Raw genomic sequence first — 44,022 nt, forward strand, 5'->3', positions numbered from 1 at the left:
AGATGTGTATAAGCGCCAGCACGAATTTTGGTGCCGTCTCCGTCGTGCGCCCTGATGCCGCCGCCGACACGCGTCCTGATGTGGCCCCGACAGGACAACTAACGCGGCGCGTGACACTGCGCCTGACACGGCCATTGACGCGGGCGCTCAGCGCGGAGCAGCGGTGCCGCCTTCCGGCGTCTCAGATCCGGCCCGAGCCGCCAGCAGCGCCGCCAGCAGGATCACCAGGGCGGCCAGCAGGAAGATCCATGCCCCGGCGCTTACATAGGCCACACCGCCGCCCACAAGCCCCAGGATGCTGCCTGCAGCGCCGATACTGCCGGAATAGCCCTGCACCGCCCCCTGCATGCGCTTGCCTGCGGCTCTGGACAGCACCGCCATAAACGTGGGCCACATCAGACCGTTGCCCAGCGCGATCAGCACGGCACCGCCGTAGATCACCCCGGCACTGTCCCAGAGCAGCGTGCCAAAGCCCAGGCTCAGCACGACACCACCAAGGGACATCAGCACCCGGTCGCTGAAATGCTGCCCCGCCCAGCTCAGCAGCGGCCCCTGAACCATCACCATCACAAGGCTCAGCGCGGCGAAATAGAGGCCGATGTCGGTGACGCTCCAGCCCAGCCACTGCACTGCATGCACCGGAAAGGCGGCATAGAAAAAACTGAACCCCAGCATCACCAGAAAATTGATGCTCAGCAGCCCCCGAATGCCTGGTAAGGCCAGCACCGGGACGTCGTGTGCGCACTCAAGCCGGTAGCTTCGTTTCTGATCCTGACCATAGACAGCACAGGCGCTTGGCGGTTTCAGGTGGGCCGCAATGGGGGCGGGCTTTACGTCCGCAAGGCCAAAGCGGATCAGCAGCAGCGCCAGCGCGGAAATGAGAAAGGCGGCCAGCACCGGCAACATCTCCCCTAGCAGTGTCGCGCCCAGCAGCCCGGCCAGCGCCGGACCGAGAATAAAACCAAGATTGCTGGACATCGCCATGCGGCCGAAATTCTTGCTGCGGTCTTTGTCCCGGGTGATATCGGCCAGGTATGCGCTGGAGACCGAGACATTGCCGCCAGTCAGCCCGTCCGCCGCCCTGGCCAGAAACAGCAGCACCAGCGGCAGGGTGAGCGCAAATTCTCCCAGATAAGCGCTGCTGACCGTCGCCAGTTCACGGGCGGGCAGGGCAAAGGCCAGCAGGAAGATCGCCCAGGACAACAGTGTGCCGGCCTGGCTGAGCAGCAACACTTTGCGCCGCCCGATGCGGTCCGACATCTGTCCCAGCACCGGGGCACCAAACAGCTGGAAGAACGAATAGGTTGCCGCCATCACCCCGTAGACAACAGCGTTGCCGCCCCAGCGCGTCACCAGCACCACCAGAAATGGCGTGACGATGGAAAACCCCAGGGTGCCGACAAAATTCACCGCCAGCAGCGGCGCCAGAGATGGTTGACGTGTAATGGCCGTGACTCAGCCCTCCTTTGTCGCTCCCAATCCGGCCGCAGTCTAGCACGCGCCGGGAAAAATCCGAACGCGCCGGGGCCGGTCCTGTGGTTTTGACGCCGGGACCGCCGGCGCCCGGGCTGGCCAGCGGCGGCCCGGTTGTTTTGACGCCGCCCCATCCGGCGTTAGTCTTGCGCCACCTGTAAACCAACCCCGGGGGAGAACACGTCATGGACATGGTTGAAGCGCTCGGGGTGGTGGCCGTCACCATCATGGTCAGCAGCTACGCGCTGGAACACCGCGCCCCGGGCTGGATCGCGGTGTTTGCCTTTGGCTGCGCGCTAGCTGCGCTTTACGCGCTGCTGATCGGTTCGCTGCCGTTTCTGATCGCCGAAGGGCTCTGGTCTCTCATCGCAGTGCGGCGCTGGTCTGTGGCGCGACACAGGCCGGGAGGCTGACACCCAGTCAGACGCGGACACCGGCGCAGAGGCGGCACAGAAGCAGGCACGGAAGCAGGCACAGGCACGGACACTGAGACCGGGCGCAGGAAATGGCCAGGACGCAGCCCGGGGCAGATACAAAAAGGCCCCGCAGCGCTGCTGCAGGGCCTTTTGAATATTATGCCTCAGTAGCGGGCTTTATTTGTTGCCCGAATACATGCCCTCATAGATCGGCACCAGAGTGTCGGTGTCAAACAGCGAGGAGACCGAAGTGCCGCTCCAGGTGTTCAGCACCGCCTGGCCAAACATCGGCGCAATGGGAACAATGCGGATGTTTTCGGCGTTTTTCACCGGTTCGGTGGCCTCAATAGAATCAGTGATCACCAGCGATTTCATCACTGAGTTGGTGATCCGCTCCACCGCCGGGCCCGACAGTACGCCGTGGGTGATATAGGCATGCACTTCTGAAGCGCCGTCCTCAATCAGCGTTTCCGCCGCTTTGCACAGGGTGCCGGCGGTGTCACAGATGTCGTCCACGATGATACATTTTTTGCCGGAGACGTTGCCGATCACGGTCATGTCGGCAATCTCGCCGGCTTTTTCGCGGCGCTTGTCGACGATGGCCAGCGGGCAGCCGATCCGTTTGGCCAGTTCGCGCGCCCGGGCCACACCGCCCACATCGGGTGAAATCACCATCACATCATCCAGCTGACCTTTGAAATGGTGCTGAATGTCCAGCGCGAAAACCGGCGCCGCATAGAGATTGTCGACCGGGATATCAAAGAAGCCCTGGATCTGTGTCGCATGCAGATCGAGTGTCAGGATGCGCTCAATCCCGGCTTCCACCATCATATTGGCGACCAGCTTGGCCGAGATCGGCGTGCGTGCCTTGGCGCGGCGGTCCTGGCGGGCATAGCCGAAATAAGGGATCACCGCGGTAATACGGGCAGCGGACGAGCGGCGCAGCGCATCGGCCATGATCAGCAGTTCCATCAGATTGTCATTCGCCGGGTTTGACGTCGACTGAATGATATACATGTCCTCGCCGCGCACATTGTCGTACACTTCAACAAAGATTTCCTGGTCATTGAACCGTTCGATACGGGCTTTTACCAGGTCGACTTGCATGCCGCGGTGCATCGACATGCGGCGGGCAATGGAAGCCGCCAGCGGCTTGTTCGAATTGCCGGCAATTAATTTAGGTTCGTTGGTGATGGCCATGGCGCGTGGTCCCCAGGTGGTGTCATATGACGGAATCGTATGCTGCCCCGATTAGCATCCCTCTAACCTCATGCAAACACTGCGCAGCCGGAGAATTCAAAAATGGCCCATATCGACTACTTTTTTTCCCCAATGTCGCCCTATACCTACCTGCTCGGCGGCGATCTGGAGACGGTCGCAGACAAGCATAACGCGACCGTGACATATAAGCCGCTGGACATCATGGGACTGTTTGCGCGAACAGGCGGCACCGCACCCAAAGACCGCCACGCCTCGCGGATGGAATACCGCGCCCAGGACCTGGTGCGCTCCGCCAAAAAACGCGCCATGGCGTTCAATCTGAAACCAGCGTTCTCGCCGACAAACCCGGCGCCGTCCTCCTATGCAATCATTGCCGCGCAATCTGCAGGCGGCGGTGACATTGGCGCGCTGGTTCACAGTTTCACCCGCGCCTGCTGGGCCGAAGACAAAGACATCGCTGATGATGCCGTGGTGCGCGCCTGCCTGAAAGCCGCCGGTTTTGACCCGGCACTGGCCGACTCCGGCCTGCTCAGCGGTGCCGATACCTATGCGTCAAATCTGGAAGAAGCGGTGCGGCGCGGCGCTTTTGGCGCGCCGTTCTTTATTACCGGTGACGATGCGCGGTTCTGGGGCCGCGACCGGATTACAGATCTGGACCTGTATCTGGCCGGCGATCTTTAAGCAGTCCACAGCCTCTGGCGCAAACCCGCCCGCCTCCGCTTTGGCGGGGGCGGGCAAGACAGTCACCCCGGTTTCTTTTTGGCTTAAATATCCTCGCCGAAGGCCAGAATCCTTGCCCGCCGTCAGCGCTCACTCCGGCACTCAGTCTGCCACGCACTCCGCCACTCACACCAGCCCGCGCACCGCCAAAGCGCCGCCGCGCTGCTCCTGCTACAGCAGTGTCGCAATACCGGCAGCGCGTCTGCGACGGCTCAAAACGCTTTAATGCGCCGCCAGTTCCAGAAAAGCGTCAAGATCGGCCATTGTGGTGGACCAGCTGGTCACCAGCCGGGCGCAGACCGGGGTGTCGGGCGCTTTGCCTTCGGGGCTTTCCGTATGGGGCCAGGGATAGAACTGGGCGCCCGCAGCTCTTGCGGCCAGGTGGCCCGAGGCCGGCCAGTTGGCAAACACCATATTCGCTTGCACCGGATGGGCCAGGCTGCCACCGGGCAGGGCGCTGATGGCCTCGGCCAGCACCGCAGCCATGCCATTGGAGTGGCGCGCCAGCTCAAGCCAGAGACCGTCGCTCAGATAGGCCTCCATCTGTGCTGACAGATAGCGGTGTTTGGAGAACAGATGCGCCCCACGTTTGCGCCGCAGCTCAAATTCCCAGGCCAGCTTGGGGTCAAAGATCACCACCGCTTCGACCCCCATCAATCCATTTTTGGTGCCGCCGAACGACACCACATCCACACCGGCTTTCCAGGTCATCTCCGCCGCGCTGCAACCGAGTGCCACCAGCGCATTGGCAAAACGTGCGCCGTCCAGATGCACGCCCATGCCGGCCTCTTTGGCAATTGCCGCCAGCGCGGTGATCTCCGCCACCGAATAAACCGTGCCCAGCTCGGTGACATTGGTGATCGAAAGCGCGCCATTCTGGATCGAATGCACCGTGCCGTGATCGGTGGTGCCGAGCGCAGCGCGCAGGGTCGCAGGGGTCATTTTGGCATCGGCACCGGCGACCAGTTTTAACTTGGCGCCATGGGTGTAAAACTCCGGCGCCCCGGCCTCGTCCATTTCGATATGGGCGATCTGATGGCTGTAAATGGCGCTCCAGGGCTGTGCCAGACAGGCCAGCGACAGCACATTGGCGGCGGTGCCGGTGGCGACCAGATAGACCGCGGCCTCCGGCGCTTCAAAAATGTCGCGGATCTGCGCCCGTACGCGGTCCATAATCTCGTCATTGCCGTAAGAGGGCGCATAACCGCTGTTGGCGGCGTTCAGCGCCTGCATCACCTTTGGGTGCACCGGGCAGGCATTGTCAGAAGCAAAAAACATTAAATCGGTTCCTCAATTATATGATCTTCCCAGTCGTCTTCGTCGATCTCAAATTCCGGCACAGTGCAGCCGCGCATGGACACGCCCGCCTGATGCACCGATTCCGGATCCCCGGTCAGCAGCGGGTGCCACTCCGGCAGCTTGTCGCCCTGGTAGAGCAAGCGGTAGGCGCAGGTCTGCGGCATCCAGGACATGTGCTTTTCCAGGGTGGACGGTGTCAGGGTGATGCATTCCGGCACGATCTGTTTGCGGATGTCATACTGGCCGCAATGGCAGCTGACATCATCCAGCAGCCGGCAGGCCACCCGGGTCAGGAACACTTCGCCGGTATCGCCGTCTTCCAGCTTGTTGAGACAGCATTTGCCACAGCCGTCACACAGCGCTTCCCACTCGGGCGCACTCAGATTGGTGAGCGCGAAACGCTCCCAGTAGCGGGGCCGCAGCCCTTTGCGCCGTATCGGATCATCTTTCATCTTTTCTTCCTGGCTGTCCTGACTGTCCTGCTGCCGGCTACGCGCGGGCGCACCGGCACTCACGTCGGTGCCCCAATCCGCTTTGCACTGTCGCTCACAGCGCGGCCAAAATATCGCGGGCGCGGGCGCAATCTGCATCCATCTGTGTGATCAGCGCCTCCAACCCGTCAAACTTAGCTTCCGGGCGCAGATAGTCCACCAGCGCCACCGAGAGATGCTGACCATAAAGGTCGCCCTCAAAGTCAAACAGGAAGCTTTCCAGATTGGGGGTGTTGATGCCAAACATCGGCCGCACCCCCATTGAGGCGGCACCACTATAGCTGCCGGCGCGGGGCCCGGTGAGCACATCGACCTTCACCGCATAGACCCCGAACTTCGGCGGGTGCAGACCTTTGATCGACATATTGGCGGTGGGAAAACCCAGCTCACGCCCACGCTGATCGCCTTTGATCACTTCGCCCTCGATGCGGTGCCAGTGGCCCAGCATGGCGGCGGCGTCGCGCGGCCGGCCTTCAGCCAGCGCGTTGCGGATGTTGGTGGAAGATACTTCTACCCCGTTGCCACGCACCAACTCGGCAATGGTGACGTCAAAACCCAGCTCCGTACCGAAGCGTTTCAGATCCTGGGCATTGCCAGCGCGCCCCTTGCCAAAACAGAAATCAGCCCCGACCACCACATGAGACAGGCCGAGCCCGTCACGGATCACGATGCGGGCAAATTCTTCCGGTGAAAAGGCGACCATACGCGCGTCAAACGGCAGCTCAAACAGGCAATCAACGCCGATTTTCTCCAGCCGGTGGGCGCGGGCTTCGCGGTTCATCAGCCGGAACGCCGGCGCGTCAGGTGCGAAATAGGCGCGTGGATGCGGGTGAAAGCTGAGCACGCCCAGCGGCACGTCAGCCTTTGAGCGGGCGCGCGCCAGTTCAATCACAGCCTGATGCCCCAGGTGCACGCCGTCAAAGTTGCCGATTGCGGCGCTGGCGCCGCGGGCGCCTGTCTCAATGCTGGTCCAGTCGGTAAATGTCTGCATTGCCCCTCTGCGGGACAGGCCCACAACCGTCAGTCAAATTTGCGGCTTGGCGCCAGAACCCGGGCCTCGCCTTTCAGTACGACGGTATCACCCACCAGACAGCGACAATCAAGGGTCACCCGGCGTTTGGCGTAATCTATTGCCGTGACCGAGACCTCGGCCAGCACGGTGTCGCCGGGGCGCACCGGGGCGAGGAACTTTAGCGACTGGCCCATATAGATGGTGCCATGGCCGGGAAGCTGTTCGCCAATCACCGCCGAGATCAGGCCGGCGGTCAGCATGCCATGGGCGATGCGGCCGGCAAAAATTGTGTCGCGGGCATAGGCCTCATCCAGATGCACCGGATTGTGGTCAGTGGAGACCTCCGCAAACAGCGCGATATCGCGGTCGGTGATTTCCTTGCGCAGATGGCGGGTCATGCCAATCTCAAGCTCTTCGATGCAAATCGTCCCGCGGGGCAAATTGTCCAGCATATCTGATGATTCCCTTGTCATGTTGCATTGCAGCATAACAGTCTTGCCGATCTGGATCAATCGGCAAGGTAATAAGGTTTCAAAAGTATAGGTTGATTTGAAACCTTGTTGCGGGCTGAAGCGATCAGCGCAGCAGTGAGATCGCCGCCACCGGGCTGAGCTTTTCCAGCGCCAGCCAGGTGTCCAGCAGGGCGGGTTCCGGCTTCAGCACGTCAGTACCAAACTGATCCGCCGCCAGACCGCCGGTGATGAACAGCGTGTCAAAGCCTTCGCCGATACCACCGGCAACGTCAGTGTGAATGCCGTCGCCGATGCACAGGATCTTGTCGTCCTCAATCTGTGCGATCTGTGCCAGACGCAGCCGGGCCAGATCATAAATCGGGGCATGGGGTTTGCCGAAATAAAGGCTTTCGCCGCCCATTTCGGTGTAAAGGCGCGCCAGCGCACCGGCACACCATTCGCGCCGCGCGCCGCGGTCCACCACAATGTCTGGGTTGGCGCAGAGCAGTTTCAGTCCCTTGGCGATGGCATAGAGAAAATCGGCCCGGTTCACTTCCGGGTCGGCCAGCGAATCTACCGGGCCGGTGCAGACAATGCCGTCGGCCTCGCGCAGGGACACCATTTCGATGTCCTGGGCGTCGTCGAGCACATTCAGCGGCGCGAAAAAACTGGTCTCATCCGGGATGCCGATATGATGCACTTTCTGGCCGACCACACCGTGGAACATGGCGGCGCGGGCGGAATCGCCCGAAGTGGCAATGTCGTCCCAGGCGTCCTGGGGCACACCCATGCCAGTAATCTGTTCTTGCACCGAGGCGCGCGGCCGCGGCGAATTGGTCACCAGCACCACGATACCGCCGGATTTGCGATAGGCCTGCAACGCTGCCACCGCTCCGGGAAAAGCAGTCACCCCGTTGTGCACACAGCCCCAGAGGTCAACAAACAAAGCGTCATAGTTGGTGGAGATGTCGGCAAGCTGTTGGATGATCCGGGTCATGATGCTGGGTCTCTGGGGCTGAATTAAAATGAAAAGGGGCGCTGAACGCGCCCCTTTGCTTTATACATTGGCGCTTGTGGCGACCACTGGTTTATACCGCCAGAAAGGGGATGATCTGCTTTTTGCGGCTCATCACCCCGGGCAGCACCACCTTGTCGCCCTCAACGGTGACACCGAAAGATTTCTCGGCCACTGATTTGGTGAGTGCGTTGGGGATGAACATGGTGGCTTCTTCGTTGAGAATATCCACCACAAACAGCAGCACCTGATCGACACCGTCTTCCGTGGCGACAGCCGTCATGCTTGCCATGATCGAGGCCTGACGGTCGAGCACGATTTTGGGCGCGGTGGTTTCCAGCACGGAAACGCGGAACTTTGTCTCACCGACGGTGTATTCTTTGGAATCCATCCGCAGCAGTTCGGCGTCGCTGAAGGCCGAAACATCGGATTTGGCTTCAAACATCTCAGACGCATAGGCCGCAAGGTCGATGTTCAGTTCAGCGGCCAGCTTTTCCGCCAGTGCCCGGTCCACATCGGTGGTGGTAGGCGAGCGGAATTCCAGCGTATCGCTGAGGATACAGGACAGCATCGCGCCTTTGATATTGTCCGGCATTTTTGCCGCTGCTTCGCCCATCAGGTCAAACATGATGGTTGCGGTACAGGCCAGCGGCCGGATGGTGATGTCGATCGGGCCGCGTGTTTCCAGACCGCCAACCAGCTTGTGGTGGTCGATGATGGCAGTGACGTTGGCTGCATTGATTGAGGCCGGCAGTTCCGCCGGGTTGTTGGTATCGACGATGACAACTTCGTCCTCAGCGGAAACATCCCCGATGATTTCCGGCTGCTCAAAACCCCATTTCTTCAGCATGAAGGCGGCTTCGGTATTGGGGGTGCCCAACACAACCGGCGTGGCGGCACGACCCTTGACTTCATTCAGATACCAGGCCCAGATCAGGGGCGAGCCGGTGGAATCAGTGTCGGGGGCTTTGTGGCCGAGAATTTTGATGGTCATGTCATCATCCGTCTTTGAACTGGAAATTTGCCGCCCTTATAGGCCTGCCTGTGGGCGCTGTCACGGGGCAGGGCGCTGCAATTGCCCAATATTTGCGGGCGCATCGCGGCTATGCGCCTGCATCAGAGCACGCAGCCGCCCGCGCCAACCCGGGCAAGCGCGATATTTTCACCGGGCGCATGGTTGACTTGTCAATTTTGCATGCCTAGGTTCCTGTCGTTATCACTCGCACCCGGTGAGTGCTAACCCAGTTTAAACCTCGAACCAAGGAGCGTTCAGAGATGGCATTTACCCCTCTTCACGACCGTGTAGTTGTACGCCGCGTTGAAGGCGACGAAAAAACCGCCGGCGGCCTCATCATTCCGGATTCCGCGAAAGAAAAGCCCGCTGAAGGCGAAATCATCGCAGTTGGTGCCGGCGCGCGCAAAGACAGCGGCGAGCTGATCGATATGGCTGTAAAAGCCGGCGACAAAGTTCTGTTTGGCAAATGGTCCGGCACTGAAATCACCCTCGACGGTGAAGAGCTGCTGATCATGAAAGAAAGCGACATTCTCGGCATCATCGCCTGAGCCTGTTCTTTTTAACCAACTTTTTTAATTTCAGACGGTAAGGAGCAAGCATCATGGCTGCTAAAGACGTCAAATTCGGTACCGACGCCCGCAATAAAATGCTGGCCGGTGTCAACATTCTCGCTGACGCGGTAAAAGTAACGCTCGGCCCTAAAGGCCGTAACGTTGTCATCGACAAATCTTTCGGCGCACCGCGCATCACCAAAGACGGTGTGACTGTTGCCAAAGAAATCGAACTCGAAGACAAGTTCGAAAACATGGGCGCACAGATGGTCAAGGAAGTTGCTTCCCGGACCAATGATGAAGCTGGTGACGGTACAACAACCGCAACAGTCCTGGCCCAGGCCATCGTGCGTGAAGGTCTCAAGCAGGTTGCTGCTGGCCTGAACCCAATGGATCTGAAACGCGGCATCGACCTGGCAACTGCCAATGTTGTCACTGCGATCAAAGCCTCTTCCCGTCCGGTTGCTGATTCCGACGAAGTTGCTCAGGTTGGCACCATCTCCGCCAACGGCGAATCTGCTATTGGCCAGCAGATTGCTGACGCGATGCAGAAAGTCGGCAACGAAGGTGTGATCACCGTCGAAGAAAACAAAGGTCTGGAAACAGAAACCACCGTTGTTGAAGGCATGCAGTTCGACCGCGGTTACCTGTCCCCTTACTTCGTCACCAACCCTGACAAAATGATCGCAGAGCTCGAAGACTGCATGATCCTGCTGCACGAGAAGAAACTCTCTTCCCTGCAGGCAATGGTTCCACTGCTCGAGCAGGTGATCCAGTCGCAGAAACCTCTGCTGATCATTGCTGAAGATGTTGAAGGCGAAGCGCTGGCAACTCTGGTTGTGAACAAACTGCGCGGCGGCCTGAAAATCGCAGCTGTTAAAGCTCCTGGTTTTGGCGATCGTCGCAAAGCCATGCTGCAGGATCTGGCAATTCTGACCGGTGGTCAGGTGATTTCCGAAGATCTGGGCATGAAGCTTGAGTCCGTCACCATGGACATGCTCGGCACCGCGAAGAAAATCGAGATCACCAAAGACGAAACCACTGTTGTGGACGGCGCTGGTAACAAAGCTGAGATCGAAGCACGCGTGGCTCAGATCCGCACTCAGATCGAAGAGACTTCTTCCGATTACGATCGTGAAAAACTGCAGGAACGTGTGGCCAAACTGGCTGGCGGTGTTGCTGTTATCCGCGTTGGCGGCATGACCGAAGTTGAAGTTAAAGAGCGCAAAGACCGTGTTGACGATGCGCTGAACGCGACTCGCGCTGCGGTTCAGGAAGGCGTCATCGTTGGTGGTGGTGTTGCTCTGGTTCAGGCTGCTAAAGGTCTCGTCGATCTGGAAGGCGCCAACCCTGATCAGAACGCTGGTATCGCCATCGTACGCCGTGCGCTCGAAGCGCCTCTGCGTCAGATCGCTGAAAACGCTGGTGTTGACGGTGCGGTTGTTGCCGGCAAGATCCGCGAAAGCGACGATCTGACTTTCGGCTTTAACGCACAGACTGAAGAATATGGCGACATGTTCGGCTTCGGCGTTATCGACCCTGCGAAAGTGACCCGGACTGCTCTGGAAGACGCTGCTTCCATCGCAGGTCTGCTGATCACCACAGAAGCCATGGTTGCAGACAAACCTGCACCTGCCGGCGCTGCTGGTGGCGGCATGCCCGATATGGGTGGCATGGGCGGTATGGGCGGCATGATGTAAATCACGCCGGTTCTTACCGACAAAGAGGGGTCCGCCATTGGCGGGCCCTTTTTCTTTTGGGCAAAGCCATCCTGATCCGCGGCGCGGCTGAGACCGCACCCCACCTGGCCGCGGAGTTTACGCTCGCACCTGGCCACGGAGAAAATGCACGCCGCCTTGTCGCGGAGAAAATGCACGCCGCCTTGTCGCGGAGATAACGCGCGCCGCCTTGCCGCAGGGTTATTGCACCGTGTGCTGTGCCTTAAGAACCTGCAGCGACTGTATTCTCAGGTGATATTTGTTATCCGGAAATTGTCGTACGGTGGGAGCGGGCACAAGGCCTGCCGGGCCTGGTTTCTGGTGTTCCGCAAGTGACACAAGCGCGTCGCGCCCCGGCGATACTTCGGATATGATGCCCGCGATACGCGGTGCCGTGTCCGGTACGCGGAAATTAAGGGGCCGACATGAACGACAGCGACAACATTATCATCCGGCAGGCCGTGGCCACGGACGTCGCAGCCCTGACCACCTGTTTTGAACGCGCCTGGGCGCCAGTGCTGGCGCGCGGGATTGCTTTGCCACTGGTCAGCGAAGGGCTCGCCGGTGATATCGACAGCCATCTTGTCTGGGTGGCGCAGCGCGCCGGGCAGCAGGGCGGGCGGCTGCTCGGCGGACTGGTGGCGGTTGCCGACACATCGCACCTGCACATTGCCAACCTGGCGGTCGACCCCGGGGCCCAGGGGCTCGGTATTTCCCGGGCCTTGCTTGAACAGGCTGAACAGTATTGCCTGATGCAAGGTTTGAACGAGCTGCGGCTGAGCACCCATATTGAGATGCCGGAGAACGTCGCGCTTTACAGCCACATGGGCTGGCGTATAACCGCTCATGATGGTGTCAAAGTCCTGATGTCCAAAGCTGTGAAAGCCCTCTGATGCGCCTCTTCGTTCTGACTGCACTCGTTCTGGTGGCTTTTGCTTCCAATTCCGTTCTCAACCGTATTGCTGTCGCCGACGGCGCCATGGGCTCGACCAGCTTTGTCGGCATCCGCATCCTGTCGGGCGCAGTCATGTTGTCCATTCTGATGCTGGCGCGCCGCCGCGCTGTTGCGCCGCTGTTGACCCGGTCGCGGCTCTGGGGCGCCGGCTGGCTGGCGCTCTATGCGCTGGGCAATTCTTTCGCATTTGAGCGGCTCGAAGCCGGCGCCGGCTCGCTGATCCTGTTTGGCGGCGTGCAACTGACCATGTTTGGCGGCGCGCTGTATCTGGGCGAGCGCATCCCGCGTCAGCGCTGGTTTGGCGCCGCGATCGCTTTTGCAGGTCTCGCCTGGTTGATGTGGCCGTCGGGCGCCAGTGCTCCCAACCTTACCGGCGCGCTGATCATGGTGGTGGCGGCCTTTGCCTGGGGTATTTATTCGCTGCTTGGCCGTGGCGCGCGTGACCCGATGGGGGAAACCGCGATCAACTTTATCCTCGCCGCTGCCATCACCGGTGTGGTGATGGTACTGCGCCCGGACGGGATCAGCACGCTCGGCATTATCTGCGCCGTGCTGTCAGGTGCCATTGCCTCCGGGCTGGGCTATTCGCTGTGGTATGCGGTGCTGCCCAAAATTCCCGCAGCGCTGGCGGCGGTGGCCCAGCTGACCGTGCCGGTGCTTGCCGCTCTTGGCGGAGTGCTGACGCTCGGGGAACCCATCACCTGGCGTTTTGTCATCGCGACGGCCGTGGTGCTGGGCGGGCTGGCGCTGTCCTCGCTCAGGGCACGATCACCTCGAGCGGATCGTAACGCACCGGCCCGCCAGGACTAAACGCCACCTCCGCCAGCAGATCGGGCTTGAAGCGCAGATCTGCCAGTTCAGCGGCGCTGAAAAAGCGCCGCGCGCTCACCACCGCATCCGGATCGCGCCAGTCGTCCCGCAGGCTGCCGCCGGTGATTTCGCAGTGGTAAAACATCTCGACCTGGTGAAAATCATGCGCCGGGTCGTGAAACTCGCTGATCAGCGCGAGCGCGCCGACGCTTACGGTCAGTCCGGTCTCCTCAAACACTTCGCGTGTCAGATTTTCGGCCAGCGACTGATGCCGCTCAACCCCGCCGCCCGGTGCGCACCACAGATCCGAGACGCCACCGGCATACGCATTGACCAGCAACAGGCGCGCATCGTGCAGGATCAGCGCACGCACGGCAAGACGGGGAGAGGGGATTTCTTTCATGCCGCCATTCTGGGGCGGCAGGCGGCGCGGCGCAAGCGCCACACCGGTGGGGCCCGGACTGCGCCGGTCCGCCGCTGGACCGCATTGGCGCGCGCGCCGGGGGAGGGCGTAAAGATTGAGCGAGGGCTGCACTGAGGCATGCGCCGGGGAAGGCGCAGAGGCCGCCCCTTGGTCGCACTGGCGCGTGCGCTGGCAGTGGGTGCAGGGGCCAAGCTGGAGCCGCATTGGGGCTGGGGCGCTGGCGGTGCAACAGGTGCAACGGGCGGGCAGCCATTTCCAGGGACTGGAAACGGCTGCCCGCCCCCCCAATATGATAGCGTATGAAACGGGTCCTGATCTTGCTGGCTGTCTTGCCAGTGTTGGCGCTGCTGCTGGCGCCCTTGCCGGCCGCGGCGGGCGTCGGCTGCACCGTGCTGCTGCATGGTCTCGCCCGCAGTGACCGTTCCATGGCGCCGATTGAAGCGGCGCTGCGCTTTCGCGGCCATCTGGTGGTCAACGCCGGCTATGCCTCGACCTCTGCCACGGTCGGAGCCCTGGCTGAAACGACGCTCACCCCGGCGATCGCCCGCTGTGGCGGCCAAAACGTCAATGTTATCACCCATTCCATGGGCGGCATCCTGGTGCGCCAGTGGGTGAAGGTGCACGGGGCCGGGGCCCTTGGTCGGGTGGTGATGCTGGGACCACCTAACCAGGGCTCCGAAATCGTGGACCGTTTTTCCGGCCTCGCGTTGTTTCAGGCGATCAACGGCCCGGCGGGCGGCGAGCTTGGCACCAATGGCCTGCCCACGACGCTCGGCCCGGTCACATTTGAGCTGGGGGTGATTGCCGGCAACCGCTCTCTGAACCCGGCGTTTTCCCGGCTGATCCCGGGGGCAGACGACGGCAAGGTCTCAGTCGCCTCCACCCGGGTTGCGGGCATGGCGGCGCATCTCACCCTGCCGGTGACCCATACGCTGATGATGTTTGATGCGCGGGTGATCGCCCAGGCGTTGCGTTTTCTCGACACTGGTGCTTTTGAGCCTGCGCTCAGCAGCCGTGATGCGTTACGTGCGTTGCTGAAAAAACCCGGCACATAAAGTCCGGCTCATCGGGTCTGGCCCCGAAATCCGGCCACCGAAATCCAGCCCATAAATCTGGCCTCCGGGGGCAGGTCTCTGAGGCTTGTCGCCGGTGCCTGTGATGGCCTGGGTCTGACCGAAAGAGCCCGGTTGCCGCCGTCTGGCCGCCGTCTGGCCACAGCGCGCGCCACAGGCGGGCTCTTTCACACCGGTCCCTGATTCAGGTTCCCGCTGCCGGCCTCAGAGGCCTGTTGCCGGGGCCTTGTGGCCTGGCTGTGAGCGAAGGAGCCCGTGGCTGTCGTCTGGCGTCTGGCCGTTACACAGCCCGGGCTCTTTCACCCGGGCCTGAGGCGCGAGCCGGAGATTTCAGTCCCTGCGGCCATCCTCTGGCGCATACCGCCACAGGCCGCCACCGGCTGACACCGCCAGACACGGGGCAAGGTCGTCAAAAAGGATGCGCCCGGCCGGCCGCGCGCATCAGGTATCTGTTCAGCCCGCCGGGCCGAGAATGCGGTTGAGATGGCCCATCTTGCGGCCGGGTTTGACCTCGGACTTGCCATAAAGATGCAGCGCCACCGACCCCTCTCGAGCCAGTTCGGGAACTTGATCCATGTCGTCGCCGATCAGGTTCACCATCTCCACATTGGAATGGCGTTTGCCATCGCCCAGCGGCCAACCCGCCACCGCACGGATGTGCTGTTCAAACTGATCCACCGCGCAGCCATCCTGGGTCCAATGGCCCGAATTATGCACCCTCGGGGCAAATTCATTCACCACCAGCCCCTGTTTGGTGACAAACAGCTCCACCCCCATCACACCAACATAATGCAGCGCGTTCAGGATCTTCGCGGTCAACAACACCGCGTCCATGCGTTGGCTGGCCGTCAGTTTTGCCGGCAGGGTGGTGCTGTGCAGAATGCCGTCGGTATGCACGTTTTCGCCAGGATCGTAACAGGAGACCTCGCCGTTCACACCGCGTGCGCCGATCACCGACACTTCATGGCTGAACTCGATGAAGCCTTCCAGCACCGCCGGCGCACCGGCCATATCGCTCAGCGCCCGAGCAGCGTCTTCCGGCGAACGCAGCCGCGACTGGCCTTTGCCGTCATAGCCAAAGCGCCGCGTCTTCAGGATCGCCGGCGTGCCGATCTCGTCGATCGCCTCGGCCATGTCGACCTCGTCATCCACCGCCGCATAGGGCGCGGTTGTCAGGCCCAGATCCGACAGAAACGCCTTTTCCACCAACCGGTCCTGGCTCACCGCCAGCGCGCGGCGGTTGGGCCGGATCGGCCGCAGCGTCTCCAGCAGATCCAGCGCCGAGGTCGGGATGTTCTCGAACTCATAGGTGATCACATCAACTGTATCGGCAAAGGCGCGCAGCGCGGCCTCGTCCTCATAGGCGGCGCAGGTCACCTGATGCGCCACATCGGCAGCGGGCGGGTTGGCGCCCGGCTCAAATATGTGGGTTTTAAAGCCCAGCCGAGCAGCAGCCACCGACAACATACGGCCCAGTTGCCCGCCACCCAGAATGCCGATGGTTGCGCCCTGTTGCAGCATTTCACTCATCTTTCGGCTCCTCGGGAATAGAGGCCGCCAGCGCGTCGCGCCAGGCGTCCAGGCGGGCGGCCAGATCCGCGTCGCCATTGGCCAGAATGCCCGCCGCCATCAAGCCGCCATTGGCAGCCCCGGCAGCGCCGATCGCCATAGTGGCAACGGGAAACCCTTTGGGCATCTGCACAATGGAATAGAGACTGTCGACCCCCGACAAGGCACGGGTCTGGATCGGCACGCCGACCACTGGCACCCGGGTTTTGGAGGCCATCATGCCCGGCAGATGCGCCGCGCCTCCGGCCCCGGCAATGATGACCTGCAATCCGCGCTCCACGGCGCTTTTGCCATAGGCCCACAACCGGTCGGGCGTGCGATGGGCGGATACGATCCGCGTCTCATATTCCACGCCCAGCTCATCAAGGATGTTTGCTGCTTCTTTCATCGTGGGCCAGTCCGACTGGCTGCCCATGATAATCCCAACTTTGACTGTCAAATTCCGCACTCCTGAAGCTGAGCGCGCACTATAGTCAATTCTGCGCTTCAGGCAATGATATCAGGGGTCAGCCGGTCTTCGATATTTCGGATCCGGTCCTTGAGTGCCAGTTTCTGCTTTTTCAGCCGCCGCAGACGCAACGCATCGCTGCGCCCCATCTCTTCCAGCGCGTGAATTGCCGCATCCAGATCGCGGTGCTCGCGTTTAAAGGTTTCCAGCTCCACGCGCAGCACTTCGGGCGTGTCCATTTCTGACGACATCTTCATGTGGGGCGAACTTTCCTGAGTCGTTTCTTCTCTTTGGGGCAAATTAGCCGATTTATCCTCTTTTGGCTAAGCAATTACCACTTATGCGGGCTTGTGATCCGCGGCCGCGGGCCCCATATTTGAGGGGCAGGTTGCCGCATCCGGGGCCTGTGAACACAGTCGCTTTCACCTCAAAGGACGTGTCGATGAGCAAAATGACTCTGGGTTCCCACCCTTTTTTACTGGGATTTGATCAGTTGGAACGACTGGTTGAGCGCACGGCAAAAGCCGACGCCGGTGGTTACCCGCCTTACAATATTGAACACACTGACGAAAATTCCTACCGGATCACCCTGGCTGTGGCTGGTTTTGCCGATGAAGAACTGTCGATCACGCTGGAGAATACCCAGCTGGTGATCCGCGGCCGTCAAAGCGACGATGACCAGGGAAGGGTCTTTCTGCACCGGGGCATTGCCGCGCGTCAGTTCCAGCGCTCCTTTGTGCTGGCCGACGGGGTCGAGGTCTCCGGCGCCAAAGTAGAAAACGGTTTGCTGCATGTGGATCTGGAACGCTCTGTTCCCGAGACGGTGGTGCAGGAAATCAAGATCAGAAAGGGCTGAGACCATGGATACGAGCTTTGATGAACTGCCCGAAACCGGCGACCGCATCGTCTATGTGCGCGAAATTGCGGTGACTGATTTGCCCGATGATGTGCAGCAGGAAATCAACGGCATGAAGACGCTGTTTTCCGTGCATGATTCCAGCGGTGAACGGCTTGCGCTGGTGGCTGATAAAGAAATGGCCTTTGACCTGGCACGCGAACATAATTACGCGCCGGTCTCTGTGCACTGACTAACCAGCCTGGCGTGCGGCGCCGTGTGAAGCGCTGTGTGCCGGCTCCCGGTCCTGCCAGATCCCGTATGTTTCGCGGAAATATTCGATCACGGCTGTGTCTGCTTTCAGGCGGCCGTGGTCTTTATAGACAAAAGCGCCCAGACGATCGCTGAAATGCGCCCTATAGGGTTTTGACGCCGCCGGTGTGTCGGAAAACAGCCAGATCGGGATCTGGTTGCGCGTCAGGTGACCCGACAGCCAGGGGTCGTCAACTGTCCATAAAATATCTGGAATATCAAAAGCTTCTGGCGGTATGAATTCCGGGCGGATCATGACGCCGCCAAAACCTTCGAGAATATCGACGTATCCATCCCTGATGTAGGGACGGGGTTTTACCTGCAACAAAGTGGCCAGCCGCAACAGGCGGTAGCCAATGCCTTTGTGCCGTCTTTCTGCCCGGGGCCAATGGTCGCGTTCGATATAATATTGCGCGCCGCTGGGGCGGAACTCGAGGTCATAGCCCTTTCCCGCAATGCAACAACCGGGCTGCAGTTTGCGAGCGTCCAGAAACCGCTGTGCCCAGCCGCGGTCATAAGGCTGGTCGTCGTCGCAGAACAGAATTTCTACATCCTGGCCCTGGAAGTCCCTGACTGCAGGCAGGATTTTTGTCGCCGGGCCCAGATCCTCATCCACCAGACAAAGGGTGATGCCCTCCGGCAGAGCAGGGATGTCGTCGGGTGTAAAATCAAACCGTTTATAACTGCGGGGAATATAAAGCCGGATTTCCTTCACATCGGCGCTCTGATTTAACAGGTCGCGCAATGTCGGGGCGATTTTATCCATTCTCGGGGGGATGGTGGTCAGCGAAATAATCAAATCGGACACGTACCAATACTCACTCATAAAAAATCAAATAACTGGCCTGAAGGTATTTCAGCCACAACTACGCTGCTAGTTATCTAAAAGTATCGGTATCCGAAAGAAAAAACCCGGCACAATGGCCGGGTTCTTTGTTCTCGCAATGTGGATCTTGCCTTAGTTGGCGCCGATCAGCCCCAGGCTTTCCAGTTTCAGCAGCACCTGATGAGCGCAGTTGTCCACTTCGACATTTTGGGTCTCAAGCCGGATTTCCGGTGCTGTGGGCTCTTCATACGGATCCGAAATACCGGTGAATTCTTTGATCTTGCCTTCGCGCGCCAGTTTATAAAGCCCCTTGCGGTCCCGACGTTCACATTCTTCCAGCGACGTGGCGACGTGGACTTCCAGGAAAGCGCCGACCTGCTCGATTTCTTCGCGCACGGCCCGGCGTGTGGCGGTATAAGGCGCAATCGGTGCACAGATGGCGATGCCGCCGTTCTTGGTGATCTCAGAGGCGACATAGCCGATACGGCGGATGTTCAGATCGCGGTGCTCTTTCGAGAAACCCAGCCCAGACGACAGGGTTTTTCGCACGATATCGCCGTCCAGCAGCGTCACCGGACGGCCGCCCATTTCCATCAGCTTGACCATTAACGCGTTGGCCACGGTGGATTTTCCCGAGCCGGAGAGACCGGTGAAAAACACGGTGAACCCCTGTTTGGAGCGCGGCGGTTTGGTGCGGCGCAGCTCTTTCACCACTTCCGGGAAGGAGAACCACTCCGGAATTTCCAGCCCTTCGGCCAGACGGCGGCGCAGCTCGGTGCCGGAGATGTTCAGCACCGTCAGACCTTCTTCGATCTCGTCCGCCGGCTCATACTGGGCCCGGTCCTGGACATAGACCATATGTTTGAAATCGACCATTTCGATGCCCATTTCTTCCTGATGCTCGCGGAACAGGTCCTGAGCGTCATAGGCACCATAGAAATCTTCACCGGCGGAGTTTTTGCCAGGTCCGGCGTGATCGCGGCCAACGATGAAATGGGTGCAGCCGTGGTTCTTGCGGATCAACCCGTGCCAGACCGCTTCGCGGGGGCCGCCCATGCGCATGGCCAGGTTCAGCAGTGACAGCGAAGTGGTGGCCGACGGGTATTTGTCCAGCACCGCCTCATAACAGCGCACCCGGGTGAAGTGATCCACATCGCCGGGTTTGGTCAGGCCGACCACCGGATGGATCAGCAGGTTGGCCTGGGCTTCTTTAGCGGCGCGGAAGGTCAGTTCCTGGTGCGCCCGGTGCAGCGGGTTGCGGGTCTGGAACGCCACGATGCGGCGCCAGCCCAGTTTGCGGAAATAGGCGCGCAGCTCATTTGGCGTGTCGCGACGACCGCGGAAGTCATAATGCACCGGCTGCTGGATACCGATCACCGGCCCGCCCAGATAGACTTTGCCGGCCTGGTTGTGCAGATAGTTGACCGCCGGATGGGCGCTGTCATCGGCGCCAAATACTTTTTCGGCTTCCAGCGCTTTGTTGGGCACCCAGCTGTCGGTGATGGTCATGGTCGCCAGAATGACGCCTTCCTGGTCGCGCAAAGCGATGTCCTGGCCCTCTTCCAGCTCGGCCGCGAAATCCTCGGATACATCCAGGTTGACCGGCATCGGCCACAGCGAGCCGTCTTCCAGCCGCATGTTCTGTACCACACCCTCGTAATCGGCCTGGCTCAAAAAGCCCTTCAGCGGGTTGAAACCGCCGTTCATCAGCAGTTCCAGGTCACAAATCTGACGCGGTGTCAGATCCCAGCTGACCAGATCAGCGGCTTCGGATTTCAGTTTCTGAGCGGAGTCATAGGACACATAAAGCTCAGAGATTGGCGCGAGATTAGGGGCGATCATGACACTGTCTGCCTTTTCGGTTCGGCGGTCGGTTGGGCGCGAAATGCGCAGGTTTTGCCGGGCAATAGCCCGTGTTTCTGATGGTAATCAAGGCAACCTGTGGCTGAATTAAGGAAATGAGGCGGAAAGGCTGCGTTTCGGCGTCAGTTTGGACGATTTTTCTGCGCTTGTATAGAAAAGGCGGTCAGCGTCCGTGGCTTGATCCGGCGCTGTCGCCGCTCAGAACGCTGCTGGCGGTGTCCAGCGGCGGGTGGTGCCCTGAGTCGCAATTCTGGCTGCTCCGGCGGTGTTCCAGCGAAACAGCACCAGATGCCAGCGGGCGGGCTCCGTGCGGGAAGAATAGACCATGCCGTCGGCGCCACTGGCACGCACAGCATCGCTGGCGCGCCAGCTGGTGGCCGGCAGTCCGCGCGACCGCTCCCGGGACCAGGGCACTGAGGGGGTTGCGGGATCGATGCCCAATGTGGCGCAGGTGGCCGGGTCGCGCAGATCCTGGATCCGTGCTCCGCTCAGACGCAGCGGCACAAGGGCGCGCTCCGGGTCGCCGGGGCGCAGATAGCGCGCGATGGCGACCGCCGCGGTTTCCGGGCTGGGGGAGGCATAAAGCGCCGGTTGGCCGTCATAGTGAAAGCGGCCTTCAGGGTGGATCGCACCCTGCAAAACCTGCGCGGCCAGGTGTTCAAAGACGATGCGGTAGAACGACCCGGCCAACGCAATCATTGTGTTACTTTTCCTGTTCAGACAGGAAGCGTTCCGCGTCCAGCGCCGCCATACAGCCCATGCCCGCCGAGGTCACCGCCTGGCGGTAAATATGGTCGGTCAGATCGCCGGCGGCAAACACACCCGGGATCGAGGTGGCAGTGGAGCCGTTCATCACTTTGACATAACCGCCGTCCTGCATCTCCAGCTGATCTTTGACCAGCATATTGGCCGGGGAATGGCCGATGGCGATAAAGACACCCTTGGCGGCCACCTCAGTAATCTCGCCGGTTTTAACGTTTCTGGCGCGCAAGCCTTCCACGCCCAGCGGCGCGGTGGTGCCGGTGATTTCCTCAATAGTGTGATCCCAGAGGATCTCGACCTTGGGGTTCTTGAACAGCCGGTCCTGAAGGATCTTTTCCGAGCGCAGCGTGTCGCGGCGGTGGATCAGCGTCACTTTGGAGGCGAATTTGGTCAGGAACAGCGCCTCTTCTACGGCGGTATTGCCGCCGCCGACCACAACCACATCCATGCCGCGGTAAAAGAACCCGTCACAGGTGGCACAGGCCGAGACACCAAAGCCTTTGAATTTTTCTTCCGATTCCATGCCGAGCCAATTGGCCTGGGCGCCGGTGGCCAGGATCACCGCGTCCGCGGTGTAGGTGGTGCCGCTGTCCCCCGTCGCGGTGAACGGGCGTTTTGAGAGGTCGAGATCAGAAATGTAATCGCCGATCACCTCGGTGCCCACAGCGGTGGCATGGGCTTCCATTTTCACCATCAGATCGGGGCCCTGAATTTCGCTTTCGCCGGGCCAGTTTTCGACCTCAGTGGTGATGGTCAGCTGGCCGCCGGGCTGAATGCCCTGTACCAGAACCGGCTCCAGCATGGCGCGGCTGGCATAAACGCCGGCGGTATATCCGGCAGGGCCCGAGCCAATGATCAGCACGCGGGTGTGTTTCGTGTCGCCCATGGGACGGCTCCTTTGAAATCAGACGTTGTTGGCAAGCCATATAAGCCCTGGGCGGCGGTGGGAAAACCCCCCGTGTGGCACCCGGAGGCGCGTCGGGAGACTTTGTCACAGCCCGGCCAGGGTTGCCGGCGGTATGTTCGGGCGCAGAATTGAAATATTATTGCGCAGAGACGGGATGCCCGGTAAGGTTACGCAAAATTTCGACCTCAGGATTAAACATGCCCGGAACCAAACTCGACCCGATTGATCGGAAAATACTGGCGGAATTGCAGGCCGACGGCCGCATGACCAATGTCGAACTGGCCAGAAGGGTCGGTATTTCGGCACCACCCTGCCTGCGCCGGGTGCGCACGCTGGAAGAGGCCGGGCTGATCAAAGGCTATCACGCCGAGGTCAATGCCCGGGCGCTGAATTTCGAAGTGCAGGTCTTTGCCATGGTGGGGTTGGTCAGTCAGGCCGAGGTTGACCTGTCTGCCTTTGAAGCCCTGTGCCAGCGATGGCCTCTGGTGCGCGAGTGTCACATGCTCAATGGCGAAGTGGATTTCATCCTCAAATGCGTCGCGCCGGACCTGTCGACCTTCCAGCGTTTTCTGACCGAGGAACTGACTTCAGCGGACAATGTGGCCAGTGTGAAAACCTCGCTGGTGATCCGCGGCGCCAAGGACGAGCCCGGTGTGCCGTTTGATGTGCTGGAAGCGCGGCTCAGCCAACAGCCCTGAAACCTGTCCTGAAATCTGCCTTGAAATCCGTGAAGGGCGCTGCCCCCGCAGGCTGAGACCTTGCTCGGAAGCTGTGCTGTAAACGGCTGCGGCACCCAGCGTGGATTCTGGTGGTGAACCCGCCGGTGACCCCCGTGTCCTCTCTCCAGTGAAGGCTGGCCGGGGCTGCGGGAGTCTGGCAGCGCAGGCCTCAGCCTGGCCTCACCCCCGCAGGGGGCTGGCGCGCCGCTCACCACCCCCTGCGGTGCAGCGGGCAGTCGCGGCGCGCCCCGTCTGCCGACGGGGCGGACGGCTGGCTCCGCCCGGGCGGTCTTTGCGGACGTGTGCGCCTATGCGGCCAGCAGCGCTGCCATATCTGTCAGGCTGAGGCGCGGGCAGATCAGCGCCCCAAATTGTCCCGGGGCGCGCAGATGCGGGAACAGAGCCAGAAATTCCGCGTGCAGTTCCCAGCCGGTGCGTTCCGGGCTGGCGCTGCCAGGGTGATAGGTTTCGACCTCGACCCCGTTGGCACGGATCACCCGGTGTGCCGGCAGCATCAGGTGCCAGGTGCGCTGGACGGTCAGCGGCTGCAGGGCGATCACACTGTGGCCGTCCGCGCGCGCCTGCACCGGGACCAGCGCCTCGCGCAGCCCCAGCTTTTGCCGCAACCGGTCCGAGCGGTGCAACAGCCGCGCCGCCGGGCCCAGCATCAGATCGCCGGCCGGGCGGCCAGGGCCAAAGGCCTCCGCCATCAGGCGGAACATATCTGGCCCCTGCGGGCGGTCCGCGGCCAGCGCGGCGCCAGGCCCCGGTGGCAGGGCGCCCGTCAGCATGGAGCCGAGCCAGAGCACTGGTTGGAAATCGCCCTCAAATGTCTCAATCATATCGCCGGGCAGCAGGTCCTCAACCGCCCGCAGCCCCTGACTGGTCTGAAACATTGTGCCGCGCGCAAAGGCGCTGAACGCTTCTTCAAACCGGGGCAGGGCGGGGGCGGAGCGGCTGACATCAAAGATGTCGCCGTTTCTGGCGAGCCACGAAAATTCGTACCGCCGGTTCACCTGCCTGCTCTTATGTCTGTTGGTGGTGCCGGACGCGGAGTCAGCTGCAGAACCGGGCACAGAAACGGGTGCAATGCCGGGCGCAACGTGGGGCACAGATACGGGTGCGGCGCCGGGCGCAGTGCCGGACGCTGTGCCGGCACCGGGCTCATTAACGGAACTCCGGCGGCGCACCGTCCAGGTCGTGGGCGGGTGCGGCGTCGGGCGTGCTGCCGTGTCGGCGGCAGCCGGTTGAGGCGTGCTCATGCAACTGGTCCTTGTCCCTGTCACAACTGCGTCGGCCCCCACCGGATTGCAGAAGGAATGAAAAATACCAGCATATACTGGGTTGAGTGTCAAAATTCTGCGGCGCTTTGTTATGGCAGCGCGGGCAATCCGCCGCGCGCCCTCTGACTGTTTCCCCGCGCCCGGTTAATCCGCCACAGCAGCGACACAATGGCTCCGGCGCAGAAAAACCGCCCCCGAATCACTGCGGAAGGCGGTTTTCAGGCCTGCGGGAGGGGTCAGGCCGTCTGAGTGTCAGGCCGACAAGCGGCGCGGCGCTGCTTTGAGTTTTGCGGCGCGGGCCTTGCGTGAACCGGGCAGCACGTGGTCACATTTTTTGGCTTCTGCCAGTATTGATTTCATCCAGCGTTTGGTCTGCATCTCTGTCCCTTTCCCATTGCGGGGCCGTATCATTGTTCTGTCTCTAATATTAACGATCATTGGGGCGGGGTTTTGGCAAACGCACGGATTTCTGCAAAAAGTTAACACCGCCGCGAAAGCCTTTGTTTTGTGGCGCTTGGCGACAATCTGACTAAAATTTGCGGGATTGTTGCGGCAAATCTGACCCGGGCCGACACAGCGGCGCCACATTCTACCGGCGCCAAAAATGGCGAGGACCGGCAGGGGCGGGCGCCGGAAGCGGGCGGAGGCCACAGGGGCAGGTCGCGGGGACAGTACCTGAGATGGTGTGCAGAGGTGCAGGGCGTCCGATCAGCGCCTGCCCCGCATTTCAGGGTCAAAGACAAGGCCCCATTCAGCTCTCAGCCGGTTGTGGGCAAAGAGCGGCCGGATCCCCAGCACGCCACAAGCGGATCACAGGCAGATTGCTGAGATCAGCCGGCCGTAATCGGCTTCTTTGTGATGGGTGGCGCGGCGGTAGGAATAGAAACGCTCTGCATCGGCATAGGTGCAATGGCCGGTCCATCCGACTTGTTCCAGCCCGGCCTCGCGCAGTTTCAGCAGGCCAAGGCCTGGCAGGTCAAACAGCATCCGGTCGCCGAGACCGGTGGCAAAGAACCGGCTGTAATCCGTGTCCAGCACCATGAAATCCTCAAAGAATTCAGGCCCGACCTCATAATGGCGCTGGCTGATGCAGGGGCCGATGACGGCGGTGATATTGCCCCGTTCCGCGCCCAGCTCAACCATTGTTGAGACGGTGTTTTCCAGCACCCCCGCCAGCAGGCCCTTCCAGCCGGCATGGGCGGCGCCAATAACGCCGGCCTGCGCATCTGCAAACAGCACCGGCTGGCAATCGGCGGTCAGAATACTCAGCGCCAGACCCGGCGTGGTGGTCACCAGAGCATCGGCGCGTGGCGCCGCGCCACTCTGCGGCACCTCAATCACCGCCACATCGGCAGAATGAACCTGATGTACCCGGCCAAGCGCGTCCGGTGCCACCGCCATGGCCTCGGCCACACGGGCGCGGTTGATCTGTACAATCTCAGCCTGATCGCTGGAGCCCAACCCGCAGTTCAGCCCGGCAAATATACCCGAAGACGCACCGCCCCTGCGGGTGAAAAACCCGTGGCGCACCGGTGTCAGTGCTTCAGCAGTGAGAATTTCCAAAGTCATATCCGTCTTGTCCGTTTGCAAATGCATGCGTCACTCAAAGCCGGGAGGCGGCGGGCCTGCGTCCGGATAGAGCGCCAGCGTTTTAAACAGGCTCCCCATTTCATCGGGGTGCGTCAAGCGGCGATGTGCAGCAATGTGACTTTCCAGCGCCGCACCAGACAGTTTTGTGGCCAGGCATTGCGCCCGGGCGGTGATGCCGAGGCGTTCCAGAAACACCCCCTGGCCGGTCAGGACACTATGGGCGCAGGGCGCCGCCAGAGCCAGGGTTTCAAAATCCACGTGCGCGGTCAGGTCCGCTTCGCCAGGGCTGGCCAGGATGTCTTCCATCTTGTGGGCGCGCAAGGCCTGCACCGTGTCACCAACCGAATGCCAGCCGCCATAATCGATAAACAGCGCCGCGCCGCCATGGTCGCGGATCACCGCGCCCACCTGTTCCGCCACGGGGGCGGCGGCGGGGCAGACCTCAACAATGTCGCCGGGGCGGGTGTCCGCCAGGCGGTGCTGCAGCAGCGCAATCGGCGCGGCAGCAGACAGGCCCAGCGACAGCTCGCCACCCTTTAGTGCGACCTGCACTTCGCGCCAGCCGTGCGCGTCGCGCTGGAACTGGCGCACCGGCAGCGCGTCGATAAATTCATTGGCCACCAGCCACAGCGGCTGGTCGGGCAGGGCGCTGAGCTCATCCGCCCACTGCACCTCATAGGCGGCAAGTGTCTTGCGTTGTACATCGCGCAGCACCGGCGAGGCCTCAACCAGCAGCAGCGAGGCCGCCGCATGAAACCCTGGCACCGCTTTGGTGGCGCGCAGGATATCTGCCATCAAGGTGCCACGTCCGGGGCCGATTTCCGCAAGGGTAAAAGCGGCAGGCGCGCCCTGATCCAGCCAACTCTGTGCCAGACACAAGCCGATCATTTCACCAAACATCTGGCTGATTTCCGGCGCGGTGGTGAAGTCACCTGCCACACCAAACGGATCACGGGTGCTGTAATAGCCATGCTCGGGGTGCAGCAGACACTCCGCCATATATTGCGCCATGGTGATGGGACCGGTGGCGGCAATGCGTGCCTGCAATATGCCCGCAAGCGCTGTCATAGCGTCAGGCCTCTGCTTTGGCGGCCTGTTTCCAGGCCATGACGACGATAAACAGCCCGACAATCAGCATCGGCAGCGACAACAGCTGGCCCATGGTCATGCCGGCAAACACCTGGCCCCACGGGTTGCCGGCGGTGACAAACTGCGCATCGGCCTGGCGGAAAAATTCGACAATAAACCGCGCCAGCCCATAACCGGCGAGGAACAGCCCGGTAATCGCGCCCGGGCGTTTCAGCCAGCCGCGGCCAAAGGCCAGCAGGAACAGCACCGCGCCCAGGATCAGCCCTTCCATGCCAGCCTCGTAAAGCTGTGACGGATGGCGGGCGCAGGCGCCTTCAACCCCGGGGCAATATTGCGCCATGTCGCCGGGGAAGATCACCGCCCAGGGCAGATCCGAGGGCCGGCCCCAAAGCTCGGCATTGATGAAGTTGGCGATGCGGCCCAGCATCAGCCCGATGGGCGTACCCAGCGCCAGCAGATCGGCCACCGGCGCGATCGCCAGCTTGTGACGGCGGCAATAGATCAGCCCGGCGGTGGCGACCCCAAGGAAACCGCCGTGGAAGGACATGCCGCCCTCCCAGACTTTCAGGATTTCAGCCGGATTGGCCAGGTAATAGCCCGGCTGGTAAAACAGCACAAAACCAAGCCTGCCGCCCAAAATCACCCCAAGGATCAGCCAGGTCAGCAGGTCTTCCAGCTGCACTTCGCTCATGGGCGGCTTGTCGCGCCACAGCGTTGGGCGGCGTAGGGCGCTGACCGCGACTTTCCAGCCGATCAGAATGCCGGCGATATAGGCCAGCGCGTACCAGCGCAGCGCAAAGGCAAATCCGCCCAGCTCGATGGTGAACAGTTCGGGGGAGACATCGGGGAAATTCAATACAGCTATCATGATGCAGGATTGACCCTGGCGCCGCTCAGAAGTCAACTGCACCCCCGGATCGGTTCGGCAAAAAGACGCCGGTTTTCCGGGGTTTGCCACGATATGTTCTTCATTTGTTCACATTGGGCTACGCTGTGCCAGCACTGGAATAAGTAAAGATGTTGTGATGACCCGTTTACCCGATATGCAACTGCGTGAGGCGATCGCCCATCAGATTGACCTGCTGGCACAGGGACGGCCGCTGGTGGCGTTCGATGCCTGGTTTTCGCCCGCGGGCAAAATGTATGCCAATGACAGGCTCTTTGCCGCTGACGGCGCGGAGGCCCGGCGCAAACAAGAACCGTTCATTTCTGCGGCGCGCGAGATCTGCGGTAAAATCACCGACCTGAAAGTGGATGCCGCCAAAGGTCTCTGCGTGTTTCGCAATCAGACCCGGTTCAGCGGTGCCGACGGCGCGGAGCATCAGATTGACGGGCTCTGCTGGCAGCGGTGGGAAGGTGGCCAGATCGCAGAGGAACGCTATTATGACGGTGCGCTGATGGATGTCTGCATCGGCGAGGGAGTCCTGGAAGATCCGGCGCAACTGCTGTTGCGTGCCCCGGGTGCGATGCCCGGGTGATAGCAAAGTGATGCCGGAATGATCCCGGTGCGCTCTTCGGCGCGTGCATCAGAACGCCCTTCAGCGCCGCCCGGGCATTGCGCCGCAGATGTCATATGCGTCTTGAGATTTTGCCGCGCTGCGCCCATATAAAGCACAAGCAATCGCCGATCACCCCAGGACCCCGGAGTTCACATGCAGACGCGCAACAAGATTATGGAAGACATCTCCCAGCTGATGACCAACGCGATGGGCGTGGCGCAGGGGGCCAAAAATGAGGCCGATACCGCGATGAAATCCCTGCTCGACCGTTGGCTGGCAGATCGCGACTTTGTGACCAGAGAAGAGTTCGATGCGGTGCGCGCCATGGCGCAAAAGGCCCGCGAAGAGAACGACAAGCTCAGCGCGCGGCTTGAAGCGCTGGAAGCCGCGGCAAAGAAGTGATTCTCTGCACCGCTGCAATCCGCAGCGCTCTGAATGACCAGAAATGCGCCCTTTGGGGCGCGTTTTGCGTTTTGGGCCCCGGTTTTGCCCACAGGCGGTAAAAAAACCTGGGGACAACTCTGCAATTCCTGTGGGTATTGGCGGTGCACCTGGGGATAAGGCTGAAATATTCCTTTACAGATTTATCTTATAGGCACACCATATCTTGTATGGAGCCGGCGATGAGACGCCCGTTCCAGGTAGTGTACCTGGCCTAAGTGGGGAAGAAACCCTGCAAGGCCACAACGAGTGAGGCCGAGCATGTCACTTTCAGATCAGTTCCTGCAGACAGATGATCTGCACCCGATCGATATTGTCGAACACCTGGCTGAGTATAATCAGTGGGAGTTTGACCGCGTCGCTGATGATCAGATTTCCATGGCGATCACCGGCCAGTGGCGCACCTATACCATAACGCTCGCCTGGTCCGGCCAGGATGAAACTCTGCGGATGATCTGCACTTTTGAAATGGAACCGCCCGAAGACAAAAAGGCGCAGATCCACGAGATCCTCAACGCGGTGAATGACAAATGTTGGGCCGGCGCTTTCACGTACTGGCACGAGCAACGGTTGATGGTCTATCGCTACGGTCTGGTGCTGAGCGGCGGCCAGGAGGCCAGCCCGGAGCAAATTGATCAGATTATCTCCACCGCAACCACGGTGTGTGAGCGTTATTACCCGGCATTTCAGCTGGTGGCCTGGGGCGACAAAAGCTGTGACGAAGCAATGCAGGTAGCCATTGCAGAGGCCTACGGACGCGCTTAGTCTCTGCCGGAAGCAAAAGGGCAGGAACAACATGAATATGCAAGATCTGGAAACCCGCGGCCTCGTGCTGCTGGGCTGCGGAAAAATGGGCTCCGCTATGCTGGCTGGCTGGCTGGCACAGGGATTGCCCGCCGCCTCGGTCTGGGTTCTGGATCCCAAACCTTCGGCCTGGCTTCAGGGTCTTGACGGGCTGAACCTCAACGCAGCGCTGCCCGTTGACCCGGCCATCGTGCTGATCGCGGTGAAACCACAGATGATGGGCGCGGCGCTGCCTTCGCTGCAGGCGCTGGGCAATGGCAGTACCACTTTTGTCTCCGTCGCCGCCGGCACGCCGATCTCGAAATTCGAAGATATCCTGGGTCGCAATACCCCGATTATCCGCGCCATGCCAAACACCCCTGCCGCCATCAGCCAGGGCATTACCGCGATGATCGGCAACCGCCATGTCGCGGCCCCGGCGCTGGACCTGTGCGAGATGCTGCTCTCCGCTGTGGGCCAGGTGGTGCGGCTGAAAAGCGAAAGCCAGATGGACGCGGTCACCGCAGTGTCGGGCTCCGGTCCCGCCTATGTGTTTCTGATGATCGAAGCCATGGCCGCTGCCGGGGTGAAACAGGGCCTGTCACGCGATCTGGCGATGCAGCTGGCCAAGGCCACTGTTGCCGGCGCCGGCGCGCTGGCGCTGGTTGCCGATGAAGAGCCGGATCAGCTCAGGGTGAATGTCACCAGCCCCGGCGGCACCACTGCTGCTGCACTGGAAGTTCTCAACGATCAGAACGGCTTGCCCGACCTGATGCGCGCCGCCGTGCGCGCTGCCGCGGAGCGCAGCAAGGCGCTTGGCGCATGAGTAATCTGATCGCGTTTGAAGATTTTCAGAAAGTGGATGTGCGCGCCGGCACCGTGACAAAGGCCGAGCCTTACCCGGAAGCGCGCAAACCGGCGATCAAACTCTGGATCGATTTTGGCGGCGATCTTGGGGTGAAGAAAAGTTCAGCCCAGATCACCAGCCATTATACGCCGGAGATGCTGGTGGGGATGCAGGTGATGGCGGTGGTCAATTTCCCGCCGCGCCAGATCGGCCGGTTCATGTCTGAAGTGCTGGTGCTGGGTTTCCCCGACGCGGACGGCGAAATTGTCCTGGCGCGGCCTGACCAGGTGGTGCCCGACGGAGGCAAATTGCATTGAAACTTCTGATCACCCAGACCCTGCCGCAATCCGTAATGGACGCGGCCGCCAGCCAGTTTGATACCAGCACCCGCGACGGGCTGCCGCCCCTCAGCGTGGAAGAAGCCCGCGACGCGCTCGCCAGTTACGACCTGATCCTGCCCAGCCTCGGCGACGGGTTTACGGCGGCAGCGTTTGACGGTGAAGTCCGCTGCAAGCTGCTGGCCAATTTTGGTGTCGGTTACAATCACATTGATGTGGCCGCCGCCCATGCTGCCGGTGTCGCGGTGAGCAACACGCCCGGCACCGTCACCGACGCCACTGCCGATATTGCCATGACGCTGCTGCTGATGTCCGCGCGCCGTGCCTCTGAAGGCGAAGCGCTGCTGCGCTCCGGGCGCTGGACCGGCTGGACCCCGACCCAGCTGCTGGGCAGCCATGTTACCGGCAAAACACTGGGCATCCTCGGCCTGGGCCGCATCGGCAAAGCCATCGCCAAACGTGCCCATTTCGGCTTTGACATGAATATCGTATTTCACAACCGCTCGCGCATCACCGACGCCGGCCTGCCGGCAACCCAGCTCGCTTCGGTCGAAGAGGTGCTGGCGGCGGCGGATTTCACCGTGGTGGCGGTGCCGGCCACGCCTGAGACATATCACCTGATCAATGCGGAGACCCTGGCCCATATGCCGGTGCATGCGCATCTGATCAATATCGCGCGTGGCGATATTGTTGACGAAACCGCGCTGATTGCGGCGCTGCAATCGGGCCAGATCGCCGGCGCCGGTCTCGATGTCTATGAGTTCGAACCGCTGGTGGCCGAAGCGCTGCGCGAGATCGCCAATGTGACGCTGCTGCCGCATATGGGCACCGCGGCGCTGGAAGTGCGCGAAGCGATGGGCAATATGGCACTGGACAACCTGAGTGCCTTTGCCGCCGGCAAGCCGCTGACCAACCCGGTCTGACTGGCCCTGTCAGGCTTCTTTTTGGCTTAAATATCCAAAGCCCGCCGCTCCGGCGGGTGCTTACTCCTGGTTGGCATGCAGCCCGACCGCCTGACGCCAGTGGCGCCGGCACAGCGAAACATAACTCTCATTGCCGCCAATCTCGACCTGGGCGCCTTCGGTCAGCACCTGGCCATGGGAATCCGTGCGCACCACCATAGTGGCTTTCTTGCCGCAGTGGCAGATGGTGCGCGCCTCGCGCATTTCGTCCGCCAGCGCCAGCAGCGTGGCGGAGCCGGGAAACAGCTCGCCCTGAAAATCCACCCGCAGCCCGTAACACATCACCGGCAGTTTCAGATCATCCACCACGCGGGCCAGTTGCCACACCTGTTCCTTTTCCAGGAACTGCGCCTCATCGATAAAGATACAGGCCACCGGCCCGGCAGAAAGCCGGGTCCGGATGCGGGCATAAAGATCATCCCCCGGCGCAAAGGTATCTGCCGCATCACCGATGCCAATGCGCGAGGCAATGCGTGCTTCGCCGGCGCGGTTGTCCAGCTGGGCGGTGAACAGACAGGTCTCCATGCCCCGTTCGCGGTAATTGTAAGAAGCCTGAAGCAGCAGCGTCGATTTGCCGGCATTCATGGTCGAATAATGAAAATACAGTTTTGCCATGCCCGGGGTGTGCCTGCTCCGGCGCCGGGGATCAAGTTTTGATCGGCCCCCGCGCGAAAAAACAAGGTTAAAGCCGGGCGGGCACATTTTGCGGATCCGGCTAAAACAGGCATCCGGGCGCTTGCACGCCAGGGATGAGGTGGATGCCTGAACCACTCACTCATTGATTGCAAAATGCGGAAAAAAATTACCTTTTACACAGTCCGGAAACCCGAACCCCCCACCCGGCACCGGCGCTGGGGACGCCGGATACTCGTTAAATGCCTTTCGGCTGCACTGCCGCAACCATACTAAAAGACTGTCTTTGTTGTTACATTCCTTTAAAAGGATAGTAATGGGAAACAGATTACAAAATTCCCCATACCTTGGGTTCAGTGAGTATTGAGAGGCAATTATGATTTCGAGCGTTGGCAGTTATTTGAAAAAACACACCGAAGCATTAGTAAAGGAAGTCGGGCTGGAGGCCGCCTGCGCATTAACCAAAAAATCCAAAGCAACCCTTGGGCGCTATTATTCAGACAGCGAAGAACACGCGGACCGCTTCATGCCGATTGACGCGGTTGCGGCGCTGGAAGACGCCGCAAACTACCCGCATGTGACCGGTGCACTGGGCGAGTTGCGCGGGGTGGCGCTGAACTATGACAATGTGCCGAAGAATTCGCGCCAGGGTGGGGTGAACTCCGATGTGGTGGCGCTCAGCCAGCGCTTTGCCATGTTGATGGGCGAATATACCCTGTCAATTGAAGACGGGGTGATCAGCATCAACGAGGCCAAACGCCTGCTGCGCGAAACTCAGGCCCTGCAAGAGGTGCTGGTGAACATGAAACTGCATCTGGAAGACGAAGCCACCTGATCAGCGCCGGGTGCGACTCAGGGGAAAAAGCTGCGGTCCGCCGCGGCTTTTTTTTGTCGTGCCGGGCGCCGGGCGCTGGCCCGCGGCGTCGGAGCGTTGTGTCTCAGTGCGGCCGGTCCACGACGCGGCGGGCCACAATCCGGCCGCTGTCATCGCGCAGCAGCAGCAGCACATCCTGCAGCACCATCTGCTTCAACCGCAGTTTGACATGATCATTGGCGCCGGCATACACCCGGCGGGCCCCCAGCATCCTGCCTTTGCGCGCCCGGTGAAATACATAGGCTTCCACCGTGCCGTTGCTGTCGCTGCGCACCAGATCCACGTTGAGATAGGATGTATTGCTGTGGCGGCCCCAGACCAGAATATAATTCTGGGCGGTCGCCATATCGGCCATCAGCACAAAAGCCGCAGCCGTGAGGGCTGAAATTTTAAACAGGGACATAACAGTTTCCTTTCAGATGTTTGCTGTGATTTGTCCCGCGTTGCCCGTTGCATCCATCCTCGCCTGGTGGCGCAGGTTTGGGAAATCAAACTGGCTCACAGCCTGGCGACAGCCTGTGATCTGCACCCGGATTTCAAAAAGACGCTTTACAAATAATAATATATCGGACATTTGTGATATATGGAAAGCGCACATCTCCCCCAGGCCTTTGCCGCCCTGGCCCACGAGGTCCGGCTGGACTGTTTCCGGCTGCTGATCCACGCCGGGCGCACTGGCATGAGCGCCGGCGATCTCGGCACCGCCCTTGCGGTGCGCCAGAACACCATGTCCACCAACCTGGCGGTGCTGGAAAAAGCCGGTCTGATCCGCAGCCAGCGGGAAGGCCGGGTAATCCGCTATTTTGCCCATATGCCAGGCCTGCGGTTTATGCTGGATTACCTGCTGCGCGACTGTTGCGGCGGCGAGACCGGCCAGTGTGACCCGTTGCTTGAAAGCCTGACCGAACCGGGGCAGGGCTTTGACCCCAACCCGGAGCAGCCGCTCAACGTGCTGTTTCTCTGCGATGGCGATTCCACCCGGTCCCTGATCGCCGAAGCGCTCTTGCGATGCGCCGCGCCGAACCGTTTCACCGGCTATTCCGCCGGGCAGGCCCCGGGCTGCTGTCTGTCCGCTGCAGTGACCGCAGTGCTGGATACAAACGGCATCAACAGCCACCTGTTGCAGCCTTCCGCCCGCAGCCGGTTCACCGGCGGGGCTGCGCCCCACATGGATCTGGTGATCGAGCTCAGCGAGGCGCCGGAGGTGCCGCAGCCGCAGCCGCTGCCGCCAGCGCCAAAGATGCTGCCCGAGCCGGTGCCGGCGCCCGCCTTCCCCGGGACGCCCATCACCGCCCGCTGGCCGATGCCAGACCCGGCGTCCGCCGCTGACCCTGACGCCGCGCTGGCCCGTACATTCAAATTGCTGCAGCGCCGCATATCCGTGCTCACCAGCCTGCCCACCGACCGGCTTGACCGGCAAGACTTTCAAAACCGTCTCAACGATATCGGAACCCCGACATGACCCTCCCTGGCCCCTCAGACCTGACCGACAAACCCTGTTGCACCGCAGCCGGCAAATCGAACGCTGAAAACCCTGACACTGGACAGAGCTGCTGCGCAGGCACTGGCCAGCCGGATGCAAGCCACCCTGACTCCGAGCCCGGCCACCCCGGCCCGGCCGCCATGCCCGACCTGTCAGAGCTGCCGCAACTGACCGAGGGCGCGCTGCTGCCCATCGATACCGCCGCCCTGGTCGCACCCGGTGACGATCTGCACCCGCCGCGCATCCTGCTGCTTTACGGCTCGGTGCGCGATGTCAGCTATTCGCGCAAATCGGTGGAAGAAGCCGGTCGCATTCTGCGCGCGTTGGGCTGCGAAGTCCGGATCTATGACCCGCGCGGCTTGCCGCTCGCGGATGCCGAGGACTCCAGCCACCCGAAAGTGGCGGAACTGCGCGAACTGGTGATCTGGTCCGAAGGCATGGTCTGGTCCAGCCCGGAGCGACACGGCGCCATGACCGGCATTATGAAAACGATGATCGACTGGATCCCGCTGTCTGACGGCGCGGTGCGCCCGACCCAGGGCAAAACGCTCGCGTTGATGCAGGTCACCGGCGGCTCGCAAAGTTTCAATTCCCTCAATCAGATGCGCATTCTGGGCCGCTGGATGCGGCTGGTCACCATCCCCAATCAATCCTCGATCGCCAAGGCCTGGCTCGAGTTTGACGGCGGCGACCGCCTGCCCGAAGGCGCGTTTCTGCGCCGCATTGTCGACGTGATGGAGGAGCTGGTGAAGTTCACCTATATGACCCGGGGCCGCACCGCCTACCTGACTGACCGCTATTCCGAGCGCGTCGAAAGCGCCAACGCGCTGCACAAACGTCTCAATCAGATGTAAGCCGCGCCCGTCCCCGGCACTCGTCCTCAGCGCCTGCCCTGCCTCCCTGGTCCTGCGGCCGTCGTCTGCCCCAAGGCCAGGCCTGGTCTCAGATCAGCGGCACAAAAGGCACCCCACAGGCGCTGAGGGTCAAAAGCAGGGCAATGGCGGCAAACAAGCGGGGCATAGGCGGTCCTTCAATAATAAGTGCTGCATACGCAAATCGTGTTGGCTGGCGCGAAGGCCTGTTTCGCGACCCCGAACTGCAGTCCGGTAACGGGGCCGCGCCTGACCTTGGGGAGGCATGAAGCGCCTTCCCGCTGGGATGGTCAGGCGCGGCCCGGCGGTGCCAGCCCAGGTAAGGCTTTTGTGCCAGCTGTGTACGACTTGCGGACACCTCCACAATAAAAAACGGAGAGCCAGGGCTCTCCGTTTTCTGTTTAGCTCAGTTTGTCGCGGCTGTCAGCATTCTGTGCCGCTTTTGAAGCACTTACGCTTTAGCCACGTTGCCCTGCAGCGGCGTCACCGTCAGATCGCCCTCTTCGCGCGACTTCATCGCCCGTGCTGTCGCGTTGGACGCGGCGGCGGTGGTGAAGTAGGGGATCTTGCCATACAGCGCGGCGGAGCGGATCTCGCGGCTGTCTTCCACCGCCTGAGCGCCCTCAGTGGTGTTCATCACCAGCGCGATTTCCTTGTTTTTCAGCATGTCCACAATGTTGGGCCGGCCTTCATAGACCTTGTTGACCACAGTGTTTTCGATGCCATGACCGGACAGGAAGTCATGGGTACCGCGTGTGGTCACCAGCTCAAAACCCATCGCCACCAGGATGTTTGCCGTGTCGACAATCAGCGCGGTTTTGTCACTGTCCTTGACCGAGAAGAACACTTTGCCCTCATGTGGCAATTCCACCCCGGCGCCCATCTGTGCTTTCAGGAAGGCGCGCGAGAAGGACACGTCCCAGCCCATCACTTCGCCGGTCGAACGCATTTCCGGCCCCAGAATGGTGTCGACGCCGGGGAACCGGGCGAACGGCAGCACCGCTTCTTTCACCGAATACCAGGGCATCGCCGGATCGGCCAGCGTCATCGGATCGGCCATCGGCAGGCTGCCGGGTTTGGCATCAGCCGGATAAGCGCCCCGGAACGGGAAGTTGCCCAGCGGCTCGCCCGCCATCAGTCGCGCCGCGATGGAGGCAATCGCGGAATCGGTGGCTTTGGCGACAAACGGCACCGTGCGGCTGGCGCGCGGGTTCACCTCAATGAGGTAGATCACGTTGTCCTTGACCGCGAACTGCACATTCATCAGCCCGACCACACCCAGTTCCAGCGCCAGCGCGCGGGACTGCACATGCAGCTCGTCAATGATCTCCTGGCTCAGCGAATAAGGCGGCAGCGAACAGGCGGAGTCACCGGAATGCACACCCGCTTCTTCAATGTGTTGCATGATGCCGGCGACATGCACCTCTTTGCCGTCACACAGCACGTCCACGTCACATTCGACCGCGCCGGACAGGTAGCTGTCCAGCAGCACCGGACTGTCGCCCGACACCACCACGGCCTCTTTGATATAGCGTTCCAGCTGCGCCATATCGCGCACGATTTCCATCGCCCGGCCACCCAGCACATAAGACGGGCGGATCACCAGCGGGAAGCCTATTTCACCGGCAATCGCAATGGCTTGCTCATCGGTCGAGGCGAGCCCGTTGACCGGCTGTTTCAGCTCCAGCTTGTTGACCAGCGCCTGGAAACGTTCGCGGTCTTCGGCCAGGTCAATCGCGTCCGGGCTGGTGCCCAGGATCGGAATGCCGGCTTCTTCCAGCGCATTGGCCAGTTTCAGCGGCGTCTGACCGCCAAACTGCACGATCACCCCGTGCAGCGTGCCGTTTTCCTGCTCAACCCGCATGATTTCCATCACGTGCTCAAAGGTCAGCGGCTCAAAATACAACCGGTCCGAGGTGTCGTAATCGGTGGACACGGTCTCGGGGTTACAGTTGATCATGATGGTCTCATAACCCACATCGCTCAGCGCATAGCAGGCGTGACAGCAGCAGTAATCAAACTCGATGCCCTGGCCGATCCGGTTGGGACCGCCACCCAGAATGACCACTTTCTTGCGATCTGAGGGCCGCGCTTCGCATTCCACGTCGCCCATCGCCGGCGCTTCATAGGTGGAATACATATAGGGTGTCTGCGCTTCAAATTCGGCGGCACAGGTGTCGATGCGTTTGAACACGGCCACAACGCCCAGGTCGTGACGCGCCCGACGCACATTGTCCTCATCCCGGCTGGTCAGCTTGGCCAGACGCGCATCGGTAAAGCCCATCATTTTCAGACGGCGCATCCCGTGCTCTGTCACCGGCAGGCCAGATTTGCGCACCTCTTCTTCGACGTCCACAATTTCGCGGATCCGCGCCAGGAACCAGGGGTCATAGGCGGTGGCACCGATGATATCATCATTGCTCAGCCCGTGGCGCATGGCCTGGGCGATGATCAGAATGCGGTCCGGAGTCTGTACTGACAGCGCTTTGATGATCGCCGCCTTGCCGCCGTCCGGATCCGTGGCGCCTTCGATATCGATCTCGTCAAAGCCGGTCAGCCCGGTTTCCATGCTTGCCAGTGCCTTTTGCATCGACTCATGGAAGCTGCGCCCGATCGACATCACTTCGCCAACCGATTTCATTGCGGTGCTCAGATGCGGGGCGGAACCGGCGAATTTTTCAAAGGCAAACCGCGGGATCTTGGTGACCACATAGTCAATCGAGGGCTCAAAGCTCGCAGGCGTCACGCCGGTGATGTCATTGTCCAGCTCGTCCAGCGTATACCCCACCGCCAGTTTGGCGGCGATTTTTGCGATCGGAAAGCCGGTCGCTTTGGACGCCAGCGCCGAGGAGCGGCTGACCCGCGGGTTCATCTCGATCACCACCATACGCCCGTCGGCCGGGTTCACCGCCCATTGCACATTGGAGCCGCCGGTCTCGACACCGATCTCACGCAGCACATTAATCGAAAGGGTCCGCATCAGCTGGTATTCTTTGTCGGTCAGCGTCAGCGCTGGCGCAACGGTGATCGAATCGCCGGTGTGCACGCCCATCGGGTCGATGTTTTCGATGGCACATACGATGATGGCATTGTCGGCGGTGTCGCGCACCACTTCCATCTCAAATTCTTTCCAGCCAAGCAGGCTCTCATCAATCAGGATCTGATTGACCGGCGAGGCATCAAGCCCGGTGCGGCAGAAATGTTCATAATCGTCGCGGTTATACGCCACGCCGCCGCCGGTGCCGCCAAGGGTAAAGGCGGGGCGGATAATCGCAGGCAGACCGATGTCTTCCAGCGCATCCATGCATTCCTGCATCGTATTGGCGATGGTCGCGCGCGGGTTTTCAATGCCCAGCCGGTCCATCGCTTCGCGGAACAGTTTGCGGTCTTCGGCCATTTCAATCGCGTGGCGTTTCGCACCGATCAGCTCCACACCGAATTTCTCCAGCACACCGAGGTCGTCCAGCGCCAGCGCGGTGTTCAGACCGGTCTGCCCGCCCATGGTCGGCAGCAGCGCATCCGGGCGTTCTTTTTCGATGATTTTGGCAACGATTTCAGGGGTGATTGGCTCGATATAGGTGGCATCAGCCAGGCTCGGATCGGTCATGATTGTTGCCGGGTTCGAGTTCACCAGGATCACCCGGTAGCCCTCTTCGCGCAGCGCTTTACAGGCCTGGGCGCCGGAATAGTCAAACTCACAGGCCTGACCAATGATAATTGGCCCTGCGCCGATGATCATGATGGAGGAAATATCGGTTCTTTTCGGCATTGTGACCCTCATACGCTGGACCCGGCACGCTGGGCGTGGCGGGGGAGTGGATACCCGGCGGTGTGCAAATTGTCGTGGGTTATAGACCTATGGCACCCTTTCGCAAGGGGCGAATGCACCGGATTTGCGGAATCTGATAGCATGTTTGTACCGATTTCAGAAACCGCCGGTATAACGGCATGGCGCGCCGCTGAATTTGACCGGATGGCCAGGTTTTCAACGCCAGTTCGACGGCTGCGTCGGCAGAATCAGCGGCAGGCAGCACCGCCGGACGGAAATATGGCGTAAAACACCGGCGTTGCGGCGTATCACGGCTGGTCACAGCGCCCGGGCAGCGATACATGCAGGGTTCAGGCGCAGGGCAACAAGGACAGCACGCCATGCAGATACGTTTTGATCAGGGACCGGGTGGCAAGGCGGTGCGTTTCGCACAGCCTGAACGCATGATCTCTGCCGACAGTATCGAGCAGGTGCCCGCCGCGCTTGCCGCTTTGGATCAGGCCAGCGCTGATGGCTGCTGGATCGCCGGTTACGCCACCTATGAGCTGGGCTACGCGCTGGAACCACGCCTGACCCGGCGCATGCCCACGAGCCGCCGCCTGCCGCTTTTGCACTTTGGTATCTATGACGCGCCGGAAGCTGCGGAGCCCATAAACGGGCAGGGTGCCATTGCCGATATACAGCCGCGCTGGGACGAGTCCCGCTATAGCGTCGCCTTTCAGACCGTGCATGACTATATCAGCGCCGGCGACATCTATCAGGCCAACCTGACCTTCCCGATTGACGCCCGCGCCACGCCAGATGCGCACGGGCTTTATGCCCAGTTGTCGCGCCTCCAGGTGGTGGGTTACGGCGCGCTGATTGAACAAGAGGGCCTGCCAGCGATCCTGTCGCGTTCGCCTGAGCTCTTCTTTCGCACCGACGCCACCGGCCAGATCGAAACCCGGCCGATGAAAGGCACCATGCCGCGCGACGACGATCCGGTCGAAGACATGCGGCTCAAGGCCTTTCTGGGCTTGGACGCCAAAAACCGCGCCGAAAACCTGATGATCGTCGACCTGCTGCGCAACGACATCTCGCGTCTGGCCGAGTTCGGCTCGGTGCGGGTGCCGGAACTGTTCCATGTGGAAAGCTACGCCACCGTGCATCAGATGGTCTCCACCGTGCAGGCCCAACTGCACAAAAACACCGGCCTCGGGGCCATCCTCGGCGCCCTGTTCCCCTGCGGCTCCATCACCGGCGCACCAAAACTGCGTGCAATGGAGATCCTCAACGATCTCGAACCCTGGGCGCGCGACATCTATTGCGGCGCCATCGGCTGGTGGGGCCCAGACGGTCAATCCGAATTCAACGTCGCCATCCGCACTGCCCTGCTGCAAGGCGACCGTCTTACCCTGAATGTGGGCGGGGGCGTCGTCTATGATTCCACCGCTCCGTCTGAATATGAGGAAGCCCTGTGGAAAGCCCGCTTCGCGACCATGCTGCCCCGGATCTGAGGATCTTTGAAACCATGCTCTGGACGCCGGAGCAGGGTCTGCTGCGTGCCGGGCGCCACTTTGCCCGTCTCAGCACGGGTCTCGCCCGCCTTGATATTACCTGCCCGGAACCCCAGGCGGCGATGCTGGGTTTTCGCGCTGAATGTGCCCAACGTGTGCGGCTCTCGGTGGGGCTGCAGGGCGACATACAGGTTGAAACCTGGGACTTTAAACCGCTGGCCACGGATACTGTATGGACGCTCGGCGTGGCGATGGACCGTATCCGTTCAGACGACCCCTGGCGCCAGATCAAAACCACCCACCGCGCCTTTCTCAATCAGCTGCGCGACGACATGCCCAAGGGGCTGGACGAGGTGCTGCTGCGCAATGAGAACGGCTTGCTGTGTGAAGGCACCATTACCAACCTGTTTGTCGATCTTGGCGACGGTCTGGTCACCCCACCGCTGTCCTGTGGCCTGCTTCCGGGCGTCCTGCGCCAGGAAATGCTGGACACCGGCCAGGCGCGCGAAGCCAGCCTGCGCCCCGCCGATCTCGGCTTTGCCCGTGCTATTTTTGTCGGAAACAGCCTGCGTGGGCTGATTAAGGCTCAAATCGCGCCTTCTGCTTGACATTGACCGCTCAAAACGGTGTATCGGCGGGGACAAATTTTACCCCCGAAAGGCCGACCCATGCACGCTTATCGCAGCCACACTTGCGCGGAACTGACCAAGGATAATGTAGGGCAGACCGTACGTCTGTCGGGTTGGGTCCATCGGGTCCGCGATCACGGCGGCCTGCTGTTCATCGACCTGCGCGACCATTACGGCATCACCCAGGTGATGGCGGATGCCGACAGCCCGGTGTTTGCCCAGCTGGAAAAGCTGCGTTCTGAATGGTGTATCCGCATCGACGGCAACGTCATGGCGCGCGACGAAAGCCTGGTGAATGACGCCATCCCCACCGGCGCGATCGAAGTATTTATCCGCGATCTCGAAGTGCTTGGCGCCGCCGATGAGCTGCCGCTGATGGTGTTTGGCGATCAGGAATACCCGGAAGAGACCCGGTTGAAATACCGCTATCTCGACCTGCGCCGCGAGAAGCTGCAGAACAACATGAAACTGCGTTCCGACGTGGTGGCCTCGATGCGCAAACGCATGTGGGACAAAGAATTCCGCGAATTCCAGACCCCGATCATCACCGCCTCCAGCCCCGAAGGCGCGCGTGACTTCCTGGTGCCCTCGCGTCTGCACCCGGGCCGTTTTTATGCGCTGCCCCAGGCGCCTCAGCAGTTCAAACAGCTGATCATGGTGTCGGGTTATGACAAATATTTCCAGATCGCGCCTTGTTTCCGCGACGAAGACCCGCGCGCCGACCGTTCGCCCACCGATTTCTACCAGCTCGACCTCGAAATGAGCTTTGTCACCCAGCAGGACGTGTTTGACACCATCCAGCCGGTGATCCAGGGCGTTTTTGAGGAATTCGGCGGCGGTCGCAAAGTCGACAGTGACTGGCAGCAGATTTCTTACAAAGATTCCGCGCTGTGGTATGGCACTGACAAACCCGATCTGCGCAACCCGATCAAAATGCAGGTGGTTTCCGAGCATTTCGCCGGCTCCGGTTTTGCCATCTTTGCCAAACTGCTGGAAAACGCCGGCACCGAAGTGCGCGCCATTCCTGCCCCCAAAGGCGGCTCGCGCAAATTCTGCGACCGGATGAACAAATTTGCCCAGGGCGAAGGCCTGCCGGGCATGGGCTACATCTTCTGGCGCAAGCAGTCGGCAGATTCCATTGCTCAGGAGCAGGGCATTTCAGTCAAGGAAGTCAACGCCAAGGTTAAGGCGGGCGAGATTGTTCTGGGCAACGAGGCCGCCGGTCCGCTGGCCAAAAACATCGGCCCTGAGCGCACAGAAGCCATCCGTCAGCAACTGGGTCTGGAGGTTGGCGACGCCGCCTTCTTCCTCGCCGGCAAAGCCAAAGCCTTTGAATCTGTGGCCGGGCGCGCGCGCACCGTCATCGGCGAAGAGCTGGGCCTGACCGATATGGACCGTTTTGCTTTTGCCTGGATCGTCGATTTCCCAATCTACGAAAAAGACGAAGAGACCGGCAAAATTGACTTTGAACACAACCCGTTCTCGATGCCCCAGGGTGGCATGGACGCACTGAACGGCGATCCGCTCAACGTGCTGGGCTATCAGTATGACCTGGCCTGTAACGGCTATGAGCTGGTCTCCGGTGCGATCCGGAACCACAAACTTGACGTCATGTTCAAAGCCTTTGAAATCGCCGGTTACGGCAAAGAAGAAGTCGAAAAACGCTTTGGCGCCCTGGTCAACGCGTTCCAGTTCGGTGCACCGCCCCACGGTGGCTGTGCTGCTGGTATCGACCGCATTGTGATGCTGCTGGCCAACGAGGCCAACATCCGCGAAGTGATCATGTTCCCGATGAACCAGCGCGCCGAAGACCTGATGATGGCGGCGCCGTCCGAACCGCTGAACGAGCAGCTGCGCGACCTGCACCTGCGGGTGATCCCGCAAGACTAAACGCCGGGTGAATGTTAAGGGGGCAGGGCGCAAAGGCGCCGGCCCACCACCCGTCACCAGCAGAACAAAAAAGGCGCGTCCCCACCAGGGCGCGCCTTTTTTGTCTCTTGAAGTGCTCTGCCAGTTAAAGTGCCGCCGCGGCTTATGCCGCAGCCACCAGACCCGGCAGCCATTTTCCTGTACCCTGAACCCACTTTTGACCCGAACCGGCCTGAGCGCAAATCCCGGCCTGGACCGGATCACGCCTTTGCTCAGCAGCGCGGCGCCTAAATCACCTGCACTGTCACCGGTGCGACGCTTTCAATCGCCATTGGTGCGTCGCGACCCGCGGCCACGGACATCAGCGCCACCGCCAGCCCCAGGACACCGGCACATAAAATGAACCAGTCGAGGGTGATCGATCCCACTTCCTCACTGGCAAAACGGTCAATCATGTTTTCCATACCCCATGGCCCTTCACTCGTTCCCACAGGTTAATTTTGGGTAATGATTGGGGCGCCAATAAGACGGAACCGGTCCGGTTTTGTGATCGCACGGACTGGCGCGCCCGGGGATGCTTTGGGGCCACGTCCGGGAGGCGCGCCTTGGGGGCCACGTCCGGGCGCCATGTCTGGAGGCGGCGCGCGCCTGAGGCCACGTCCGGGGGGGGTGGGGCCTG

At 61.1% G+C, this 44,022-nt stretch carries 47 protein-coding genes; 22 read left to right on the plus strand and 25 right to left on the minus strand.

The genetic code is table 11. The features are described from left to right. Window positions 1–147: 147 nt before the first annotated feature. Window positions 148–1,410, minus strand: a complete 1,263-nt coding sequence (locus tag DWA01_RS03600; RefSeq protein WP_160115953.1) for an MFS transporter — start codon at window positions 1,408–1,410, stop codon at window positions 148–150. Between the two features lie 248 nt (window positions 1,411–1,658). On the opposite strand from DWA01_RS03600, the gene DWA01_RS03605 reads away from it, so the two are divergent. Continuing rightward, window positions 1,659–1,886 carry a hypothetical protein gene (locus DWA01_RS03605; RefSeq protein ID WP_114284289.1) on the plus strand — a complete coding sequence of 76 codons (228 nt, stop codon included), beginning with the start codon at window positions 1,659–1,661 and terminating at the stop codon, window positions 1,884–1,886. 180 nt (window positions 1,887–2,066) lie between these two features. Here the strand turns inward: DWA01_RS03605 and DWA01_RS03610 are convergent, their stop codons facing one another. Then, window positions 2,067–3,089, minus strand: coding sequence for a ribose-phosphate pyrophosphokinase (locus DWA01_RS03610; RefSeq protein WP_114284290.1), 1,023 nt, complete (start codon window positions 3,087–3,089; stop codon window positions 2,067–2,069). A gap of 102 nt (window positions 3,090–3,191) precedes the next feature. Here DWA01_RS03610 and DWA01_RS03615 point away from each other — a divergent pair, with 102 nt between their 5' ends. Beyond that, window positions 3,192–3,791, plus strand: coding sequence for a 2-hydroxychromene-2-carboxylate isomerase (locus DWA01_RS03615; protein WP_114284291.1), 600 nt, complete (start codon window positions 3,192–3,194; stop codon window positions 3,789–3,791). 261 nt (window positions 3,792–4,052) lie between these two features. Here DWA01_RS03615 and DWA01_RS03620 read toward each other — a convergent pair whose 3' ends face one another. The 6 genes from DWA01_RS03620 to DWA01_RS03645 form a co-directional block, all read right to left on the minus strand. After that, a complete protein-coding gene (locus DWA01_RS03620) occupies window positions 4,053–5,108 on the minus strand; it encodes a threonine aldolase family protein (RefSeq protein WP_114284297.1) in 1,056 nt (351 codons plus the stop codon). Continuing rightward, a complete protein-coding gene (locus tag DWA01_RS03625) occupies window positions 5,108–5,581 on the minus strand; it encodes a YcgN family cysteine cluster protein (protein WP_114284351.1) in 474 nt (157 codons plus the stop codon). The genes DWA01_RS03620 and DWA01_RS03625 overlap by 1 nt, the downstream gene beginning before the upstream one ends. A 94-nt stretch (window positions 5,582–5,675) precedes the next feature. Next, window positions 5,676–6,611, minus strand: coding sequence for a bifunctional riboflavin kinase/FAD synthetase (locus DWA01_RS03630; RefSeq protein ID WP_114284298.1), 936 nt, complete (start codon window positions 6,609–6,611; stop codon window positions 5,676–5,678). 29 nt (window positions 6,612–6,640) lie between these two features. Next, window positions 6,641–7,084, minus strand: coding sequence for a MaoC family dehydratase (locus tag DWA01_RS03635; RefSeq protein WP_114284353.1), 444 nt, complete (start codon window positions 7,082–7,084; stop codon window positions 6,641–6,643). A gap of 124 nt (window positions 7,085–7,208) precedes the next feature. After that, window positions 7,209–8,081 (minus strand): TIGR01459 family HAD-type hydrolase, encoded by an 873-nt coding sequence (locus tag DWA01_RS03640; RefSeq protein ID WP_114284299.1) that lies wholly within the window; start codon window positions 8,079–8,081, stop codon window positions 7,209–7,211. Between the two features lie 91 nt (window positions 8,082–8,172). Beyond that, window positions 8,173–9,093 carry a manganese-dependent inorganic pyrophosphatase gene (locus DWA01_RS03645; RefSeq protein ID WP_114284300.1) on the minus strand — a complete coding sequence of 307 codons (921 nt, stop codon included), beginning with the start codon at window positions 9,091–9,093 and terminating at the stop codon, window positions 8,173–8,175. Window positions 9,094–9,374: 281 nt separating this feature from the next. Here DWA01_RS03645 and DWA01_RS03650 point away from each other — a divergent pair, with 281 nt between their 5' ends. The 4 genes from DWA01_RS03650 to DWA01_RS03665 all read left to right on the plus strand — a co-directional run bounded on the left by DWA01_RS03650 (window position 9,375) and on the right by DWA01_RS03665 (window position 13,148). Continuing rightward, window positions 9,375–9,662 (plus strand): co-chaperone GroES, encoded by a 288-nt coding sequence (locus DWA01_RS03650; protein WP_114284301.1) that lies wholly within the window; start codon window positions 9,375–9,377, stop codon window positions 9,660–9,662. Between the two features lie 53 nt (window positions 9,663–9,715). Further along, a complete protein-coding gene (gene groL, locus DWA01_RS03655) occupies window positions 9,716–11,365 on the plus strand; it encodes a chaperonin GroEL (protein ID WP_114284303.1) in 1,650 nt (549 codons plus the stop codon). Window positions 11,366–11,808: 443 nt separating this feature from the next. After that, window positions 11,809–12,276: a GNAT family N-acetyltransferase gene (locus tag DWA01_RS03660; RefSeq protein WP_114284305.1), complete on the plus strand. Its 468-nt coding sequence runs from the start codon at window positions 11,809–11,811 to the stop codon at window positions 12,274–12,276. Continuing rightward, window positions 12,276–13,148 (plus strand): DMT family transporter, encoded by an 873-nt coding sequence (locus tag DWA01_RS03665; protein ID WP_114284307.1) that lies wholly within the window; start codon window positions 12,276–12,278, stop codon window positions 13,146–13,148. Before DWA01_RS03660 ends, DWA01_RS03665 begins: the two co-directional genes overlap by 1 nt. Here DWA01_RS03665 and DWA01_RS03670 read toward each other — a convergent pair. Next, complete coding sequence (locus DWA01_RS03670; protein ID WP_200832495.1) at window positions 13,096–13,551, minus strand: NUDIX domain-containing protein; 456 nt, start codon at window positions 13,549–13,551, stop codon at window positions 13,096–13,098. The genes DWA01_RS03665 and DWA01_RS03670 overlap by 53 nt on opposite strands. A gap of 320 nt (window positions 13,552–13,871) precedes the next feature. On the opposite strand from DWA01_RS03670, the gene DWA01_RS03675 reads away from it, so the two are divergent. Further along, on the plus strand, window positions 13,872–14,627 hold the full coding sequence (locus tag DWA01_RS03675; protein WP_114284309.1) for an esterase/lipase family protein: 756 nt from the start codon (window positions 13,872–13,874) through the stop codon (window positions 14,625–14,627). Between the two features lie 471 nt (window positions 14,628–15,098). Here DWA01_RS03675 and DWA01_RS03680 read toward each other — a convergent pair whose 3' ends face one another. Genes DWA01_RS03680 through DWA01_RS03690 form a run of 3 tightly spaced genes read right to left on the minus strand, consistent with a single transcriptional unit; the run spans window position 15,099 to window position 16,919 of the window. Further along, on the minus strand, window positions 15,099–16,175 hold the full coding sequence (locus tag DWA01_RS03680) for a 5-(carboxyamino)imidazole ribonucleotide synthase (protein ID WP_114284311.1): 1,077 nt from the start codon (window positions 16,173–16,175) through the stop codon (window positions 15,099–15,101). Beyond that, window positions 16,168–16,653: a 5-(carboxyamino)imidazole ribonucleotide mutase gene (gene purE / locus DWA01_RS03685; RefSeq protein WP_268807699.1), complete on the minus strand. Its 486-nt coding sequence runs from the start codon at window positions 16,651–16,653 to the stop codon at window positions 16,168–16,170. The genes DWA01_RS03680 and purE overlap by 8 nt, the downstream gene beginning before the upstream one ends. Before the next feature lie 47 nt (window positions 16,654–16,700). After that, window positions 16,701–16,919: a YdcH family protein gene (locus DWA01_RS03690; RefSeq protein WP_114284315.1), complete on the minus strand. Its 219-nt coding sequence runs from the start codon at window positions 16,917–16,919 to the stop codon at window positions 16,701–16,703. Window positions 16,920–17,104: 185 nt separating this feature from the next. Between DWA01_RS03690 and DWA01_RS03695 the strand changes: the two genes are divergently transcribed. Both DWA01_RS03695 and DWA01_RS03700 read left to right on the plus strand, forming a co-directional pair. Beyond that, window positions 17,105–17,518 (plus strand): Hsp20 family protein, encoded by a 414-nt coding sequence (locus DWA01_RS03695; protein WP_114284317.1) that lies wholly within the window; start codon window positions 17,105–17,107, stop codon window positions 17,516–17,518. Window positions 17,519–17,522: 4 nt separating this feature from the next. Next, the gene (locus DWA01_RS03700) at window positions 17,523–17,750 is read left to right on the plus strand and encodes a DUF1150 family protein (RefSeq protein ID WP_114284319.1); all 228 of its coding nucleotides are present in this window, start codon (window positions 17,523–17,525) and stop codon (window positions 17,748–17,750) included. Here DWA01_RS03700 and DWA01_RS03705 read toward each other — a convergent pair whose 3' ends face one another. The 4 genes from DWA01_RS03705 to trxB all read right to left on the minus strand — a co-directional run bounded on the left by DWA01_RS03705 (window position 17,751) and on the right by trxB (window position 22,146). Continuing rightward, window positions 17,751–18,635 carry a glycosyltransferase family 2 protein gene (locus DWA01_RS03705; protein WP_235008410.1) on the minus strand — a complete coding sequence of 295 codons (885 nt, stop codon included), beginning with the start codon at window positions 18,633–18,635 and terminating at the stop codon, window positions 17,751–17,753. 132 nt (window positions 18,636–18,767) lie between these two features. After that, on the minus strand, window positions 18,768–20,477 hold the full coding sequence (locus DWA01_RS03710) for a bifunctional sulfate adenylyltransferase/adenylylsulfate kinase (protein WP_114284322.1): 1,710 nt from the start codon (window positions 20,475–20,477) through the stop codon (window positions 18,768–18,770). 219 nt (window positions 20,478–20,696) lie between these two features. After that, window positions 20,697–21,197: an RES family NAD+ phosphorylase gene (locus DWA01_RS03715; protein WP_114284324.1), complete on the minus strand. Its 501-nt coding sequence runs from the start codon at window positions 21,195–21,197 to the stop codon at window positions 20,697–20,699. A 4-nt stretch (window positions 21,198–21,201) separates the two neighbouring features. Further along, complete coding sequence (trxB, locus tag DWA01_RS03720; RefSeq protein WP_114284326.1) at window positions 21,202–22,146, minus strand: thioredoxin-disulfide reductase; 945 nt, start codon at window positions 22,144–22,146, stop codon at window positions 21,202–21,204. Between the two features lie 218 nt (window positions 22,147–22,364). Between trxB and DWA01_RS03725 the strand changes: the two genes are divergently transcribed. Next, entirely contained in the window at window positions 22,365–22,865 is a 501-nt protein-coding gene (locus DWA01_RS03725; RefSeq protein WP_114284327.1) for an Lrp/AsnC family transcriptional regulator, read from the plus strand. 329 nt (window positions 22,866–23,194) lie between these two features. On the opposite strand, the gene DWA01_RS03730 is transcribed toward DWA01_RS03725, so the two are convergent. From DWA01_RS03730 to lgt, 5 genes are all read right to left on the minus strand, one after another. Beyond that, window positions 23,195–23,902 carry a Hint domain-containing protein gene (locus DWA01_RS03730; RefSeq protein ID WP_160115954.1) on the minus strand — a complete coding sequence of 236 codons (708 nt, stop codon included), beginning with the start codon at window positions 23,900–23,902 and terminating at the stop codon, window positions 23,195–23,197. 519 nt (window positions 23,903–24,421) lie between these two features. Next, entirely contained in the window at window positions 24,422–24,547 is a 126-nt protein-coding gene (locus DWA01_RS23800; RefSeq protein WP_268807700.1) for a hypothetical protein, read from the minus strand. Between the two features lie 432 nt (window positions 24,548–24,979). Then, window positions 24,980–25,738, minus strand: coding sequence for a peptidoglycan editing factor PgeF (gene pgeF / locus DWA01_RS03735; RefSeq protein ID WP_114284331.1), 759 nt, complete (start codon window positions 25,736–25,738; stop codon window positions 24,980–24,982). Window positions 25,739–25,768: 30 nt separating this feature from the next. Continuing rightward, window positions 25,769–26,827: a class I SAM-dependent methyltransferase gene (locus DWA01_RS03740; protein ID WP_114284333.1), complete on the minus strand. Its 1,059-nt coding sequence runs from the start codon at window positions 26,825–26,827 to the stop codon at window positions 25,769–25,771. A 4-nt stretch (window positions 26,828–26,831) separates the two neighbouring features. Further along, window positions 26,832–27,716: a prolipoprotein diacylglyceryl transferase gene (gene lgt, locus DWA01_RS03745; protein ID WP_114284359.1), complete on the minus strand. Its 885-nt coding sequence runs from the start codon at window positions 27,714–27,716 to the stop codon at window positions 26,832–26,834. 157 nt (window positions 27,717–27,873) lie between these two features. On the opposite strand from lgt, the gene DWA01_RS03750 reads away from it, so the two are divergent. The 6 genes from DWA01_RS03750 (at window position 27,874) to DWA01_RS03775 (ending at window position 31,679) form a co-directional block, all read left to right on the plus strand. Continuing rightward, window positions 27,874–28,326 carry a hypothetical protein gene (locus DWA01_RS03750; protein WP_136057656.1) on the plus strand — a complete coding sequence of 151 codons (453 nt, stop codon included), beginning with the start codon at window positions 27,874–27,876 and terminating at the stop codon, window positions 28,324–28,326. Between the two features lie 174 nt (window positions 28,327–28,500). Next, a complete protein-coding gene (locus DWA01_RS03755) occupies window positions 28,501–28,749 on the plus strand; it encodes an accessory factor UbiK family protein (protein ID WP_114284336.1) in 249 nt (82 codons plus the stop codon). Window positions 28,750–29,049: 300 nt separating this feature from the next. Beyond that, window positions 29,050–29,553 carry a type III secretion system chaperone family protein gene (locus tag DWA01_RS03760; RefSeq protein WP_114284337.1) on the plus strand — a complete coding sequence of 168 codons (504 nt, stop codon included), beginning with the start codon at window positions 29,050–29,052 and terminating at the stop codon, window positions 29,551–29,553. A gap of 31 nt (window positions 29,554–29,584) precedes the next feature. Continuing rightward, complete coding sequence (proC, locus tag DWA01_RS03765) at window positions 29,585–30,397, plus strand: pyrroline-5-carboxylate reductase (RefSeq protein WP_114284338.1); 813 nt, start codon at window positions 29,585–29,587, stop codon at window positions 30,395–30,397. Continuing rightward, entirely contained in the window at window positions 30,394–30,735 is a 342-nt protein-coding gene (locus tag DWA01_RS03770; protein ID WP_114284339.1) for a tRNA-binding protein, read from the plus strand. Before proC ends, DWA01_RS03770 begins: the two co-directional genes overlap by 4 nt. Next, the gene (locus tag DWA01_RS03775; RefSeq protein WP_114284340.1) at window positions 30,732–31,679 is read left to right on the plus strand and encodes a 2-hydroxyacid dehydrogenase; all 948 of its coding nucleotides are present in this window, start codon (window positions 30,732–30,734) and stop codon (window positions 31,677–31,679) included. Before DWA01_RS03770 ends, DWA01_RS03775 begins: the two co-directional genes overlap by 4 nt. Before the next feature lie 60 nt (window positions 31,680–31,739). On the opposite strand, the gene DWA01_RS03780 is transcribed toward DWA01_RS03775, so the two are convergent. Then, window positions 31,740–32,333, minus strand: coding sequence for a thymidine kinase (locus tag DWA01_RS03780; RefSeq protein ID WP_114284341.1), 594 nt, complete (start codon window positions 32,331–32,333; stop codon window positions 31,740–31,742). Between the two features lie 394 nt (window positions 32,334–32,727). On the opposite strand from DWA01_RS03780, the gene DWA01_RS03785 reads away from it, so the two are divergent. Beyond that, on the plus strand, window positions 32,728–33,186 hold the full coding sequence (locus tag DWA01_RS03785; RefSeq protein WP_419186979.1) for a hypothetical protein: 459 nt from the start codon (window positions 32,728–32,730) through the stop codon (window positions 33,184–33,186). Between the two features lie 103 nt (window positions 33,187–33,289). Here DWA01_RS03785 and DWA01_RS03790 read toward each other — a convergent pair whose 3' ends face one another. Continuing rightward, on the minus strand, window positions 33,290–33,628 hold the full coding sequence (locus DWA01_RS03790) for a hypothetical protein (protein ID WP_114284342.1): 339 nt from the start codon (window positions 33,626–33,628) through the stop codon (window positions 33,290–33,292). Between the two features lie 180 nt (window positions 33,629–33,808). On the opposite strand from DWA01_RS03790, the gene DWA01_RS03795 reads away from it, so the two are divergent. Both DWA01_RS03795 and arsH read left to right on the plus strand, forming a co-directional pair. Next, window positions 33,809–34,687, plus strand: a complete 879-nt coding sequence (locus DWA01_RS03795; protein ID WP_114284343.1) for a helix-turn-helix domain-containing protein — start codon at window positions 33,809–33,811, stop codon at window positions 34,685–34,687. A 161-nt stretch (window positions 34,688–34,848) separates the two neighbouring features. Beyond that, window positions 34,849–35,562, plus strand: a complete 714-nt coding sequence (arsH, locus tag DWA01_RS03800; RefSeq protein WP_114284363.1) for an arsenical resistance protein ArsH — start codon at window positions 34,849–34,851, stop codon at window positions 35,560–35,562. 469 nt (window positions 35,563–36,031) lie between these two features. On the opposite strand, the gene carB is transcribed toward arsH, so the two are convergent. Continuing rightward, window positions 36,032–39,349 (minus strand): carbamoyl-phosphate synthase large subunit, encoded by a 3,318-nt coding sequence (gene carB, locus DWA01_RS03805; protein WP_114284344.1) that lies wholly within the window; start codon window positions 39,347–39,349, stop codon window positions 36,032–36,034. A 380-nt stretch (window positions 39,350–39,729) separates the two neighbouring features. Between carB and DWA01_RS03810 the strand changes: the two genes are divergently transcribed. From DWA01_RS03810 to aspS, 3 genes are read left to right on the plus strand one after another with little or no spacing between them, the layout of a single operon-like run. After that, the gene (locus DWA01_RS03810) at window positions 39,730–40,845 is read left to right on the plus strand and encodes an aminodeoxychorismate synthase component I (RefSeq protein ID WP_114284346.1); all 1,116 of its coding nucleotides are present in this window, start codon (window positions 39,730–39,732) and stop codon (window positions 40,843–40,845) included. Beyond that, on the plus strand, window positions 40,806–41,453 hold the full coding sequence (locus DWA01_RS03815; protein ID WP_114284348.1) for an aminotransferase class IV family protein: 648 nt from the start codon (window positions 40,806–40,808) through the stop codon (window positions 41,451–41,453). The genes DWA01_RS03810 and DWA01_RS03815 overlap by 40 nt, the downstream gene beginning before the upstream one ends. Before the next feature lie 60 nt (window positions 41,454–41,513). Next, on the plus strand, window positions 41,514–43,364 hold the full coding sequence (aspS, locus tag DWA01_RS03820) for an aspartate--tRNA ligase (protein WP_114284350.1): 1,851 nt from the start codon (window positions 41,514–41,516) through the stop codon (window positions 43,362–43,364). A 266-nt stretch (window positions 43,365–43,630) separates the two neighbouring features. On the opposite strand, the gene DWA01_RS23055 is transcribed toward aspS, so the two are convergent. After that, entirely contained in the window at window positions 43,631–43,807 is a 177-nt protein-coding gene (locus DWA01_RS23055) for a hypothetical protein (RefSeq protein WP_160115955.1), read from the minus strand. Window positions 43,808–44,022: the final 215 nt, after the last annotated feature.

Source organism: Candidatus Halocynthiibacter alkanivorans, assembly GCF_003333265.1.
Classification (GTDB): Bacteria; Pseudomonadota; Alphaproteobacteria; order Rhodobacterales; family Rhodobacteraceae; genus Halocyntiibacter_A; species Halocyntiibacter_A alkanivorans.

Coding starts and splice junctions, on each gene's coding strand:
- DWA01_RS03635 (WP_114284353.1), bottom strand. CDS start 7,084: ATGCTGGACAATTTGCCCCGCGGGACGATTTGCATCGAAGAGCTTGAG.
- DWA01_RS03715 (WP_114284324.1), bottom strand. CDS start 21,197: ATGATTGCGTTGGCCGGGTCGTTCTACCGCATCGTCTTTGAACACCTG.
- DWA01_RS03810 (WP_114284346.1), top strand. CDS start 39,730: ATGCAGATACGTTTTGATCAGGGACCGGGTGGCAAGGCGGTGCGTTTC.
- DWA01_RS03625 (WP_114284351.1), bottom strand. CDS start 5,581: ATGAAAGATGATCCGATACGGCGCAAAGGGCTGCGGCCCCGCTACTGG.
- DWA01_RS03760 (WP_114284337.1), top strand. CDS start 29,050: ATGTCACTTTCAGATCAGTTCCTGCAGACAGATGATCTGCACCCGATC.
- carB (WP_114284344.1), bottom strand. CDS start 39,349: ATGCCGAAAAGAACCGATATTTCCTCCATCATGATCATCGGCGCAGGG.
- DWA01_RS03770 (WP_114284339.1), top strand. CDS start 30,394: ATGAGTAATCTGATCGCGTTTGAAGATTTTCAGAAAGTGGATGTGCGC.
- DWA01_RS03630 (WP_114284298.1), bottom strand. CDS start 6,611: ATGCAGACATTTACCGACTGGACCAGCATTGAGACAGGCGCCCGCGGC.
- arsH (WP_114284363.1), top strand. CDS start 34,849: ATGCCCGACCTGTCAGAGCTGCCGCAACTGACCGAGGGCGCGCTGCTG.
- DWA01_RS03710 (WP_114284322.1), bottom strand. CDS start 20,477: ATGATCGCCCCTAATCTCGCGCCAATCTCTGAGCTTTATGTGTCCTAT.
- DWA01_RS03615 (WP_114284291.1), top strand. CDS start 3,192: ATGGCCCATATCGACTACTTTTTTTCCCCAATGTCGCCCTATACCTAC.
- groL (WP_114284303.1), top strand. CDS start 9,716: ATGGCTGCTAAAGACGTCAAATTCGGTACCGACGCCCGCAATAAAATG.
- DWA01_RS03640 (WP_114284299.1), bottom strand. CDS start 8,081: ATGACCCGGATCATCCAACAGCTTGCCGACATCTCCACCAACTATGAC.
- pgeF (WP_114284331.1), bottom strand. CDS start 25,738: ATGACTTTGGAAATTCTCACTGCTGAAGCACTGACACCGGTGCGCCAC.
- DWA01_RS03755 (WP_114284336.1), top strand. CDS start 28,501: ATGCAGACGCGCAACAAGATTATGGAAGACATCTCCCAGCTGATGACC.
- DWA01_RS03605 (WP_114284289.1), top strand. CDS start 1,659: ATGGACATGGTTGAAGCGCTCGGGGTGGTGGCCGTCACCATCATGGTC.
- DWA01_RS03785 (WP_419186979.1), top strand. CDS start 32,728: ATGATTTCGAGCGTTGGCAGTTATTTGAAAAAACACACCGAAGCATTA.
- DWA01_RS03610 (WP_114284290.1), bottom strand. CDS start 3,089: ATGGCCATCACCAACGAACCTAAATTAATTGCCGGCAATTCGAACAAG.
- DWA01_RS03620 (WP_114284297.1), bottom strand. CDS start 5,108: ATGTTTTTTGCTTCTGACAATGCCTGCCCGGTGCACCCAAAGGTGATG.
- DWA01_RS03660 (WP_114284305.1), top strand. CDS start 11,809: ATGAACGACAGCGACAACATTATCATCCGGCAGGCCGTGGCCACGGAC.
- DWA01_RS03695 (WP_114284317.1), top strand. CDS start 17,105: ATGAGCAAAATGACTCTGGGTTCCCACCCTTTTTTACTGGGATTTGAT.
- trxB (WP_114284326.1), bottom strand. CDS start 22,146: ATGGGCGACACGAAACACACCCGCGTGCTGATCATTGGCTCGGGCCCT.
- DWA01_RS03780 (WP_114284341.1), bottom strand. CDS start 32,333: ATGGCAAAACTGTATTTTCATTATTCGACCATGAATGCCGGCAAATCG.
- DWA01_RS03750 (WP_136057656.1), top strand. CDS start 27,874: ATGACCCGTTTACCCGATATGCAACTGCGTGAGGCGATCGCCCATCAG.
- DWA01_RS03680 (WP_114284311.1), bottom strand. CDS start 16,175: ATGAGTGAAATGCTGCAACAGGGCGCAACCATCGGCATTCTGGGTGGC.
- DWA01_RS03725 (WP_114284327.1), top strand. CDS start 22,365: ATGCCCGGAACCAAACTCGACCCGATTGATCGGAAAATACTGGCGGAA.
- DWA01_RS03795 (WP_114284343.1), top strand. CDS start 33,809: ATGGAAAGCGCACATCTCCCCCAGGCCTTTGCCGCCCTGGCCCACGAG.
- DWA01_RS03670 (WP_200832495.1), bottom strand. CDS start 13,551: ATGAAAGAAATCCCCTCTCCCCGTCTTGCCGTGCGTGCGCTGATCCTG.
- DWA01_RS03675 (WP_114284309.1), top strand. CDS start 13,872: ATGAAACGGGTCCTGATCTTGCTGGCTGTCTTGCCAGTGTTGGCGCTG.
- DWA01_RS03700 (WP_114284319.1), top strand. CDS start 17,523: ATGGATACGAGCTTTGATGAACTGCCCGAAACCGGCGACCGCATCGTC.
- DWA01_RS23055 (WP_160115955.1), bottom strand. CDS start 43,807: ATGGAAAACATGATTGACCGTTTTGCCAGTGAGGAAGTGGGATCGATC.
- DWA01_RS23800 (WP_268807700.1), bottom strand. CDS start 24,547: ATGCAGACCAAACGCTGGATGAAATCAATACTGGCAGAAGCCAAAAAA.
- DWA01_RS03705 (WP_235008410.1), bottom strand. CDS start 18,635: ATGAGTGAGTATTGGTACGTGTCCGATTTGATTATTTCGCTGACCACC.
- DWA01_RS03665 (WP_114284307.1), top strand. CDS start 12,276: ATGCGCCTCTTCGTTCTGACTGCACTCGTTCTGGTGGCTTTTGCTTCC.
- proC (WP_114284338.1), top strand. CDS start 29,585: ATGAATATGCAAGATCTGGAAACCCGCGGCCTCGTGCTGCTGGGCTGC.
- aspS (WP_114284350.1), top strand. CDS start 41,514: ATGCACGCTTATCGCAGCCACACTTGCGCGGAACTGACCAAGGATAAT.
- lgt (WP_114284359.1), bottom strand. CDS start 27,716: ATGATAGCTGTATTGAATTTCCCCGATGTCTCCCCCGAACTGTTCACC.
- DWA01_RS03645 (WP_114284300.1), bottom strand. CDS start 9,093: ATGACCATCAAAATTCTCGGCCACAAAGCCCCCGACACTGATTCCACC.
- DWA01_RS03790 (WP_114284342.1), bottom strand. CDS start 33,628: ATGTCCCTGTTTAAAATTTCAGCCCTCACGGCTGCGGCTTTTGTGCTG.
- DWA01_RS03740 (WP_114284333.1), bottom strand. CDS start 26,827: ATGACAGCGCTTGCGGGCATATTGCAGGCACGCATTGCCGCCACCGGT.
- DWA01_RS03690 (WP_114284315.1), bottom strand. CDS start 16,919: ATGAAGATGTCGTCAGAAATGGACACGCCCGAAGTGCTGCGCGTGGAG.
- DWA01_RS03650 (WP_114284301.1), top strand. CDS start 9,375: ATGGCATTTACCCCTCTTCACGACCGTGTAGTTGTACGCCGCGTTGAA.